Origin of the sequence: Peribacillus huizhouensis, from assembly GCF_014138605.1 — a bacterium.
In the GTDB taxonomy this organism is placed as follows: domain Bacteria; phylum Bacillota; class Bacilli; order Bacillales; family DSM-1321; genus Peribacillus; species Peribacillus huizhouensis.
The window spans coordinates 1-57,671 of the sequence record NZ_JACJHX010000001.1; the positions used below are offsets into that span (position 1 = coordinate 1).

52 protein-coding genes and 6 pseudogenes (1 of these 58 running past the window's edge) are annotated in these 57,671 nt (G+C 36.4%); 16 read left to right on the forward strand and 42 right to left on the reverse strand.

What is annotated here, in order from left to right:
• Positions 1-469: 469 nt before the first annotated feature.
• Positions 470-1,396 carry a LysR family transcriptional regulator gene (locus HNP81_RS00005; RefSeq protein ID WP_028390697.1) on the reverse strand — a complete coding sequence of 309 codons (927 nt, stop codon included), beginning with the start codon at positions 1,394-1,396 and terminating at the stop codon, positions 470-472.
• A gap of 148 nt (positions 1,397-1,544) precedes the next feature.
• Between HNP81_RS00005 and HNP81_RS00010 the strand changes: the two genes are divergently transcribed.
• Entirely contained in the window at positions 1,545-2,057 is a 513-nt protein-coding gene (locus HNP81_RS00010; protein ID WP_182501211.1) for a GNAT family N-acetyltransferase, read from the forward strand.
• Between the two features lie 51 nt (positions 2,058-2,108).
• Positions 2,109-3,047 (forward strand): EamA family transporter RarD, encoded by a 939-nt coding sequence (gene rarD, locus HNP81_RS00015; protein ID WP_051404859.1) that lies wholly within the window; start codon positions 2,109-2,111, stop codon positions 3,045-3,047.
• 494 nt (positions 3,048-3,541) lie between these two features.
• On the opposite strand, the gene HNP81_RS00020 is transcribed toward rarD, so the two are convergent.
• The 3 genes and pseudogenes from HNP81_RS00020 to HNP81_RS23685 form a co-directional block, all read right to left on the reverse strand.
• Positions 3,542-4,360 (reverse strand): N-acetylmuramoyl-L-alanine amidase family protein, encoded by an 819-nt coding sequence (locus HNP81_RS00020; protein WP_182501212.1) that lies wholly within the window; start codon positions 4,358-4,360, stop codon positions 3,542-3,544.
• A 603-nt stretch (positions 4,361-4,963) separates the two neighbouring features.
• Positions 4,964-5,212, reverse strand: coding sequence for a hypothetical protein (locus tag HNP81_RS00025; protein ID WP_182501213.1), 249 nt, complete (start codon positions 5,210-5,212; stop codon positions 4,964-4,966).
• A 162-nt stretch (positions 5,213-5,374) separates the two neighbouring features.
• A pseudogene (locus tag HNP81_RS23685) lies at positions 5,375-5,551 on the reverse strand (NAD(P)H-dependent oxidoreductase); the annotation flags it as partial.
• 610 nt (positions 5,552-6,161) lie between these two features.
• Here HNP81_RS23685 and HNP81_RS00030 point away from each other — a divergent pair.
• On the forward strand, positions 6,162-6,662 hold the full coding sequence (locus tag HNP81_RS00030; protein WP_182501214.1) for a hypothetical protein: 501 nt from the start codon (positions 6,162-6,164) through the stop codon (positions 6,660-6,662).
• A gap of 951 nt (positions 6,663-7,613) precedes the next feature.
• Here the strand turns inward: HNP81_RS00030 and glxB are convergent.
• Together glxB and HNP81_RS00040 are read right to left on the reverse strand one after the other, a co-directional pair.
• The gene (gene glxB / locus HNP81_RS00035) at positions 7,614-7,997 is read right to left on the reverse strand and encodes a methylglyoxalase (protein ID WP_028390686.1); all 384 of its coding nucleotides are present in this window, start codon (positions 7,995-7,997) and stop codon (positions 7,614-7,616) included.
• A 101-nt stretch (positions 7,998-8,098) separates the two neighbouring features.
• Positions 8,099-8,377, reverse strand: coding sequence for an ArsR/SmtB family transcription factor (locus HNP81_RS00040; RefSeq protein ID WP_028390685.1), 279 nt, complete (start codon positions 8,375-8,377; stop codon positions 8,099-8,101).
• 218 nt (positions 8,378-8,595) lie between these two features.
• Between HNP81_RS00040 and HNP81_RS00045 the strand changes: the two genes are divergently transcribed.
• Positions 8,596-8,826 (forward strand): hypothetical protein, encoded by a 231-nt coding sequence (locus tag HNP81_RS00045; RefSeq protein ID WP_182501215.1) that lies wholly within the window; start codon positions 8,596-8,598, stop codon positions 8,824-8,826.
• Here the strand turns inward: HNP81_RS00045 and HNP81_RS00050 are convergent.
• The 5 genes and pseudogenes from HNP81_RS00050 to HNP81_RS00070 all read right to left on the reverse strand — a co-directional run.
• Positions 8,814-9,816 (reverse strand): annotated as a pseudogene (locus HNP81_RS00050) (IS1595 family transposase). The gene HNP81_RS00045 and the pseudogene HNP81_RS00050 overlap by 13 nt on opposite strands.
• A gap of 493 nt (positions 9,817-10,309) precedes the next feature.
• Positions 10,310-11,284, reverse strand: a complete 975-nt coding sequence (gene ftsZ, locus HNP81_RS00055; RefSeq protein WP_182501216.1) for a cell division protein FtsZ — start codon at positions 11,282-11,284, stop codon at positions 10,310-10,312.
• A gap of 491 nt (positions 11,285-11,775) precedes the next feature.
• Positions 11,776-13,005 carry an amidohydrolase gene (locus tag HNP81_RS00060; RefSeq protein ID WP_182501217.1) on the reverse strand — a complete coding sequence of 410 codons (1,230 nt, stop codon included), beginning with the start codon at positions 13,003-13,005 and terminating at the stop codon, positions 11,776-11,778.
• 105 nt (positions 13,006-13,110) lie between these two features.
• Complete coding sequence (locus HNP81_RS00065; protein ID WP_182501218.1) at positions 13,111-14,382, reverse strand: amidohydrolase family protein; 1,272 nt, start codon at positions 14,380-14,382, stop codon at positions 13,111-13,113.
• Positions 14,383-14,886: 504 nt separating this feature from the next.
• A pseudogene (locus tag HNP81_RS00070) lies at positions 14,887-14,967 on the reverse strand (GMP synthase (glutamine-hydrolyzing)); the annotation flags it as partial.
• Positions 14,968-15,205: 238 nt separating this feature from the next.
• Between HNP81_RS00070 and HNP81_RS00075 the strand changes: the two are divergent.
• Positions 15,206-15,322 carry a YjcZ family sporulation protein gene (locus HNP81_RS00075; RefSeq protein WP_082675207.1) on the forward strand — a complete coding sequence of 39 codons (117 nt, stop codon included), beginning with the start codon at positions 15,206-15,208 and terminating at the stop codon, positions 15,320-15,322.
• A gap of 357 nt (positions 15,323-15,679) precedes the next feature.
• On the opposite strand, the gene HNP81_RS00080 is transcribed toward HNP81_RS00075, so the two are convergent.
• The 3 genes from HNP81_RS00080 to HNP81_RS00090 all read right to left on the reverse strand — a co-directional run bounded on the left by HNP81_RS00080 (position 15,680) and on the right by HNP81_RS00090 (position 20,336).
• Complete coding sequence (locus HNP81_RS00080) at positions 15,680-17,293, reverse strand: FMN-binding glutamate synthase family protein (protein ID WP_182501219.1); 1,614 nt, start codon at positions 17,291-17,293, stop codon at positions 15,680-15,682.
• A gap of 1,029 nt (positions 17,294-18,322) precedes the next feature.
• Positions 18,323-19,162, reverse strand: a complete 840-nt coding sequence (locus HNP81_RS00085) for a carbonic anhydrase (RefSeq protein ID WP_028390675.1) — start codon at positions 19,160-19,162, stop codon at positions 18,323-18,325.
• 742 nt (positions 19,163-19,904) lie between these two features.
• On the reverse strand, positions 19,905-20,336 hold the full coding sequence (locus tag HNP81_RS00090) for a DUF1259 domain-containing protein (RefSeq protein WP_182501220.1): 432 nt from the start codon (positions 20,334-20,336) through the stop codon (positions 19,905-19,907).
• A gap of 387 nt (positions 20,337-20,723) precedes the next feature.
• On the opposite strand from HNP81_RS00090, the gene HNP81_RS00095 reads away from it, so the two are divergent.
• Positions 20,724-20,939 (forward strand): helix-turn-helix domain-containing protein, encoded by a 216-nt coding sequence (locus tag HNP81_RS00095; protein WP_051404852.1) that lies wholly within the window; start codon positions 20,724-20,726, stop codon positions 20,937-20,939.
• 93 nt (positions 20,940-21,032) lie between these two features.
• On the forward strand, positions 21,033-21,239 hold the full coding sequence (locus HNP81_RS00100) for an alpha/beta-type small acid-soluble spore protein (protein ID WP_028390674.1): 207 nt from the start codon (positions 21,033-21,035) through the stop codon (positions 21,237-21,239).
• A 758-nt stretch (positions 21,240-21,997) separates the two neighbouring features.
• On the opposite strand, the gene HNP81_RS00105 is transcribed toward HNP81_RS00100, so the two are convergent.
• Positions 21,998-22,261 carry a hypothetical protein gene (locus HNP81_RS00105; RefSeq protein ID WP_182501221.1) on the reverse strand — a complete coding sequence of 88 codons (264 nt, stop codon included), beginning with the start codon at positions 22,259-22,261 and terminating at the stop codon, positions 21,998-22,000.
• A gap of 549 nt (positions 22,262-22,810) precedes the next feature.
• Positions 22,811-22,939 carry a hypothetical protein gene (locus HNP81_RS24185; RefSeq protein ID WP_281384473.1) on the reverse strand — a complete coding sequence of 43 codons (129 nt, stop codon included), beginning with the start codon at positions 22,937-22,939 and terminating at the stop codon, positions 22,811-22,813.
• 223 nt (positions 22,940-23,162) lie between these two features.
• On the opposite strand from HNP81_RS24185, the gene HNP81_RS00110 reads away from it, so the two are divergent.
• Positions 23,163-23,462 (forward strand): TM2 domain-containing protein, encoded by a 300-nt coding sequence (locus HNP81_RS00110; RefSeq protein WP_028390669.1) that lies wholly within the window; start codon positions 23,163-23,165, stop codon positions 23,460-23,462.
• Between the two features lie 51 nt (positions 23,463-23,513).
• Here the strand turns inward: HNP81_RS00110 and HNP81_RS00115 are convergent, their stop codons facing one another.
• Entirely contained in the window at positions 23,514-23,750 is a 237-nt protein-coding gene (locus HNP81_RS00115) for a LexA family protein (RefSeq protein WP_182501222.1), read from the reverse strand.
• A gap of 62 nt (positions 23,751-23,812) precedes the next feature.
• Positions 23,813-23,965 (reverse strand): hypothetical protein, encoded by a 153-nt coding sequence (locus HNP81_RS00120; RefSeq protein ID WP_182501223.1) that lies wholly within the window; start codon positions 23,963-23,965, stop codon positions 23,813-23,815.
• 102 nt (positions 23,966-24,067) lie between these two features.
• Here HNP81_RS00120 and HNP81_RS00125 point away from each other — a divergent pair, with 102 nt between their 5' ends.
• The gene (locus HNP81_RS00125; RefSeq protein WP_182501224.1) at positions 24,068-24,397 is read left to right on the forward strand and encodes a YolD-like family protein; all 330 of its coding nucleotides are present in this window, start codon (positions 24,068-24,070) and stop codon (positions 24,395-24,397) included.
• A gap of 11 nt (positions 24,398-24,408) precedes the next feature.
• Positions 24,409-25,674 (forward strand): Y-family DNA polymerase, encoded by a 1,266-nt coding sequence (locus HNP81_RS00130; RefSeq protein WP_182501225.1) that lies wholly within the window; start codon positions 24,409-24,411, stop codon positions 25,672-25,674.
• Positions 25,675-25,790: 116 nt separating this feature from the next.
• Here the strand turns inward: HNP81_RS00130 and HNP81_RS00135 are convergent, their stop codons facing one another.
• Positions 25,791-25,979 (reverse strand): hypothetical protein, encoded by a 189-nt coding sequence (locus HNP81_RS00135; RefSeq protein WP_182501226.1) that lies wholly within the window; start codon positions 25,977-25,979, stop codon positions 25,791-25,793.
• A 71-nt stretch (positions 25,980-26,050) separates the two neighbouring features.
• Between HNP81_RS00135 and HNP81_RS00140 the strand changes: the two genes are divergently transcribed.
• Positions 26,051-26,722, forward strand: coding sequence for a hypothetical protein (locus tag HNP81_RS00140; RefSeq protein WP_182501227.1), 672 nt, complete (start codon positions 26,051-26,053; stop codon positions 26,720-26,722).
• A 39-nt stretch (positions 26,723-26,761) separates the two neighbouring features.
• On the opposite strand, the gene HNP81_RS00145 is transcribed toward HNP81_RS00140, so the two are convergent.
• Positions 26,762-27,529, reverse strand: coding sequence for an N-acetylmuramoyl-L-alanine amidase family protein (locus HNP81_RS00145; protein WP_182501228.1), 768 nt, complete (start codon positions 27,527-27,529; stop codon positions 26,762-26,764).
• Positions 27,530-27,675: 146 nt separating this feature from the next.
• Positions 27,676-27,798 carry a hypothetical protein gene (locus tag HNP81_RS24190; RefSeq protein WP_281384474.1) on the reverse strand — a complete coding sequence of 41 codons (123 nt, stop codon included), beginning with the start codon at positions 27,796-27,798 and terminating at the stop codon, positions 27,676-27,678.
• A 78-nt stretch (positions 27,799-27,876) separates the two neighbouring features.
• Between HNP81_RS24190 and HNP81_RS24195 the strand changes: the two are divergent.
• Positions 27,877-28,186: pseudogene (locus HNP81_RS24195) on the forward strand (tyrosine-type recombinase/integrase); the annotation flags it as partial.
• Positions 28,187-28,333: 147 nt separating this feature from the next.
• Positions 28,334-28,522 carry a hypothetical protein gene (locus tag HNP81_RS00150; RefSeq protein WP_182501229.1) on the forward strand — a complete coding sequence of 63 codons (189 nt, stop codon included), beginning with the start codon at positions 28,334-28,336 and terminating at the stop codon, positions 28,520-28,522.
• A 417-nt stretch (positions 28,523-28,939) separates the two neighbouring features.
• Here the strand turns inward: HNP81_RS00150 and HNP81_RS00155 are convergent, their stop codons facing one another.
• On the reverse strand, positions 28,940-29,173 hold the full coding sequence (locus HNP81_RS00155; RefSeq protein WP_182501230.1) for a hypothetical protein: 234 nt from the start codon (positions 29,171-29,173) through the stop codon (positions 28,940-28,942).
• A gap of 1,251 nt (positions 29,174-30,424) precedes the next feature.
• Between HNP81_RS00155 and HNP81_RS00160 the strand changes: the two genes are divergently transcribed.
• Positions 30,425-30,613 (forward strand): hypothetical protein, encoded by a 189-nt coding sequence (locus HNP81_RS00160; RefSeq protein WP_182501555.1) that lies wholly within the window; start codon positions 30,425-30,427, stop codon positions 30,611-30,613.
• 424 nt (positions 30,614-31,037) lie between these two features.
• On the opposite strand, the gene HNP81_RS00165 is transcribed toward HNP81_RS00160, so the two are convergent.
• On the reverse strand, positions 31,038-31,433 hold the full coding sequence (locus HNP81_RS00165; protein ID WP_246399198.1) for a RuvC family protein: 396 nt from the start codon (positions 31,431-31,433) through the stop codon (positions 31,038-31,040).
• A gap of 189 nt (positions 31,434-31,622) precedes the next feature.
• On the opposite strand from HNP81_RS00165, the pseudogene HNP81_RS24200 reads away from it, so the two are divergent.
• Positions 31,623-31,778 (forward strand): annotated as a pseudogene (locus tag HNP81_RS24200) (site-specific integrase); the annotation flags it as partial.
• A 114-nt stretch (positions 31,779-31,892) separates the two neighbouring features.
• On the opposite strand, the gene glnA reads toward HNP81_RS24200, so the two are convergent.
• The 3 genes from glnA to HNP81_RS00185 form a co-directional block, all read right to left on the reverse strand.
• Positions 31,893-33,227 (reverse strand): type I glutamate--ammonia ligase, encoded by a 1,335-nt coding sequence (gene glnA / locus HNP81_RS00175; RefSeq protein ID WP_028390644.1) that lies wholly within the window; start codon positions 33,225-33,227, stop codon positions 31,893-31,895.
• 39 nt (positions 33,228-33,266) lie between these two features.
• Positions 33,267-33,671 carry a MerR family transcriptional regulator gene (locus HNP81_RS00180; protein WP_028390643.1) on the reverse strand — a complete coding sequence of 135 codons (405 nt, stop codon included), beginning with the start codon at positions 33,669-33,671 and terminating at the stop codon, positions 33,267-33,269.
• A gap of 156 nt (positions 33,672-33,827) precedes the next feature.
• Positions 33,828-35,090, reverse strand: coding sequence for a methionine gamma-lyase family protein (locus HNP81_RS00185; protein WP_182501231.1), 1,263 nt, complete (start codon positions 35,088-35,090; stop codon positions 33,828-33,830).
• A 665-nt stretch (positions 35,091-35,755) separates the two neighbouring features.
• Between HNP81_RS00185 and HNP81_RS00190 the strand changes: the two genes are divergently transcribed.
• The gene (locus HNP81_RS00190) at positions 35,756-36,364 is read left to right on the forward strand and encodes a trimeric intracellular cation channel family protein (protein WP_028390641.1); all 609 of its coding nucleotides are present in this window, start codon (positions 35,756-35,758) and stop codon (positions 36,362-36,364) included.
• A gap of 309 nt (positions 36,365-36,673) precedes the next feature.
• Here the strand turns inward: HNP81_RS00190 and spoVK are convergent, their stop codons facing one another.
• The 16 genes and pseudogenes from spoVK to recA form a co-directional block, all read right to left on the reverse strand.
• Entirely contained in the window at positions 36,674-37,627 is a 954-nt protein-coding gene (gene spoVK / locus HNP81_RS00195) for a stage V sporulation protein K (protein ID WP_028390640.1), read from the reverse strand.
• A 418-nt stretch (positions 37,628-38,045) separates the two neighbouring features.
• Entirely contained in the window at positions 38,046-38,276 is a 231-nt protein-coding gene (hfq, locus tag HNP81_RS00200; protein WP_028390639.1) for an RNA chaperone Hfq, read from the reverse strand.
• 29 nt (positions 38,277-38,305) lie between these two features.
• Positions 38,306-39,262, reverse strand: coding sequence for a tRNA (adenosine(37)-N6)-dimethylallyltransferase MiaA (gene miaA / locus HNP81_RS00205; RefSeq protein WP_182501232.1), 957 nt, complete (start codon positions 39,260-39,262; stop codon positions 38,306-38,308).
• A gap of 153 nt (positions 39,263-39,415) precedes the next feature.
• Positions 39,416-41,374: a DNA mismatch repair endonuclease MutL gene (gene mutL / locus HNP81_RS00210; protein ID WP_182501233.1), complete on the reverse strand. Its 1,959-nt coding sequence runs from the start codon at positions 41,372-41,374 to the stop codon at positions 39,416-39,418.
• 15 nt (positions 41,375-41,389) lie between these two features.
• Entirely contained in the window at positions 41,390-44,008 is a 2,619-nt protein-coding gene (mutS, locus tag HNP81_RS00215; protein WP_182501234.1) for a DNA mismatch repair protein MutS, read from the reverse strand.
• 222 nt (positions 44,009-44,230) lie between these two features.
• Positions 44,231-44,767: an outer spore coat protein CotE gene (locus HNP81_RS00220; protein ID WP_028392762.1), complete on the reverse strand. Its 537-nt coding sequence runs from the start codon at positions 44,765-44,767 to the stop codon at positions 44,231-44,233.
• Positions 44,768-45,001: 234 nt separating this feature from the next.
• Positions 45,002-45,430: a YlbF/YmcA family competence regulator gene (locus HNP81_RS00225; RefSeq protein ID WP_028392763.1), complete on the reverse strand. Its 429-nt coding sequence runs from the start codon at positions 45,428-45,430 to the stop codon at positions 45,002-45,004.
• A 2-nt stretch (positions 45,431-45,432) separates the two neighbouring features.
• Positions 45,433-46,974, reverse strand: a complete 1,542-nt coding sequence (gene miaB / locus HNP81_RS00230) for a tRNA (N6-isopentenyl adenosine(37)-C2)-methylthiotransferase MiaB (protein ID WP_028392764.1) — start codon at positions 46,972-46,974, stop codon at positions 45,433-45,435.
• Positions 46,975-47,212: 238 nt separating this feature from the next.
• Positions 47,213-48,394 carry a glycine C-acetyltransferase gene (locus HNP81_RS00235; protein WP_182501235.1) on the reverse strand — a complete coding sequence of 394 codons (1,182 nt, stop codon included), beginning with the start codon at positions 48,392-48,394 and terminating at the stop codon, positions 47,213-47,215.
• A gap of 35 nt (positions 48,395-48,429) precedes the next feature.
• On the reverse strand, positions 48,430-49,473 hold the full coding sequence (gene tdh / locus HNP81_RS00240; protein ID WP_182501236.1) for an L-threonine 3-dehydrogenase: 1,044 nt from the start codon (positions 49,471-49,473) through the stop codon (positions 48,430-48,432).
• A 701-nt stretch (positions 49,474-50,174) separates the two neighbouring features.
• Positions 50,175-51,113, reverse strand: a complete 939-nt coding sequence (locus HNP81_RS00245; protein WP_182501237.1) for a dipeptidase — start codon at positions 51,111-51,113, stop codon at positions 50,175-50,177.
• A gap of 367 nt (positions 51,114-51,480) precedes the next feature.
• Positions 51,481-51,741 (reverse strand): stage V sporulation protein SpoVS, encoded by a 261-nt coding sequence (gene spoVS, locus HNP81_RS00250; RefSeq protein ID WP_028392768.1) that lies wholly within the window; start codon positions 51,739-51,741, stop codon positions 51,481-51,483.
• 333 nt (positions 51,742-52,074) lie between these two features.
• On the reverse strand, positions 52,075-52,872 hold the full coding sequence (gene ymdB, locus HNP81_RS00255; protein ID WP_028392769.1) for a 2',3'-cyclic-nucleotide 2'-phosphodiesterase: 798 nt from the start codon (positions 52,870-52,872) through the stop codon (positions 52,075-52,077).
• Between the two features lie 444 nt (positions 52,873-53,316).
• A complete protein-coding gene (gene rny, locus HNP81_RS00260; protein ID WP_028392770.1) occupies positions 53,317-54,879 on the reverse strand; it encodes a ribonuclease Y in 1,563 nt (520 codons plus the stop codon).
• A gap of 377 nt (positions 54,880-55,256) precedes the next feature.
• A pseudogene (locus tag HNP81_RS00265) lies at positions 55,257-56,543 on the reverse strand (IS3 family transposase).
• 148 nt (positions 56,544-56,691) lie between these two features.
• Positions 56,692-57,671, reverse strand: the 3' portion of a protein-coding gene (gene recA / locus HNP81_RS00270; protein WP_028392771.1) for a recombinase RecA. 67 nt of this gene lie beyond the right edge of the window; 980 of the gene's 1,047 nt are visible here — the last part of the coding sequence; the start codon falls outside the window, past its right edge — the gene reads right to left on this strand; it ends in the stop codon at positions 56,692-56,694.

The following is a 57,671-nucleotide window of genomic DNA, read 5'->3' on the forward strand; positions in this document are numbered from 1 at the left end:
GATTCGGAGGGTTATTTGAGTTGTTCATTTTTAGTATAGCATGAAGTGATTTTTAATTTAAAAGATTTTTATTGACAATCTATTAGCTGGTTTAACGGAGTAGTGAAAATGATTCTAATATGGGGTACCGTAAGAAAAATGCGAATTACAACGATAAGGAAATTCCAATACTAAAAAGCCCAACTTCTCCGTAAATTTATTGAGAAATTGGACTTTTTCATTACTTCATTAAAGAGCTCGATTGTTGAAGATCGTTATTGAAGTAAATCACCCTTTTAATTCAATTGATTTGGCTTGAAACTATTATCACCATATTCATAAACTATTACAATTTCACCAATATAACTGGCTAGAGAAATTTGAGCGCTTACTTTCACAATAAGTTGATTATCTTTTACTTCGTAATCAGTAATCCCTCCAAGCTTTATCCTCAAATAAGTTGGTTTTAGATGCAGCAAGACCTGGACACTTACTTTATAAGATCATTAGGCATAGATTTTTCTAAAGCTAATTTTATAAAATCAATATATACCAGAACTTCTTCTGGCAAAAAAACATCGTTTCGTTTCACCAAGCCCACTTGAATCAGATTGCCTCCTTCCAATGGAATAGAGATAATATTCGGGTTCATGTAATTATTCACGATACAGCCTGTTCCTAAATTGTAGCTATCTGTATTTGACAGGAGATTATTCATGGCCCCTCTATCCTTGAGATATACTAATTTCCTGATATTGTCTACATTGAGGGCTTCTTCCGCAAAATGTAACAACATGTCATCCTGCTGATAAGTCAGATAAGGATAGTCCCTTAATTGCTCCAATGTAATGCATTCGAGATGAGCCAAAGGGTGCTCTTTTCGTAGAAAGACGTGCTGTTTCAATGAAGCAAGGGGAGTAAACGTTAGTAATTTTGAGGTGAAGTAACGCTCAAAAAAATGCTTGTTTAAATCGGTCAGAGATAAAATTCCAAGAATACTTCTACTTGAATACACGTCATCAATCACATCGGTTGTCTTACCTTCCCGAATTGCCAACTCATATTTCCGATCAGCAAAATAATTCATTAGATTCGCAACAGCCTCTATAGCAAAGCCATAATGTTGAGATGAAATAGAAAACTTTGTTAAGTCTTTTTTTTTCTCTTTATGAAAATGATGGGCGACAGACTCCGTTTGTTCCAGAAGCATTTTAGCGTAAAATAATAATTCTGTGCCATCTTTTGTAAAGACTACCCCTTTGTTCGTTCTATCTAGAATCTTAATTCCTAACTCAGCTTCCAGATCACGCACTGCTTTGCTGATACTGGGTTGTGTCACGTAAAGTGCGGTTGCAGCTTTACTGATAGAATTATGCTTGGCAATCTCCACTATATAACGAAATTGCTGAAGAGTCATGTCCTCACCGTCCCTTGTTTTTTCCTGCTGCCTGCTTTGCCATAACTTTAGTCTATAGCAGGTGGTTAAAAAGTTCAATTTTACGTTATACATGAAGAATTCTAAAATAAATGAAGAAAATCAAATTTAATATGAAAGGAAGAAAAAAATGATAAGGGAAGCAACTTCAAAAGATTTAATGGATATTTTAGATATATATAATGATGCTATTCTTTATACTACGGCTGTATACGACTATAAACCCCAAACGCTTGAAAGTAGACAAATTTGGTATCAACAAAAGAGGGATGAAGATTATCCAATACTAGTTTGCGAACAAGATAATAAAGTGGTTGGATTTGCGACATTCGGTCCTTTTAGGGTGTGGCCAGCTTATCAATATTCAATTGAACATTCTGTTTACCTAGATAAGGAACACAGAAGAAAAGGAATTGGGACTTCTTTAATGAAAGAATTAATCGCTATTGCCAATGAAAGAGAGTATAAGACCTTAATTGCTGGCATTGATGCAGCAAATGAAAAAAGTATTGCTATGCATAAAAACTTTGGCTTTGTTTATTCAGGCACAATAGAAAAGGCAGGTTTCAAATTCAATAGATGGCTTGACTTAGCTTTTTATCAATTAGAACTTAACGGACCTAAAGATCCTGTAGAAGAATAAAAATATTCGTTGCGATATTTATTAATAGTTCATTACTGAAAGGTGAAAGCTATGCCAGTATGGAATCCATCAGCTAAAGAAAAAGATTATGTGCACCGTCATTCAGAGAAAATAATGGGTTATATCTATATCTCCTTATCTTACTTGCTCTGGGGGTTTCTAGCATTATACTGGAACGCCCTGGATACCGTCTCCTCAATGGAAATCTTAGCTCACCGAATTCTGTGGGGATTTATCTTTGTGGTTATTATTATGGCATGTCAGACTAAAAAGCGTCGGGCTTTCTTTAAGCTGTTTAAAGAATTTAAAGTAAACTTCAAACAATTCTCTTATATCTTTGTAGCATCTCTTGCGATAAGTGCAAATTGGCTAATTTTTATTTGGGCAGTTAACTTCGGTTATATCATGGAGGCAAGTTTAGGACTTTATATTACGCCTATCGTTAGTATGGTTTTAGGCGTCCTTATAGTAAAAGATAATATACGAACTGGCACTCTTATATCGATGATAATGGCTTTTTTAGGAGTATTGGTTATTACTTATGAATATGGTAAAATTCCCTGGGTTGCAATCTCTTTAGCTATGACTTCTGGGATTTATGGATTAACGAAAAAGTATATCAAGACCGATACACTAGTCGGAATGTGTATAGAAACAATCATGGTCATCCCTTTTGCATTGCTTTTTTTAGTGTTTATTCAACGCAATAATAAAATGTATTTTGGTTCAGACATTCATTTATCATTATTATTAATTAGTGCAGGTATCCTTACTGTTTTACCACTTTTATGGTTCACAGAAGGTTCAAAAAGAATGTCTTTAACAACAATCGGATTTTTTCAGTATATTACTCCAACTATTACTTTTCTCCTCGGGGTATTTATATTTGAAAATACAATCACTTTGATCCAATGGATCTCCTTTAGTTTTATTTGGTTATCACTTGCTGTTTTTTCCTTCTCATCGTGTAAAGGTATAACAAAAAAATGAGGATAGATATGATTATGTTTTCCAAGGAAGTATGATAAGGATAAAGCTATCTTTTCATTAAGGGAAAGATAGCTTTTGCGATGTACTATGTATACAAAATATCGCTTACTTAAAGAATCCTTATAATCTAACCTTTCCCATTCGTTTAAGTACATATCCTTCACAATCTCCATTTTTTATTTTTACAATTTCGTTTCAATTCTTTCTAAGTGATATTCAACAATCCAGCCCTTTAACGGAGTAACATATTGAAGTTTTCAACATCGGCAAGGACATAAAAAGAAAAATCCTGTTTATATAATACAGGATTTTAATCAAACTTTATTTACAAATTAGCAATCTTTTTTATAAATTATCGGACTTTGTTATAAAGCTACAAATATAACTATTAATGTTCTGAAAATGATTATAACCTTTGCGATTCCTATTTAAATAAAATTAAAGCTGACTTCCTTTTAAAAATATGAGTAACTCACTTAAGAAGATTTTAATCATTACTGATCTTGTTTTTCAATTTCATGCAACTTCATTTCAAGAGCCTTTATGTCACCTGAGTTTTCAGAAATTAATTTAAGCAAGATACTCCGTAAACGATTTACTACTATCGCTACTTCTTCCCTTGTGATTGAAGCTCCCGGTCTTGTACCGTCAAAATAGCCGTTTGCTACAGCTTCATCCCATGAAGATTGTGCCCAATTGCTCACTTTATTTATATCTGTTTCTACCACTTTTGGTTCCTCTTTCGGCACTGTCGTTTTTTTAACTGGTAAATCCAAATATTTCGCTACACCTCGCGCATAAGCTGATGCCATATCTTTAATGAAATCTCTATTCTTTAACAATTCAGCGTCTTTGGAGTCAATAAATGCAATCTCAGTTAAGACTGCTGGCATATTTGTTTCTCGAACAACTGCTAAATTCCCTCGTTTCTTATCATCACCATGTGCTCTTAGCCCGTATTTTTTAGCCGTTTCAAGTGCCTCTGCATTAACTAGAGTTTGTAATTTCTCAGAATTAGCACTTGCCTTGGTGTATATATAAGACTCGTAACCAGTGCCTCCACCAGCGTTAACATGAATTGAGATAAATACATCAGCATTGGTTCTGTTGGCAATATTAGCGCGTTCGGAAAATGCTATAAAGACATCAGTAAAACGCGTAAGAGTGGTTTTATGATCTGTATATTCTTCGTCAAGATACCTTTTCATTTCTTTTGAAATATCTAGAACGATGTTTTTTTCTTGCAGGTCATTAGCTACCCCACCTGGGTCTTTTCCACCGTGTCCTGGGTCAATCTTTATTTTTTTTACCATGCTTATCACCTCAAAATTATTTTATGATTAGAGAAATAAATATCCTGTACTATTTTCTAGATTTTTTTCTTAATCCTTTTTAATCATGTACTTCCTCGATTATTCCAGATTAAAGGTTAACGAATTCCAAAATAGCTAGCACAATATTTGATCTTCCCGATACCATAAAAAAAGATAAGGAAGGCTGTCAGGAACCCTCCAATCTTTATATTTAAATAAGACTTTTAAACAGCCTGAGGTTAATTTTATTAAAGGATAACTACATAAAAACCATACTCGAAAATAATTTGTATTAGTAATTTCCCTGTAAGTTTACCCACCCTAACATATAGCCGATTAACATACTCCCCCATATATCTGAACGGATAATAAACAATTGTATCAATATTTATCGGGCTGTAATTATCTCCACCTTAATCAGTGTAGAGAACAAAGAAAAACAAGGAGAATTTCTTGAAAATTCGCTTTTTTTGTGTAATTTTCTTACAATACTAAAACATAGAAAACCCTGAATAAGGGGCTTTTCACGCCCCTTATCCAGAGTTTTCTATGTCTGTTCTGCTAATTATTTAATGCGATCTCAGAAGTGGTGTTAACCTACAGTTAAGTAAACTTCCCCGCATTATACTTACTTAATAAATTCTCGCGTATGTACCGGATGCAATCAGGAGATAAAATTGACCTTTTTGGATGGATTAAATCGCCAAAAGGCATTCCATTAAGAAATTTTATTTCCCCAGAAAATTCTTTCCCGAGATTCGCATCGTACCCCATAACTTTTACAAATAAGGTTTTATGATCTGTGTTCATAAAATCAATAACATTTAATATATGCTGATTTATTTCCTGCACTATTTTCCCCCCTAATTAATAAATTAGTATTCTCAACTTAATGAATGAGTAGTTCATTGCACATAATCCCCCCAACACGTTAGAAATCTGGCTAAAGAATACAATTGCAGCCATGCTAAAAATTTCCTACCGTGGCTTATCTAAATGAGGTATCGAGTTATCCTAGTGGTCTAGTCTTTTAAAATAATTATAAATCTTTTCTAGTTTTTTCATTTGTTTTCCTTTTGGACTTTCCATATTCCCAAATTCAAAGAACTTCACTTTCTTGATTCCCACAAAACTAAATAAGGCTCTTTTCATTAAAATTTTATGTGCATTATTCAACCAAAGAAATGGATAGTATTAATCAATCTTAATTTTAAATAATCGTACTTTATTTTAGATGATCAAACTTTTTTAAATAACTACACCAAATTTACGAACACACATTTCACTACTCCTTATAGACGTTGTCAAATCAAGGCTCAACGTCTCTGTTGTCTATTAATCAGAATGAAAATCTATTTTCCATTGCCAATGCTCGCGGCAGCCGAATGGCTCGTAGCGGTCTATATTCAAAGATGTTCACTCATTTTTTGATAAAAAAGATCATGATGCGATAGCAGATGGTCCTCTCCTTGCTTTTATCTTCATTCCAAGATATTCAAAACCAATTCGGAACCAGTTGTGAGGATTCGGAAGTGGTCGTCTGAACTTAAGTGGGAGTTCACAGTATGGCAATGATTGTAATGTCATAAAAGTCCAAAAATCATTTATGAACGTTCGTTGATGTACATTGATTTTATCGAACTAATTTATTGAAAAAGGTAGAGATTTTTAAATACCTAAATATGGGTATTTTTGACTATCTTTCATTTCTGAAAAAGGGTTAAGCATCTATTATAGAGAATTAACAAGTTAATCTTAGTCATGTTAGAACGTACCATTTTAAAGAAAGAAGGTAAGTAATATGAATGGAAATTTTTTTGCTAACTATAAAGATTTTATTATTTACCCTTTGGAAGAAGATAATCCGAAAGAATTTGATCCTCAAGATTATGCCACACATTATATTCTCACGTTGTCACTATATGATTCTCTTGTATCAAATTGGGGAGAAGCAAATAAATTTGAAGTAGACGTAAAAAAAAGTATTGGAAAGGTATTAAATGAATTCAATAATACCCAGAAAGAGAGTTATCACCTTCAATTACTTGAACTTGAAAGTGATAAATCGTATTTTGTTCTGTCACTATCGTGTAAAACTAAAATTGAAAATTCGGAAGCAAACGATCGCATTTCTTACATCATCGATAAGATCATTTCAAACCCTTTTTATGTTGGTCAATCCTGGTACCAGCTTATCGGTGATAAAGGAAGAATTACACGTAAACTCTTCTGCTTTTCATTCAAAGAATATACACATGTTATAGAGGAGAATGAAGTTGCTAAGCTTTCTACTCTGGCATGAACACATCAACATAGTAGGACGCTATTCGCTCCCATACTTCCTGAGGGATCAGAGATGGCCGATTATGTACATTACACATGGACCAGTTTACATAACCGAATAACATTAAAAAGGATTCCTATGCCCGCTAAATTCATAGGATTCCTAGTGTCCGCCAATATTTAATTCATGTTGGTTCCATTGCTACACTAGCATCAAGTGATACTGTTTCAGGGCTTAATAATGTATTACATCCTACCCCGCCATTTAGCATTCAGAAGATGATACTAGAACAAGTTGTTCTTTATTTTAATTCTTCCTTAAATTAACCCCTCTTTAATATAAACATCAGATCTACGATTAGTTATGTAGTTTTAAACTCCTTTTGCTTTATGTATTTCTGAGGTATCAATGGTGGTGATAATGATTTTCTCATTATTAAAAGCTTCATGTAACGACTCTCAAGGATTGATCCTCCCTAAAGCTTTAGCAGCTTTGTATGTATTGCCATAAAAATTTACAGCTTTTAGAATAAGCGCTATTTCAAGTTCCTTTTTTGCTTGTTTCAACGGAATGAAGATGATTTTTATGGTAAATAAAAAGAATCCATTTTGATTGATCAAAATAGATTCTTTTCTAGTAGATTTATAAAAAAGTTTGATCATTTCCGTGATCATTATGCCAGTAAAGCGCTCGATTCTTGAAGAAGCATCTACCTACTTTTAGCTATTTTGCTGTAGATCGTTAATAAAGGAAAGCACCCGTTAGAGTTTAAGTGAACTAATTTACAAAGTACATTTCCATTGAAGAACGACAACAATCTCATTTATTTTAGACTTTAAAAATGTATAACCCCGTCCTAATAATAGGACAGGGTTAACGTAAAGTTGTTTAATTTTTGATAAAAACCACTTCACCGAACTTAATACTTGCCAATAAAATCGTATAGAACTAGGTTACTTCTTCATGAAGTTACTTCTGCACTATCTGAATAAGGTTACCGCATGTATCATCGAATACAGCAATTGTGATTTGGCCCATTTTTGTCGGTTCCATAGTAAACTTTACGCCTTTTTCCAGTAATCGTTTGTACTCTTTGTGAATATCTACAACGCCAAACATTGTTGCTGGGATGCCATCGGCAACTATCTTCTTTTGGTACTCCTTTGCGGCAGGATGGTTATTCGGTTCGAGCAAAAGCTCGGTACCGTCTTGATTATCGGGAGAAACAAGGGCTATCCACCTAAATTCTCCAACGGGAACGTCATGCTTTTTTACAAAGCCCAGCTTTTCTGTATAAAACTCCAATGCCTTGTCTTGATCTTGAACGAAGATACTGGTAACAATGATTTTCATAATGTTATTGCCTCCTTGATATTTTCGACGTATGGTACTCTGCTAACAATCTGGCTCCAAGCAGAAAAACCATACATTCGTCAGAAGTTTTTTTAATAAAATTACTCTATCCATCCCTTCAGCAAATTGTTAAGTGGTTCGTTGTTGAATATAAGTACTCGATATTTTCCCTTTCGTTTCGATTTTACGAGCCCAGCATCTTCCAATACAGAAAGATGTTTAGCTATCGCTTGTCGCGAAATGGAAAGGTCGTGCTTCATAATGAGACGTATCGTAAGTTCATACAACGTGAGCTCGTTGCGTTCGGATAGTTCATCTAATATAAGCCGCCGAGTCGAATCGCCAAGTGCTTTGAATATAGCGTCTTTGTCCCAATTCATATATCGAGTATAAGCAACTCTACGGTTGCTTGTCAAAGGAACCGTATCATGCAATCTTAACAACACTCAGAGGAATTACTACAAATACAATTGGCCTTAAAGATTTTTAGACTATTAAAAGGCTGTTTTCGTAAACTTTGTTGCTATTCAATAAAGTATTAGCGTCATGATATAATGATTTAACAGAAAATCATTATTGGAAATTTGGAGCGAATTAAATGGAATGGGTTAAACTTTTCGAGTTAATAGCAGCAATTAGTTTCGTTGGAGCAGTAGTACAGTTATTACGTTTTAGAACAGAATTGAAAAAAATTGATAAAGACCAAGAATTTACTGATGAATTAGCAAAAAAGTGGACCAAAAAACTTCATTGGGTCATTTTGTTTGGAGCTTCGGGAGCCGTTTTTGCGGTTATTAGTTATATTTTTCGTATTTTTTATACTAATTGAAATTTATGAAGCTCTAAAATAATCTGTGGTTGAGTGATAGATTTTTTGCACGCCGAAATAAGCATTTGCCCCACTCGATTTTCAAATGCTAAGTTTTTACCAAGTTCAAGCCATCTGAACCAGTAGAGGTAGTTATCTAAATATTTTGTTGCAACTCCTTGGAAACGCACCATCCAAGTTTTCAAGCGATTATGAAAGTTATTAACGTGTTGCACGTGGTAAATTCCTTTCTTTACACGCTGTTTTTGACGTTCATTGACTGTTTCGTGCTGTAATCCTTTCATTTTGGCAAACTTCTTATAATTCGTTGCGGTATCAGTGCATAACAATGCTGCCGGGTGAATAAACTCACCTATCACAGCGTTAATTTCTTCGGCTTTTACTCGACCTGTTCCTGCTTTTCGAGCAATTACACTTCCATTGCGGTCTTGTGCCACCACAACGACAATTTTAAGGTTAGAGATACCTCTCTTTTCCCCTTTTTCGCCACGCTTCTTGGCTTTTCTGTGCGTTACTTCTCGACCTTTCATAGACTCACGAAAGAAGGTTTCTTCACTCTCGACTATTCCTTGTAGTTGATTAAAACCAAGACTTTCTAATGCGTTCAAGATTTTATGTCTCCAATAAAAAGCAGTGGAGATATGAATTTTCAAGCGTTCAGCGATTTTTGGCAGGGTATAACCTTAAACCATTGATTCAATGTATTTCATCCACTTTTCAGGGTAACGAGAGCCTGAAAATGGTATGTTTGTCATATCATTGAAAGATTTTCCGCAATCATTATACAGATAGCGAACGATATTTACCGTTCCGTTTAACCGATGTGCTTCCACAATAAACACACCCCAAACCAGAAGCGAATCGGGCTTCACGAATACTTTTGAGTAGTTTCGTAATTTTATCTGGTTCATCTGGAAACAAGTCTTGTTTCATCGCATTATATAACGCTATTTGCTCCGATTTGGTTAATTCGCTGACGTCTTTCCACATTCTCGAACGCCTCTTGAATGCCCATTATTTCAGCCTTTTAACAGTATGGTCAAGAAAGCCACAATCTACACGAAAACAGCAATAAAAACTTTAAGTAGAAATGAAATAGTTAAGAGCCCGTCAAAAGTTATTTTGAGGGGCTCCAAAACAAAAGGTTTATCAACGTTATGATGCAACTTGTTCAGTTCTATTTTTAGAAACACTATAATTCTTTGTGACCACACTTACAAAGATCACCGATTATATTTATAGTAAGTGCTATGATCCCACCTTCAAGCGGGAATTGGAAGAATAGCGGCAATACCAGCAAGGAACGGAATGATCGCCAAAATTTTGATCAGTTTCAAAATACATCCTCCTTTTATTCTCTTAAAAGTATCTTTTACTAGCATTGATAGCACTTAAAATATGCAAAGACCACTTGTTTTTTTAATTATAAAAAATATTAAGGAAATTTAAATAAAAATGTTTACGTATATTTAAATTATCTTTACTAAGTTCTTAATAATGGAACCTCCTTGTCATTAAAGCCAGTAGCAATGATGGTTACTATAATCTCATCTTTTAAGTTTTCGTTAATGACAGAACCGAAAATCATATTTAACTCGTGGCTTGCAGTAGAAGTAACAATGTTTGCTGCCTCTTGTACTTCATATAGACTTAAATTGGTGCCCCCTGTGACTTTCATTAGCACACCTTGAACTCCATCAATAGAAGTGCCAAGTAACGGGCTGGAAATAGCTCTCTTTGCAGCTTCAGCAGCACGGTCTTTACCTGTTGCGCTGCCAATTCCTATTAAGGCAGATCCTTTATTGGACATGATCGTTTGTACATCAGCAAAATCAATGTTGATTAATCCTGGTACAGCTATTAAATCGGAAATACCTTGGATACTTTGACGAAGAATATTATCCACTTCTCGAAATGCTTCGACTATGGGTGTATTTTTATGTATAATCTCCAATAATCGATTGTTTGGAATAACAATTAATGTGTCCACTGCTTTCTTCATTAAGGCGATTCCGATTGCCGCTTGTTTTGCACGTTTACGGCCCTCAAACGAAAATGGGAGTGTTACAATTCCAATGGTCAGTATGCCAAGATCACGGGCAATTTGAGCTATAGCAGGGGCAGCACCCGTACCTGTACCGCCGCCCATTCCTGCTGTAACAAATACCATGTCAGTGCCTTTTAATACCTCTTGGATCTGCCCTTGGCTTTCTTTTACTGCTTTTTTACCTACTTCTGGATTTGCCCCTGATCCTAATCCTTTTGTCAATGTTGCACCGATTTGTATCTTAATCTCTGCTTTTAATAAATTAAGAACTTGTGCATCTGTATTAACAGCAATATATTCTACACCCTGAACTCCATGCTCGATCATACGGTTAATAGCGTTATTCCCTCCGCCACCAACACCGATTACTTTAATGTTGACTAATGAGTTTACTCTTGTATCAATCTCCATCTTATCGTTCCTCCTAGTTCATCGAAATTACCTTTTTTTAAACTATTCATTCAAATATCTGAAGTACTTATTTCTTTTATTTAGGCTGTGTTAAATTTGCCTGTTGGTTAAAAAATCAACAATGCTCTTTAATTTAGCCTTTATTAAAAAAATCATTTTCTTTTATTTAGTTCTAGCATAGAAAAAGGCATTGTCGTTAGCAGTTCCGTAAAGGAAGTTGCTAAAGACAATGCCTTTCATTGAATCTTACCACTCTTCACTGAAAAGTCGGAAGGATTCGACACCCAAAAAAGGGAATCCCTACTTTTAATTCTAAGATATTTCCATCCTTAATTCAATTTACATATACTAATATGCTAACATAGGAAAAACTGTGACAAGCCGAAGGCAGACACTTAATACCCGGCCAGATTTTTTTGGCGTGGTTTTTTCTCCTCTTTGCTCGAAAAAATAATAGTTGATTCTTCTTGAAAATGGTTTATTCATCATACTTATTTTGAATCAAGAGAACCTGAAACGATTTCTCCTTTGAACATCGTTGCTACACGATTAGATCTTCTTGCAACGGCTTCGGCGGAACAAGAAGCTTCAACAAACACAATACTCGCTTCGTCCCCAATTTGCGGCCAAACTTGATTTCCTTCAGAATTAAGCGGTATTTTTCCATCGGTAATAAACTGGAGCGTTTGTGCTAAAGAACGTTCATCTGCCCATCTTGAAATCTCCGCCAAACGACCAGCTCGTTCTAAAACGTCCCCATTTCCAAATGGTGACCAAACATCAAAAATATTATCACATCCAACGGCAACCGATACACCTTTCCTGTGTAATAAGCCAACAGGCGGAAACCTTCTATCAAGAGGAACACTCGTAATAATGGTGATTCCTGAATCAGCCAATAGTTCTGCCATTTCTTCAGCTTCAGATGGAGGAATATCCCCAAGTGCAAATGCATGACTAATCGCCACCTTGCCTTGAAGACCTGCTTCTTTCGTTAACTGCGCCAATCTCTTTATTGTAAAGATACCTAAATGATCCCCGTCATGCAAATGTAAATCAATCCCCGCATTTTCTGTTGCAGCAAGTTCAACCATCAGTTGTAAAGATGCTTCAATATCGCCATCAACGGTTGCAGGATCTACGCCACCTACAAAGCCCGCTCCTTGACGGAGAGCCTCTCTTACTAAATCTTTTGACCTCGTACGCAATAAACCGTGTTGTGGAAAGGCAACTATTTCATAAGCTATCTTTCCCTCAAACGTTTGCAACGCTTTATGAACTTCTTCAAAATTCTTCAAGCCAACCTCAGGGTAAATATCAACATGTGTACGTATGTTAGTTACTCCGGATTTCAAATAAATATCAAGCAACTTTTCCGCACGTTCCTGAGTAGTAGTTTCTAAGTTCGGTAGAACTCCTTTCTCAATTTCAAGTCGTTCAAAAATATTGTTAACAGGTGTTACTGAACGCCATCGGTCACCCAGCAATGTTTTATCTAAATGACAATGTTTTTCTATAAAAGATGGAAGAACCAACAATTGTTTCACATCTTTTTTTGGTAAATCATCTGTAATAGTTTCATCAGAAGATACGATCTTCGCAATTTTCCCGTCCTTGATCAATAGATGGTAACATTCCGTATTTGTACCCGTTATGACGCCATTTTCAACGTCGTAACCACTCTCTAATCGTGCATTTGTTAGCCAAAAAATAGAACTCATCTTATATCTACCCTTTCTATATTTTTATTGTAGAATGTGGTGAGAATAAAAATTTACTAATTCACCGATTTAATGGATTTATGCCTTTAATCTAAAGATTTATTCTTATTTAAGTGCCCCAGCGACTATATTTCCTTTAAATAAAACAGCTATTCTTTTTGCTCTTCTAGCAACAGCTTCAGCGGAACAACTGGCATCAACGAAAACGAAGTCCGCATCGTCTCCTACATTTGGCCAAATACGTTCTCCTTTTTTATTTAAAGGGGTTACCCCTCCTGTAATAAATCCAAGAGTTTGTCCTAGTGATTGTTCATCACTTAAGCCGAAACGTTCTGCTAACATCCCTGCTTTTTCTAAGCTGTCTCCTTTTCCGAAAGGAGACCAATGATCCGTAATGCTGTCATCACCGAGGGAAATTTCTACTCCTTTTTCCTTCAAGAGAGGAATCGGAATCGTCTTTCCTATAGGAACGGATGATGTAATCGAAATCCCCTGATGAGCGAGTAATTCTGCGACTTCACTCGCTTCTTTAAGCGGGATATCACTAAAAGCAAATGCATGGCTTATGGTAACTCTCCCTTGCCATCCAGCTTCATCCGTTAGAGATGCCAATCGCTTAAATGTAAAAATACCAAGATGTCCCGGGTCATGTATATGAAGGTCAATGTTTGCATTTGCTTCTACGGCAAGTTCCATTACCATTTGTAACGATTTCTCGATATTTTCGTCAATTGATGCAGGGTCAACTCCACCTACTAATGAAGCTCCGTGTTTTAATGATTCTCTAACTAGCGAAACTGAATTGCTGCGTAATAATCCGTGCTGTGGGAAAGCGACTATTTCGACAGCAGCTTTTCCTTTATAAGCTTCCACCGCTTGTAAAGTTGCTTCGAGGTTTTTCAATCCGATTACAGGATCGACATTGCAATGTGTGCGTATGTGAGTTGAACCTGAATGTAGCAATAAATCTAATAATTTTTTCGCTCTTTCTTCTGCAACAGGCAATAAGCATGGGAGTAGTACCTCCTCTTCTTCTAACCTTGTCAAAAGACCCTTAGTTGGAATCGTAGGCGCTTTCCATGGACCTCCGTAATATGTTTTATCAATATGGATGTGCATATCTCTAAATGATGGAAGCATTAAATAATTATTCGCATCCCGTTTAGGTAAAGTAGTTTCTAACTTTTTATCAGCAAAGACAATTTCATTTATTTTCCCATCTTCAATTCTCAGATGGAAAAGCTTCGTTTCTGTTCCCGTAACTGTACCATTTTCATAGTGGTATCCAGTTTCTAATCTTACATTTGTTAACCAATATGCTATATCTGTCACTTTCTTTAACCTCCTTTTATTTTGAATTGTATTTAATTTATTCATGCCTTGGCATAGATTTTAAAACTTAGGCGAGTTACGCACTCGCATTTCTTAGTATATTTTCAATTTCTCGGAATTCTCGTTTCCATCTTTAAGAAGCTTTAGAGCGTTCTCAATATCACCTTTCTCTGCTGCTATTATTAATTGTTGGTTCATGGCGTCCCCCATGGAGAAACTAAGTACAGAAGTTTGCCGCATGACTCCAACAAGATCAGCAAGTAGCGCCATGGTGAGGTAAGATAAAGCAGAAAAAAATATTATTGGCGCAAAACTTAAAATCTAATTAATCTTTTTCTCTTTAACAATTATGTTATCATCTGAAATTAAATATGAAAAATATAAAAAAAATCAATTTTACTTAACTTTTCCATATATTAAAGGCGTCATATTATAATTTCTAGAGGTTTCCGCTCTTAAATCTTTTTGGCAATAAATACAAAAATGAACGTGTATAAAGAACGTTCGTTTCCATTGCATTTATTCCATTTTATCAGTTGTGTTTGTGTGTTACTCCCACTCAATCGTCGCAGGCGGTTTACTTGTCACATCGTACACGATGCGGTTCACATGCTTCACTTCATTTAGCAGAATCTGCCCCTGTTAAAGGACCAGCAGCTTTAGTTGCTACTTTAATAGATGTAATAGCAGCAGAGTTTAGGTTAACCACACCAGCAGTAGCAGTAGCAGCACCAGTTACTTTAATATCTGTTTTAAATGAGCTTATCTTCATTCAAAATATAGGTAAAAGCCCGACCACATCATTATTTTAAACATAGTATAAATTAGCTCATGAAAGTACCTCCTAAAAAAAAGGAGTTGTGAATAAATGTCAGGTTGTGGTGTTGATGGCGGCTGCGGATTTGGTGGAGGATTTGCCTTATTAATCGTATTGTTCATCCTCTTAATCATTATTGGAGCCAGCTTCTGCGGTGGATTTTTTTGATAATAAATAACAATAAGGACGGCTATTGAAGGTCGTCCTTTTTTATTTATAAGATTATTAATTCAGGTATTAAGTAATGTTCATTCGTGGTTAATATTCACAATTTTATAAATATATTTTAGCGATTTTTTGTAGAACGCTTGGAGATAGAAAGCGCTGTAATTCTTGTGAGAATAGATGTAATTCTTCAGAAAGCGAGAGGTCCATGAAAAAACATCAGCAACGAGATTTTTTTACCACGACTCATACTCATTCTTTCCTTTCTATTCTTGCTTGTTTAGTTTTCTCTAGCGCATAAAAATTATGATTTAATTTCACTATTTACTGTTTGTGAATCATTCTGTTTATAAGGAACTTCTACTTTCTAGGTTCATTTACACCTATTTGCTGCCGGATTTCATGGAGGATATTTTCCAGTGATGTCACGACTCCTTTGCTATCTTTATAACTAATATGCTTCGGTTGAAAATGAACGGGTGAATCCAAACCTGCTGCTGCTGAAATTCGAAATAGTCCTTTTCGAAGTGTCACGAGAAAATTGACGACGCGGTATTTCTTTTCGTCAATTACGAGAGCCTTTTGTAATTCTGGGTCAGTTGTCGCTACCCCAACTGGACAGGCATTGGATTGACATTTCAATGTTTGGATACATCCTATGGTAATCATGAATCCACGCGCAATATTGACGAGATCGGCTCCCATCGCCAAAGCAATCGCAATCCGGTCAGGGCTGAAAAGTTTACCTGAAGCGATAATTTTAACCCGGTCGCGCACCCCGTATTTTTGAAGGGTCGAGACAACAATTGGTAGTGCTGATTTAATCGGCAATCCGACACTATCAATTAATTCTTGATAGGAAGCCCCTGTACCGCCTTCCCCGCCATCTACGGTGATAAAGTCCGGCCCTTTGCCTGTCTCCTTCATATATTTGGCTAGTTCTTCGACGCTATCATTACCACCGACAACCATCTTCATTCCAACAGGTTTACCTGTATGGTTACGAATTCTTTCAATGAATTCACACATCGTCGGTATATCACTGTACTGATGAAAACGATTGGGACTATCAATCGATTTGAATGGTTCCACTTTGCGAATTTCGGCAATTTCCGGCGTAACTTTTTCCGCATCAATATGTCCCCCGCGAGTTTTGGCACCTTGAGCGAGCTTAATCTCAAATGCTTTTACTTGAGGAATTTCACTTTTCAGCTTTAACTCGTCCCAATCCATTTCTCCAAATTTATCACGAACTCCGAACATGGCCGGGCCAATCTGCATAATGATATCGACGTCACCTTTTAAATGATAGGAAGATAGCCCACCTTCTCCAGTATTCATCCACGTACCTTTTGCTAACGCTAATCCTTCTGATAAAGCTGTTATGGCATTATAACCTAATGAACCATAGCTCATCGCCGACATCCCAATCAAACCTTTTAATCTAAATGGATGCTTTGTATTTGGGCCAATGACCACGGCATCATGGTCATGCAATAAGTAAGCACACGATTCCTCATCCTCCCATTTTTCCTTTCGCTGCGAAAAAAGCGGATCCTTCAATAAGATAGATCTTTTGGTTATCACCTTTGTTTCTCTATCGAATTTTTCTTCTTCGGCTAATTTTGGGAACATATCATTCCGAACAAAAAGACCTTCTTCATCAAAATCACGTTTTGAACCAAACGCAACTACATCTCGCATATACTTTGCGCTTTTTACGATATGTTCGTAGTCATCCCTTGAAAACGGCTTTCCTTCATTATCACCGTTAAAAAAATATTGCCGCAATTCTGGACCGATTTTTTCTGAAAAATAGCGCACCCTGCCTAGTACTGGGTAATTCCTTAGTATGGCGTGATGCTTCTGATTTCGGTCAAACATTAATAAATAGATTAGAAAAATGACAAGTGCGATTAAAGCAAGTGCACCAAAAGTAAATGTGATGATAATTAAACGACTTGCGATATCCATTTTGCCCCTCCTAGTAATGGCCATATTGGGTTTATTTTACTCGAACCTGAATCTCTTTATACAGAGGACAAATGTCGGATAGGTTTAAGGGTACCGTCAAGAAAATGGGCTTACCGTTGTAAATCCGCATTCCTGACGGGATCCATGTCCCACGCACCAGTTAGTTGAAGAACAAAAGTTTTAGATTAACTCACCTATAAGCCATATCTCTCCAGCGAAAATTTCTTCATCAACCAATTCACCATCCTTTATTTCTTCTTTTTTTTTTTAACCCAGCTGGTATAGTTAAGCCCCATTCTTTTGCAAAGTTTCGATTAGCAGAAAATGGTCTAATCCTTATCAAATAGACAGCTATAATAAAGTCTAAGCAGCCAGTGTGTTTCGATTTTTAGATGGAGTACACCAATTTGGATATTAACCTGAATATTTGATATACGGGACAATCCTCTTAAACCCTTGATAGGACAGGGATTGGACTTTTATTTATGGGTTTCATGTTCTAAGGGAAAGTGCGATTAACGCTAAAACGTTAAAAGTTGAATTCAACACTGCTGTTGATACAGCAAAAGCTGTAGTTAAGCATGAGCAAAAATATTAGTTGTACATTGTATAAATTGTTCATATATTTTAACCCTCAAAAAAAATTCTCTGACTTCTTCAACTATAACAAAGAATAGTTTTTAATAATTGGTCTGTTCAATACACTAAAATTTCAATACATTTGTGTTAAACTGACCATTTAGTTGATGAAAATTCTGAATACCATCCATCTTCTATTAGACTATTCAATTCCTTTTAAGCCGCATTCTCTTAAATGACCAAAAATCCCAATAGGTCTAGCCTATTGGGATGGTTACTTTATCAATATATTCTTATTTTAAAAGGATAAGAAAAAAACTTTCTCATAAACTTATATTATTATAGAAATAATACTTATCTGAAAAGTTCTAATCAAATATGCTTGCCCAATGTTCTGTATTTTAGAATTTTGGTGTTATAGGCCTCAATGTGAATGGAATCTTTCTTAACCTAGTCCTTAATAATTTCACGTTCGTTTAAAGGCTGAACAGGACGATGATTATCAGGGAAAATTTGCTGGAATGCTTGAATTTGTTCTTTTGACATTTCAATCGGATTTTCGAAAATAATCCATTTCACTTCTTCGGTACAAGGTGGCGTCGTTAATGAACCGTTATAATAGAAAAAGGTTTGATCTGAAGGGAGTAAAGCTTGTAAATCAATAGGTTCCTTTATGGAAATATCTTTTTTTGTTTCACCATTTGGTAAAACACTCCAAATAGATGCCAGTTTTTCATTTTCTTTTCCTTCTTGAATCATTACACCTAGGACAGCAAGCTCACCGTTCGCATCTTGGTGTACAAGATGCAGTTCCATATCCAAGAGTTGACCATTAAATTGATGCTCGCTTGGTGTATGGAAATGAAATTGAGCAAGATTGTATTCCTTTCCTTCAACGATAATGCTATTGCTTGGTGTTGCCGCGTTAGCCTGTACTGTATGACCGTTATTGACTATTGAAAAAGGTGTCGGTTGATATTGAATTTCAATGTTTTCTATTTTTTTACTTGTTTTCAACTGAGAGAATTCAATATTGATCGGTGATTGTTCACTTCCATTGATACAAGCTGAGTATGTGGGATTCAATTCCCCCCAATGTTCAGGTCCTGTTTCTTCTTCATAAGACCAGTGAGTAGTGGGTGTATCATTTAACTCTGTTGCTTTGTTTTCTTTCGTGTCAGTTACTTCTTCTTTTTTTGGTATAGTTGTTTCCTTTGACTGATCTGAGCAAGCTCCCAATAAAAAACTTAAAGATACAACTATAAATGGATAAACAAGATGCTTTTTCATATTTGGCAACGTCCCTTCTACCTTATTTTTCTATCTCTTACATATAAAATACAATAATACTAAATATTTCATAAAACACAAAACATTATTTTCCAAAAACACTTGCTTTTTATAATACAGTTAATATATACTATACGATCACAAAAATAACTAATAATCTTATGAATTAATACACAGTGCTTAATGACTAGTTTCCATTTTAATGATAAGCATTTTTTGTTTTTTGACATACTGAAAGGAACTAACTTAATACACCGATATGGTCTACAAAACCTAACTATTAATAAATATCGAATGAAATTTATTAGGCTGAAAATTACTAATTTACGTACATGACCTTCTTATTATTCTAGAAGCGTATCTTCACCCAGGGATTCTGAGTTGGAAAATATTAATATTCTGAAAATTGAGGCATCATAGGGATCTTATATCTGAGCTTTCTGGATTAAGCTGAACTGATAAGTTCGATCATTTTAAATATGATTCCTATAATATTACTTACCAGATTTTTTAGTTTTCAATAACAAATCATAAGCGTTAAGTTTTGCCAACATAGTCAAGATGCGCCTCTATTTTGAAGCCTTGCGCATGTCCGTTTTTAATTCCTTTCGTTTGTTATATAAGTAAGTAAGAAAACTTATTAATAATGCTCCAATTCCAATTAATACACCGATTTCTATTGTCATTTGGTAATCCCTTTGCAAAATAAAAAGAGCCCTAGAACAGGACTCACTACATGTAATTATTTAATTCCACCTACTAGATAGATTACATAACTAAATTCCTCGGCTAATTCCATAACGCTCTTCTGACTTTTTTTGCAAAAAACTAGTGGATCATCAACATCTTCAATGTTAACGTAAATCAAATTTGGATTATCAAACAACCACTCGTTGTGTACTGACGAAACTTTTATTCCTTGATTAAGAAGTGCAGCAACAAATCCACCTACTTCTTTTTGTAAGAGGACTCTTCTGCCTAGACACAAGGCTCTTCCTGAATTATCTCTCGATTTGAATGAGAAAGAAGTTGTTACTCTAAAACGTTTTTTCAATATTGTTACATTTATATCATCTCGAATTATTGTTGCCATGCATTTTCCACCGTCGAATCCTTCTTGGCCACCGATAATTTTTGCGAACATTTTACAAATTGACTCATCATTAATCTCCATAAATTCATTCCCTCCTATCACCAATAGGTTATGAATTTTGGACAGGTCCTAATGGACATGAATCTTCTATTAATACATCTGACATTACCTTGATATAATTCTGAGAATTTTTGTCTGTACGATCAAAGCAGGAAATATTATCTATATAATGATGATCATGACGTCTTTTTGTCCCAATTTTGTAATTTACATTGCTCTTTAGCATATGCTTCAAAATCCTTTTGAAACTTTTTGGATTCTAGCTTTGTAATATACCATTACCATTCGTCCATTCCCTTTCTAACTCCCCTATAACTATGCAATGTCATTTCAATTACCTAATATTACTTGATTTGGTATCTTTCATATTGCCACTGTGTTAGACTTGATTAAATCGAGGTGATTTAATTGGCTATTTATAAAGCAAAAAAGAGCAACCTTACGACCCTTTTGAATAAAAGCAATATTGATTTTAAAACTCTATCTGAAAATACAGGTATCCCATTGGTAAATCTTTCAGATTATAGCAAGAGAAAAATAATGAGCATAAGTACCGCAATGACAGTCTCAAAAGAACTAGGCTGTACTATAGAAGAGTTATATGAATGGAACAAAACAGAATGATTAATTTCATTCTTTTTTATGTATAAAATTTATCCAACTAATACAAACTACTCATGCAACACCATATTCTAAAATTCTAAGGAGATGTACATCATGACAAGTAACAACAGTAACAGTAATAATCTAGTTGTTCCGGGAGTACAGCAAGCATTAGATCAAATGAAATATGAAATTGCACATGAGTTTGGAGTTACGTTAGGCGCTGAAACTACATCAAGAGCTAATGGATCAGTTGGTGGAGAAATAACTAAGCGACTGGTGCAAATGGCCGAGCAACAAATGGGTGGATTTAAGCATTAAAATTTAATTGATTATTATATGAATTATTGAGGAGAGTCTTCCATCTGACCTGCTCTCCTCTAATACGCACTTATTAAACACTACGTAAATCTATATTTTTATTTATTAATTTGTTTTAATTTTCCAAACTAATCATAATGTCTCGACCATCTATAGTAGTACCATAGAAATATTTGAATTCATATTTTGATTCAATTAGTTTTAGAATGTCTGGAGTGACATTTATGGTTTGCTCTTCAGGAGCTGCATCTAGAATACGTATTCATTATTAGTTAATCCTGTTTATTTTACATAAGCCTCACCAGTCGGATATTCTTTCCATTGTATCAATCTCATCTTTGGTGACAGTGTTCCCAATTGTTTTTTAGATTTGATTATGTTCCCTACTTTAGCTTCTCTTTAGCCCCTCTAATCAAGCTAAACATAATGAACATTAGTGACAAAATAATAACCGGGACAAGAGCGTAACTTTGGAATTGTCCTAAAACTCTTCTTACAAACTCTAACAAAACCCATAATGGTGTAGATTTTGGTCCCATAGAATGAAGTGGTTGACCAATTACTCCTGCCCTCCTTATTTCCATAGGACTAATCCCATATTCGGAAGCTAAATGGGCGGGAACAGGCAAAGCACCGAAGAAGAACGCATTATTGACATTAGGAAACTTAATGGCAAACTGATTAATGCAACAATAATTGTGTGAAGAATGGCCCTAATGAATCAGGGACAATTGTCAGCAAGTCTGGAGTCATTGAATCTACCATTTTTGTCTCAGATAAGAAAACTGTAAAATATCAGCACCCAAAACCAACATAACTACTGGTACAGCATGACTTGCATTTTCTTTAATGACGTTTTTTGTTCTGCAAGATTTAGGATGGTTGACTGAAAGAGCTATTACAAAACCTATTATAAATATAACAGGCATTGGCGCTAACCTTAGATTAAGAGCTACCATAAGCGATAGCGTTAGCAAGAAATTAAACCAAACTAACTTAGATGTCTTATCTTGAGCTTCCAACAGTAGCTACCAATTCTGAATTCATTTTCATTTCTTGATTGATTTTTTTCTAATTGTACGATACCAAAATTGTCCATAATAGGCACTAAAAATAAGACAGCACCCGTTACATCATCCAGTTTAGCCATTTTCCCCCAAACATCGAACAGTGTCTTCTTGTAAAATGTCACCTGTAGTTTTATACATCAAAATTTGGTATGAGTTCATATTGTCATCAAGTACATACAGTGCTAAAACGACCTCACCATTTTCAAATGGGGTCTCCTCAACATTAACCACTGTACCTTGGAATGTTGCAATTTTTTGAAATATGGTTGAGGGTTTTTATTTAAGTGCCTAGCTGTTATGGACGAATCTGCTATTTGCTTTACTTCAGTAATTGTTTCATCTGATATAGCTGGATAATTTGTGATTTGCGACAATATAATCATAAGATTCTTGGGATAGTTCTAGTTAATCGTCTGTTAAAATCTTTATGTCTTCTTTAAACACTTCAGCGGAAAGTGCCTCCTCGCTAATTACCGGTTTATTAGGAGCTTCTTCATCAGCTTAAGCTTCTGTATTAGAAGAAGCTTTGTTATCGTCTTTTTGTGGCACATTTGCTTTTTGGTCAGATCCACACGCTGCTAGAATAATAATAAACATTGAAACTATTGCTAAAAGCCAAATCTTTTTCACATGTACATCCTCCTATATTTTCATTTTTTTCAAATTATATCCCAATTCACAATACCAGAATACACTAATGGTATAATAGACTCAAAAACAGTCCCTTTTAGAGAAGGTCTTTATCTATATTAGTTTTTTCCTTTTTACATAATGGGTAAAATTAACAAAAAATAGGTATTTACATCTAAGTGCCATAACTGGTACTATTTACTCTGAAAGGAAGGTATTATATATGAATAATATTTTATTAAAAAAAGATCTATCTGCCGAACAGTTGGCAATGGTTCAAAGTGAACTAGAAAAGAAACAAAAAAGTAAAGGGCTTGCCTATCTATTGTGGTTTTTCTTTGGTGGAATTGGTGGTCATCGATACTATGCTGGGGATATTGGTATAGGGATTGGGATGACGTTAACTTTAGGTGGATTGGGACTTTGGGCATTAATTGATGTATTTTTTATTGGAAAAAGAATTGAATCAAAAACCAATCAATTGGAAATGGAATTAATTCAGCAAGTCAAAGCAACCGCATAATTTACATAGAAGAGTCCCGAATACATCGAATAGGACTCTTCATTTATCTGTTTACACAAGTGCTTCTTCCTCTTTATTTATTAAATGCAATGTTCTTGGTTTACCATCTTCCCAGTCCACAATTCCCCTATTTTTCAACATAATTAGATGCCCCATAATTGTGGATGACGAACTTAACCCAACTTCATTTCCCACCTCTCTAATAGTTGGAGGATTTCCATTTTCTAAAGTTATATCCTTAATCGCCTCTATTATATTAATCTGTCTTGTTGTAAGTTCACTAAGCATAATTTACCCCATTTCTTATCCGTGGTTTAGCGACTGACAAAATATTGGCTTTAATAAATATTCTAGGCTGCCTTTTTGTTAAGCAATAAGCACGGATAAATTTCTCCTCTATCCCCCATAACAATAATCAATCGATCCGTAATGACTCCTTTGTTATTCATATACATAATTTCTACAGGTATTTGCTTTTCAAGTGACGATATAAATAATCCCACCAGTTCCTTTTTTACCATTATTTAATAAGAACATTAGTTCGATTTTAAGTTGTATTCGAACGAATGTTTGCATATAATATTAATATCGAAGGAGATGGTCATGTGATTCGTGATAGAGGAACAATTAAATGGACAGCTATGATGCTTCCAGAACATGTACAAAGTCTAAAGGATGTTCTAGTTGATGAACAACGGATAAAACAACCCATACTTGATGAACAAGAAATTGAAGAAATAGAAATAATCATATGTGAGGCAATGGAATATAATACGCCTGTCACTTTTAAAGTTTTTAATAATGGTTTTGTAGAGTCGACTACCGGAACTACTCATTACATTAATCAGTTAAAAAGCCAAATTATTTTCCAAGACTTAGATGGTTACTTTCATCACATCCCTTTTAAAAATATTATTAGCGTGCAAGAAGCATAATGGAGGGAAAAATGATGGATTATAGTCAATTTCCTAAACGTGCTATCTTATGTATAGACATGAAGGCTTTTTATGCTAGTGTTGCAGCAGTAATGCTTGGACTTGATCCAATGAGTTGTTACCTTGCTGTTGTTGGCAGCACGGACCGTCAAGGTAGTGTGGTATTGGCGGCTTCACCGAGAATGAAGAAAGACTTTAAAATTAAAACTGGATCTCGGCTTTTTGAAATACCGGATGACCCACGGATTGTTGTGGTTGACCCTCAGATGGGAACCTTTATTAAAGTCTCTACAGAAATTACAAAACTCTTTTATCGTTATGCTCCCCCATCAGCCGTCCACACTTATTCTGTGGATGAAAGCTTTATCGATGTTAAAGGGCTAGAAAAGATATGGGGTGATCCTGAGGCTGTCGCTAAACTAATCCAGGAAGATATCCTAAAAGACTTTGGATTAACTTGCACCGTTGGAATAGGACCAAATATGTTGATGGCAAAACTCGCTCTAGATTTAGAGTCAAAAAAAGCGCCAAACGGTATAGCAACTTGGACATACGATGATATCCCATCTAAATTGTGGCCTGTAAGACCCCTATCAGAAATGTGGGGCATCGGCAGCCGTGTGGAAAGAACCCTTAATAACATGGGAATTTATAGTGTTGGAGGGATTGCTAATTACCCACTTGAACTTTTGGAAAAGAAATTTGGCATCATGGGGAACCAACTTTACCATCATGCATGGGGAATAGACCTATCCGAAATAGGCGCACCTATTATGAAAGGGCAAGTAAGCTTTGGGAAAAGCCAAATATTAATGAGAGATTATAAAGAAGAACGTGAAATTAAGGCTGTAGTATTAGAAATATGTGAAGAGGTTGCTAAGAGGGCTAGGGATAAACGGAAAGCTGGTAGAACGATCAGTTTCGGATTAGGTTACAGCAAAGATGAATTTGGTGGTGGTTTCTATCGCTCCAGAACTATCGAAAACCCTACGAATGTAACTATGGACATATATAATGTTTGCTTGCAACTAATGAAAGAAAGTTATCGTGGGAACATCGTTAGGCAGATATCTTTATCAATCAGCAACTTGGTTGATGATTATGAAATACAATTAGACTTGTTTGAACCAGACAGTTGGAAAAAACGAGAGCTTGGCTATGTGGTTGATAAAATCAGAAATAAATTTGGTGCTGCATCCCTGTTAAGAGCTGTATCATATACCGCGGCGGGAACTGCGTTGCATCGGAGTAAGTTGGTTGGTGGACATAAGGGGTAACGAGCATCATAACTATTTCAGTCGACGATTGAGGAATAAGTATGAGGAATTATTAAAGATATAAATAGAAAAAATGAAAAGTAGTCCTTCTCAATTGAGAAAGGCTACTTTTCATTTTATTGTACCACCTGAAACCAATCCGGATACCTACCCGCAATCTCGTACAATGTTCCTCGATCTTTTATGTATTTATGGCGGTATTCATAGCACTCAGGATGCCTTATAAAATACATTTGATCCATTACCACTTGATCACTATTTTTTATATACTTATCACAAATAGAACAACGATATTTGCTCTCCATAATCACACCTCCTAAAACCATTATGTATTTTATTAGAAAAATAGTTTATATTTGTTATAGGAGGGATAAAAATGATTAAAACAAACATAAAACTTTTACTTTCATTATTGACATTTATATTAATTTTTTCTTTATTAAATTTTAATGTTGAGGCTGCAAACCCTATCAGTCCAAAAGATAGCCGAGTGACACACACTATTAAAGACGCTAATGGAGTAGCTTACAAGGTGTATTTTGCAGGAGTTCAAGAATCTAAAAATACTGCGACTTTTGATAATGGTTTAGTATGGGCAGGAGCAAACGAGGGAGATTTAATTTACCACGGGAATTACAAGTTGTATGTACAAAAAGTAGGAATCAGTCATATTAAATATTCCGGGTTCGGTTATAATGATTTCACATTAAATGCCTCGAGGAAGATGGTATATATGTTCCCATCTCAGTATAAAGGACAACCAGATATTTTAGCGGTTGCGGAAACTTGGAGTTCAAATTTTGAAGTAGCAAATTTGTATTATATTAAAAATGGAAAATTAACAAGGATTTTTGATTTCACTTATACTAATAGACCTCAATTAATAGGAAAAAACAAATTTTTATACACACTATACAATAACGATACAGGAAAATGGAGTTTTACTTCGTTTACTCTTGACCCTAACAAAGGAACATTACTTGTAGCAGGTGAAAAGTATGATAGACCTGCTGCAGTTTTAAGATACTGGAAAAAAAGCTGGCAATAACATAAAAGCCCATCTCTAATAAGAGAAGGGCTTTATCTTTTATAAAGTTCTGCCGTTTAATACTAAATTCAAATAATCGATTTCATCAAAAGTTAAATCTTTTGCAGAAGCTTTTTTCTCCCATTGATCAGAACTTAAAATCCCTTTTTCTCTAGCTTTCTTATAAATACTTGATGCTTCTTGCCATTGCCAATCAGCCCAATTCGGTTTATTTCCACTCACTTTAGGTTCCTCCTTTATCGCTGCCACAATTTTTACTGGTAAACTCAAATAATTTGCTACACCTCGCGCATATGCAGCAGCCATATCCTTGATGAAATTAATATTCTTTAGCAATTCAGCATCTTTGGCGTCAATATAAGCAATTTCTGTTAATATTGCAGGCATGTTAGTTTGACGGACAACAGCAAGATTATCTCGTTTGCTGTCATCGTTATGTGGACCTAGTCCGTACTTTTTAGCCGCAGCAAGTGCCTCAGAGTTAACTAAGCTTTGTAATTTCACAGAACCAGCACTTGGTTTTGTATAGATATAAGACTCGTATCCAGTACCGCCACCAGCGTTCACATGATTACTTATAAAGACATCCGCAACAGCCCTGTTAGCGATATTGGCACGTTCAGATAGTTCTATAAAGACATCTGTCGTCCTTGTAAGAGTCGTTTCATGACCTGTGTAGTTTTCATCAAGATACTTCTTCATTTCTTTTGAAATTTCTAGAGTGAGGTTCTTTTCTAGCAAACCATTACCAACTGCTCCCCCATCTTTGCCACCGTGTCCAGGATCAATTTTGACTTTTTTCTTCATCTTTATCACCTCTTATTCTTATTTATATGAACAAAAAAATCCGTCCGTGTGGACAGCTTATTTCCTCTTTTTCTTTTTAAACCAGCCGGTGTGCGTGTTCTTCCACACTGCATACACATTAATAACAAGTGCAACAAAAGCAGAAATCACAAGCACAAATACATTATGCTTGCTTCGGTAAACCAATCAGACGTAATACCAATTGACCCAAAGAAAAAAAGAAGGGCTGCAAGGAACCCTCCTAGTAACGTGAATACATCTTTTTTCAATTTACATTCCTCCCCTTTTAATGATGCAAAAACTATTCCTGCAATACCTACAATCACAGCACTGAACGATAACATAACTATCATTTTGAACATAACCTTGTTCTTTATCGGAACGACGGAAATTACATGCCAAAATCAAGTTTATTTAATTCCTTTCCCCGAATAATAAAAAAGGCTGGTATTCCTAACTTACCAATCCATTCATTAAGGCACACACATGCAGTTTTACAATAAGAAGCCGGAGCAAGTATAAAATATTTACAAGAGCGTTTAGGGCATGGTAGCAAATAACATCTGATGTCTACTCACATATAAGCAAAAAAATCGATAAAGGAACTAAAATAAGTTTGAGGAACATTTGAATCGTGTCCTTGAATTATTTTTTTGAAGTAAAATCGAATAATAATACTACACGTAAAGATGTGCCTGAAATCTCTCATTTGGATAATTTTGGTGAGTCTATTAAAGGTGTTAATTTTGTAGCTCATTGGGTACCAGATAGATTCAAGAAAGACTAGAAACTTATAGGGTCGAGATGTCTCTGGCAACAAATTATAGAGGAAATGCAGCAACCGCTATTATACAAGCGATAGATGGTGTAGCAGATCTTAATTCAAGAATGGAAGAAGCTACGAAATCAGTGGAATTATCAGATAAAAAAATGCTATCAGCTATTGTTGCTATTACATCAATCGACCAAGAACTTGGATTACTTAAGCAATAAACTATATAATGCCTTTCTTGGACTTTTATTTCAAAGCAAAAAGGAGCCCCTACTCGCATTAGAGAGTCCTAGTTAAATAAGACAGAGGAAAAAGCACCCCCTGAATCGTATTTGTTTAATACGTAACTCAGGAGGTGTTTTCCTTCTCCCCAAGAAACGTATCCTTTTTCCTTTAGTTTTATTCAGATTGACATAATTGTAGTTGAAGACTTATGTCCAAGCGCTTTACCAACTTCTCTAAATGTGGCAATATTTTAAAACTATCATCCCCTTGCAAATATCATTTGCTAGGTAGTTTTCTATATGTTTTCTTTAGGAATCGCGCTCCATTGAAGGGACTAGATTTAGCGTACTCTATGTGGAGACAAGTTATTCATTCGCATATAAAAAGCACCCTCGAAAGGATGCTAAAGTTTATTATTTTTCAACATAGTAAAAATCATTATCTTCATACTCATAATCGTTTAAGTTTATTTCATCAATTGTTAACGATGTTATATTCTTAATCTGCACATAACTGCCGTCAACACCAAACCACCCCTTAGGCGCTTCAGTTATTTTGTTTTTTAATACAACTTTTGAATCTGATTTTAAGTTAAAACTTTCAGAGTTCCCATCTACCATATTAATATTTACAAAAAAGTATTTCATATGAGCACCTCCTTCTGACCTATGAATTCGACAAAAGGATATATTTACCTGCTAACTCCCGCAAATTATTTGCGCCTTATTGCCCCTTTTTGACGTTGTATACATCCCTGTCTTCCCCAATTAATTGGCAAAAATCACGAGGACCCAGCTTTTCTTCTTTTGGTTTCTTTTTAACTGGTGTTTCCTTCATGATCTCACTTCATAATAAAAAACACCAAATTGATTGGATGCTTTTCATGTCTATGTTTGTAATAAATAAACTTGAGAGTCTGTTATTTTTCTACAAGAAAGGATCATAATAATCACTGACTAAACCATGGATACTAGCTAATCGATCATTTTGTTTTTTTTAAAACTCATATTCTTTAATCAATTTTAAATGGTTCCCCGTCTCTATTATTTCATTATTTCCATTCTTAAATGCAAAGAAAACCCCAAGCCTAAGCTTAGGGCTTTTGCTATGAATCTAGTAAATCCTCACGTTCGAATTCAGCTTTGAAAGGACCTTCATCTTTCAGCTCTGGTTCACCCTGTACCTGACCTTCTTCCTCTTTCACATCATCAAGTGACATCTGGCAGCCGTTCCATCTGCATTGACTTTGTATTCAACTCCTTCAGGCGCCTCGTTGAATTCTTCGATAGACATTTGCGATGGCTCCAATAATAAAACAACGTTTCTACCGGCATGAGGATATAGCTTGATTATCTCCCTTTACATTAAACTGCAATACTGTTTTTTTAGAATCCCTTTGGATTTTCTTAAATTCAGAATTGAATTTATCTGTCTTACTCACTTCAATTTCAAGGACAACTATTGAACCAGCCATTTTAACAAGTTCTTGTGCGTTCGGCAACTCATCTCCAGGCACATGAAACTCTAAAACTTCTTTTTTATCGTCTATTGGATCTTTTTGAACAAAACATTGAGTTTAATTTTTGACATACTCGTAATTCCCCTTTATTTATCCTTCTTAGGCGTTTAGTAGTTTACTAGACTTTATGTTCGGAATTAATTTAAAAGCGAATTTACCACCTTTCTGCGATGTATTATTATGCCGAATAATGTCGAATCATTTTTTTGCTTTTCAAGTAGTTTCGAACGGGTTTCGAGTGTTTCAGACGGATGCTTCGAACCATTCAAAACTGTTTATTCTAATTGCGTATTAATAAAAATATTTAATGGTTTAAAATTCCAATTATTCATGTTAACCTATTAATAAATGCGGTTTACATATATAAGGAGGGATTAAAATGCCTCTCAACTGGCGCCTTTTAATAACCACAGTTACTGCTCTTTTATTTGTCATCCTTGTTTTCATGAATTTCTTAGGATACTGGACAGCTAACCCAGCAATACAAATTATTTTTTTCTTTATAATGGTTGTAGCTATTTTCAACGCAGGTACTGAAACTAGTAAAAATCTAAAGAACAGGGGCTGATTGGAAAAATTCCAATCGGCTTTTTACTACACAATTTGTGTCAAATGCCCACCAGCGTTCCGAATACTTCGAAACCCTACGAATGGTTCGGAATACGATGTTTTATTGTCCGTACCTATAACCTTCATGCCTTGACCAAAAGGAAAGCCAGTCTTTTTCTTTCTTGATTTTATCGATTACCTTTTTCCTTCTGAGCAAGGATTTTCGTAAAAGACTCCTTAGCTTTACCGTCATATCAAGCCCTCGCTTTCTTCTTAGGCTTCTTATTTTCTACAGGACTTAAAATATTGAAAATAACCTCTGACTGATAATCAGCTAACATGTGAAATCGCTGATTATTTTTTCAAGCCATAATTCCCTTGCGATACGGGCCGTTATGTATGCATCTACCACGTTGTCCCTTTTATGCTCATATCCGAAATGCTCATAAACCAGCCTTCATTACAGCACGCTTCTTTTGAGGTCCAGTAAGACTTGTTTTGCTTCCGACTTCTCCGACCCAGCCAGTGACCTTAACAAATTTCTTAACTGTATTTGGTGCGACTTCAAAATATCGTAGTCCTCTTTTATAAAGAACATTCCGATTGCCCCAATGCAAACCGCCTGCGAAAATGGCTTTTTTTGTGGCAAAGGGAAAGCCCTCGATGCAAATAATGTCACCTGGGTGAACATGCTCCATAATTTCATCGATAAGTGTAGACATGCGCTTTGGGTCCTCTGTCCCTAATCCAGTCAATTCCTTTTCTCTAATAACAGCCCGGTTTTCATCTAATGCGACAAAACCTGTCTTACTGGCTGGATCTATTCCAACAAAACGCATTTTTCTTCTTCCTTTCCAGCAACTCTCTTGCGGCAGCATAGGGGTCTAACAGTCTTTCAGATTCATCCGTTGCTATTTTGTAGAGTTGTTGATTAGTAGCTTGTGAGAGAATCATGTCCCACCCTCCCGTATTTATTGCTATATTTCACTTGGAATTTCAGTGAACTTCTGTTTCAAATTAAGGAAAAGCAACTGGAAGCTGGTGCGAGTATGAAATATTTACAAGAACGGTTAGGACACGGAAGTATGCAAATAACCTCTGATGTTTACTCACACATCAGCAAAAAAATCGATAAAGAAGCAATGAACAAATTCGAGGAGCATATGAAGCATGTGCTTGAATAATTTTTTGTATTATTTGTGGGCATTTTGTGGGCATTTTTAATAAACCGTTGGTAGCGAGTTTGATGCCCACAGAACAAAAACCCTCAACACCAATGGTATCAAGGGTTCAGCTTCTTAGTACATGTTCATATATTGCTCGCGTTCCCATGGGTGAACTTGCGTGCGGAACATATCCCACTCAATCTCTTTTGCTTCAATGAAGTGCTCTAATAAGTGATCGCCTAGAGCGTCCATGATCACTTCGTCTTCTTTTAATTTTTCCAATGCAGCAAATAATGTTGCCGGAAGATCTACAATGCCATTTTCTTCACGTTCTTCTTTAGTCATTACATAAATATTGCGGTCAATTGGAGCTGGTGGAGTCAATTTATTCTTAATTCCATCAAGACCCGCTTTCAATATGACAGCTAGCGCTAAATATGGATTGGCTGCAGGGTCAACACTTCTTACTTCAACACGAGTGCTGACGCCTCGAGAAGCAGGAATACGCACTAGTGGACTACGGTTTTGAGCGGACCACGCAACATAGCAAGGTGCTTCATAACCAGGTACTAAACGTTTATATGAGTTAACCGTTGGGTTCGTTACTGCAGTGAAGTTCGGTGCATGTTTAATGATTCCTGCAATGAATTGGTCAGCCGTTTCACTTAATTGTAGTTTACCAGATTTATCAAAGAATGCATTTTCACCATCTTTAAATAAAGAGACGTTACAGTGCATACCAGATCCACTTACTCCGAATAGAGGTTTTGGCATAAACGTTGCGTGCAAGCCATGTTTACGAGCAATCGTTTTTACTACGAGTTTGAAAGTTTGAATATTATCACAAGCAGTTATTGCATCAGCATATTTAAAATCAATTTCATGTTGTCCTGGTGCTACTTCATGGTGAGAAGCTTCTACTTCAAAGCCCATTTCTTCTAGCTCAAGTACGATATCACGACGGCAGTTTTCACCTAAATCAGTTGGCGCAAGGTCAAAATAACCACCTCTATCATTTAATTCAAGCGTAGGTTCACCATTAGCATCCAATTTGAAGAGGAAGAATTCTGGCTCTGGCCCAAGATTAAACTCTGTAAAGCCCATTTCTCTAGCTTCAGCTAAAACTCGTTTCAAGTTGGTACGTGGGTCACCACTAAAAGGTGTTCCATCTGTCGTATATATATCACAGATTAAACGTGCAACTTTCCCTTTTTCTGAAGTCCACGGGAAAATCACCCATGTATTAAGGTCTGGTTGTAATAACATATCAGATTCTTCAATACGTACAAATCCTTCAATTGAAGAACCATCGAACATCATTTTATTATCAAGTGCTTTATTTAACTGACTTACTGGGATTTCAACGTTTTTAACTGTTCCCAATATATCCGTGAATTGGAGTCGAATATATTTCACATTTTCCTCTTTAGCTAAACGAATAATATCTTCACGAGTATACTTTACCATACACAACATCCTCTCTTCATTTTGTTTTTTGGATTTTATTTAATGAAAAAATCTAGACATATCTCCTTGACGAAGTGTAGTGCGATGTCTGCCACCATGCAAAAGTTCTGATTTTAAAAGCTTCCGCAATTCTCCATCACTGAGATCTTTCTTAATTTCTTCTGACTTCTGAATCGGTTCGTTTGGAACTTGTTCAACTTGATTTACAAATAAAAGTTTCTTTATACCGGCTAAGTTGACACCTTGTTCTAGTAGATCTTTAATCTCTAAGAGACGATCTATGTCATTCAAGGAAAACAGTCGCCTATTTCCATCTGTTCTCATAGGAGTAATTAATTGATGCTCTTCGTAATAACGAATTTGACGAGCAGACAATTCGGTAAGCTGCATGACAATTCCAATTGAGAAAAGAGGCATCGAACGCCGAATGTTGCTACTACTCATCTTCAGCATCCTCCTTATTGGTTATCTTGTTTATATTATATGGGATGTTAGATATTTTGTCAAATCAATGTTATGTTTTCTAACATGGAATTATTTTATTCGTTGATTACAAAAATCGCTTTTAATTTCAAAAGCTTTTTTTAGTTTAGCTTTATCCTAGATAAGCTTTTTGTCGATCAAATTATCTACTGCTGTTAGCACGGCAATTTTCACATGTTCGTATGTTAACCCACCTTGAACATACGCTACATACGGCGGTCGAGTTGGGCCATCTGCTGTCAATTCTATGCTTGCCCCTTGAATAAATGTACCGGCTGCCATAATGACATCATCAACATACCCCGGCATATAATTAGGATAAGGTGTAACATGTGAATTTATCGGTGATGCATATTGGATTGCTTGACAAAACGCCACCATTTTATCACGATCATCAAATTGCACAGATTGAATTAAATCTGTTCGCTTGGCATCCCATTTCGGTGATGTATTCATACCTAACAATTCAAGTAATGCTGATGTAAAAACCGCACCTTTTAAAGCTTGACCGACTACATGAGGTGCGAGAAAGAAGCCTTGATACATTTCTTGTAGGCTATAAAGTGATGCACCCGCTTCCGCTCCAATACCTGGTGACGTTAAACGGTATGAACAAGCTTCAACATATTCTTTTTTTCCGACGATATAGCCTCCTGTTTTCACAAGGCCACCACCGGGGTTCTTGATTAAAGAACCTGCAATTAAATCAGCACCTACATGACAAGGCTCCTTATCTTCAACAAACTCTCCATAACAGTTGTCAACAAAGACGACTAAGTTCGGGTTAATATCTTTTACAAACGATATCATTTCTTCAATTTCAGAAATCATAAAAGACGGTCGCGTTGCATATCCTTTCGAACGTTGAATACCAATCATCTTCGTTTTAGGAGTAATTGCTTTTTTTACAGCATCGAAGTCTACTTCCCCTTCGCTAGTTAACATAACAGAATTATAATCAATATTAAATTCTATTAAAGAACCGATGCCACTTCCACGAATCCCTACTATTTCTTCTAATGTGTCATAAGGCTTTCCTGTTATGTATAATAGCTCATCTCCTGGTCGCAGAATTCCAAACAATGCAATGGAAATCGCATGAGTTCCAGAAATGATTTGTGGTCGTACTAGACCCGCTTCACCGCCAAATACTTCACTGTAAATGTGTTCTAATGTGTCTCGCCCGTAATCATCATAGCCATAGCCTGTAGTAGGGATAAAATGCGAATCACTTACTTTATTGCTTTGGAAGCTCTGCAATACACGAAACTGGTTTAGTTCCATCATAGAATGAATATCTTGATGGATTGGGGCTATTTGAGCCTCAGCCTGTTCGGTTAATTTTTTTAGTCTATCTCCATTTGTTAATAGCTGATACATGTTGAGTCTCCTTTTTAATCAAATCATTATAATCGTTTTTTAGATAAAATTGTGATGAATGACCTCATCATATCAAATCAACATACAATGTCACAATTCATTCTAAAAAACAGCCATGAGCACCTGAACCAAAGCTAACGTTGAAAAAGATTCAGGTTCTCAATATTACATCACCTTATTAAGGTGGCGGTGCGAAGCTGATTTTGCTAAGCCCTTCCCTTTTCACAGAAAAGTCGTTTATTATCATACCACCTTCTAAACATGTTAGCAGTAGAAAACTCTTCTAAAAAACAGCGGTTTCTGCTAAAATCATATAGGTTGTCATAAAGTGAAGCTTCAATCAGTTTGGTTTTATCCCCACCGATTGTAAGTTCCGTTCTAGAGTCTATATCGAGAAAAATAGACTCTTCGATCTTATGTTCAAAGAATCACAGACTATGTACGCCGCGTCCTTAAGTCTACCGTCTTTGTAACCTCTAACTGTGAGCACAAACTTTACCTCTGCTCTCGCATTGGTTAGCTTCACTGTATCTCACCAATCAGGCTTTTACGTGCAGTTCCACCCACCTACACTCCTTCGATTCCACTTAGCATTGAGGTAAGGGGTCTTACTGCCCGTTTATGCGGAATAAAACAGAATAATGAAAGAACAGCGAGGAATTCCTATGACATGGGAGATACTAACGATAATTGGTACGATTGCTTTTGCTATAAGCGGCGCAATTATCGCGATGGAAGAAGAATATGATATATTAGGTGTTTATATTTTGGGCGTTGTTACCGCCTTTGGTGGGGGAGCCTTGCGAAATCTTTTAATTGGGGTTCCCATATCAGCGTTATGGGATCAAGGTACAAACTTTATCATTGCGCTAATTTCAATAACGTTTGTTTTTCTCTTCCCTAAAAATTTATTAAAACATTGGAAAACATGGGGCAATTTTACTGATGCAATTGGGCTCTCAGCTTTCGCCATTCAAGGTGCACTTTATGCCATTGACCTAAATCGTCCTTTAAGCGCTATTCTTGTAGCTGCCGTACTTACTGGTTGTGGTGGCGGTATGATCCGGGATTTATTAGCACATAGAAAACCGCTTGTTTTAAAGGATGAAATATACGCTTTATGGGCTATTATTTGCGGCCTTTTCATTGGACTTAACAGTTCTATAGAACCTTGGCAATTATATTGCTTATTCCTAGCAATTACAGTATTAAGAGTTCTATCATATTCGTACAACTGGAAACTTCCAGCAAGGAATATTAATCAATACAACTGATTGTTATTAAGTGAAACTTCAATCAGCTGGGATTTTACTGCCCAGTAATGCGGGATAAATCGTAAATTCCAGTTAATTAGGGCTGCATTTTAGGCATTTCTTATCTCCTAAAAGCAGCCCTTTGCTTATATTTATCTGATTGTAAAACTCAATATTGATCTTTTGGTGTAGATTTTCTTTCATCTAAGCCAAAATTATTTTCTAATTAACAGCTATTTCCCAATTCCCATATATTTTTTCCGAGGTAACTCCATCAAGAACGCTGTTTTCTATGACAATTTTCGATTTGTTAATTAAGTTTAGTTTCATCTATTCTTCATCTTCTTCAAAAACAAGGTCCTGGCTCCTTAAGGTCACGAGGTCTCCACGTTCATATGAATCTTCAATCAATAATCTCATTGCTTGTGTCCTTATCGATTTTTCAATGATATTCCGAATATAACGACCGTTCGAAAAAGATACCAGTCTCGGGTCGGCTTTGATTATTATTAAATGCTCTTTCAATTTACGTTCAGCATCCCTGCTAAGTACATATTCCCGATCATCGATCATTCTTTGTCCGATTTCCATCAATTGTTCAATCGAATAATCCGGAAAGTCTACTACAATAGGAAACCTTGAATGAAGACCAGGATTCAAGGTTAAGAAATAATCCATCTCTTTTGAGTAACCGGCAAGGATTAAGATAAATTCGTGTTGGCGATCTTCCATATGCTTCACAAGCGTGTCAATCGCTTCTTTTCCAAAATCCTTTTCTCCTCCCCTACCAAGTGAATAGGCTTCATCAATAAACAAAATTCCACCGATTGCTTTTTTTATTAAATCCCGAGTTTTTTGAGCTGTATGGCCAATATACTCACCGACAAGATCCGCTCTTTCCACTTCAATTAAATGGCCTTTGGAAAGTACATTCATCTTATGAAACAATTTACCAATCAATCTAGCTACTGATGTTTTCCCCGTTCCAGGATTCCCTTTAAACATCATATGAAGAGCTTGCTGTCCAGACTTTAGCCCTCGCTCTTCCCGCTTTTTATTCACATAAATCCATGCATATATTTCTTTAATCATCCGTTTCATTTCATCTAGCCCGACTAATGCTCCTAACTCCTCTTCCATTTCCTTCAGCGCAATATGTTGAGGAGGTATATCTAAAACATGTTTTTCACGAATCGGAGGATCTTTCGGAATTGGCTTCCGCTTTTGTCCATTTAAGACAATATTAATCTGTCCGTTATTTTTTTTACGGATCGGTTGTTCCAATATATAGTCACCTCTCATACGACGAATAGAAAAAGGACAAGCCCAATTAGTGTTCGACAATTATTTTGTTTTTCCATAATTATATTCGTATCATGTCGTTTCCTGCGCTTTCCCAAGAAATAATCCCTCATTTATTTATATTCATAAATGAGTTATCTCAGTAGTAATTGTTTAAAATAGTCCTACTAAAACAAAAAGCTCCCTGATCAACTTTTGCTCAAGCATAAGGAAATAAAAATGAAAAGCATTTTGGTGAGCTGGAGACAAATACTATCAAGAGACTTGAATACAAATCTCAAATTTTTTTAATTATCTACAACCCCATCCCCCACTATATTTTTTGGATCAACAAAAAATACCCACTTAAAACAGAAGATTGTTTCTGTTTTAAGTGGGTATCGTTGTATTAACATTCCATTTACTCTTTTGCTTCATAATCGATTTGTACATTCTTTTGCGGTGCGAAAGTAGAAATCGCATGTTTAAAGACTAACTGTTGTTTTCCTTCAGATTCAAATAAAACGGTAAAGTTATCAAACCCTTTAACAAGTCCTCTAATTTGAAAACCATTTAATAAAAAAACAGTCACATATGTACTATCTTTTCTTAACTGATTTAAAAATTGATCTTGAATATTTACTTGTTTCATCGTGTATTCCTCCTCATTCTCTCTATGTATTACATATTCGCGCTAAGTGATAGCTTTCCTGCTATATAAGTGGATATTTCTTCAGAAACAAATGAATTATTTCCTTGTTCCTGAATCTCATACCATTGTACATCCATTTTATTACGAAACCAAGTAAGTTGACGCTTAGCGTAGCGGCGTGAATTTTGTTTTAAAGCTTCAATCGATTCTGCTAATGTTAGTTTTTCATCGAAATAATCGTATAATTCTTTATAACCAATTGCCTGTATCGATTGGCATTCTCTTAATCCTTGCTCATAAAAGCTCTTTACTTCATCAATTAGTCCCTGTTCGACCATGATATCAACACGATGATTAATTCGCTGATAAAGCGCTTCACGATTCATCGTCAAGCCGATTAGTGCAGTCTCATACTTTAATTCAGAGGTTTGGTTGTCAAGTTGATCAGACATAGTAATTCCTGTGCAATAATAAACTTCCAACGCTCGAATAATGCGTCTTACATTGTTAGGATGGATTCTCTTTGCGCTCTCAGAGTCGATTGACTGTAACTTTTCAATGAGAGGTGCAATTCCATCTGTTTCAACGATAGATTCCAATTTCTTTCTATATTCTGCATTAGAAGCTGCCTCCGAAAATTGATAATCGTAAATAACAGACTGAATGTAAAGACCTGTGCCTCCAACGATAATTGGCAGTTTACCACGCTTTTGGATATCCGCTATGACGTGATTCGCTTGCTCTTGAAAATCAGCTGCACTAAATGATTCATTCGGCTCTTTAATATCCAGGAGATAATGAGGGATACCCTCCATTTCATCACGTGTTATCTTAGCTGTTCCAATATCCATTCCTTTATAAACTTGCATAGAATCTCCACTAATAATTTCCCCATTAAAGCGCTTTGCCATTTCTATACTCAGTTTTGTTTTCCCAACTGCTGTCGGGCCAATAATGACAAGTAGCTTATTGTTTGCTTGTTCCAAATCTTTCACTGCCTTATATAAATTTTACTTTTCGTACGTTTAAAGCAGTCAAACATCATTCATCATAGACAAATGATAAATCGTTTATACCTCTAAAGCGTACGAAAAGTTATTTTCTCCAGACTATACTTAAATTAGTTTTATCTTATTAAACTACATCACGCGTTTAAACATCTTCTCCATGTCGTAGCCCGAGTAATGAATAATGATCGGCCTCCCATGCGGGCATGTAAAAGGATCAGATGATTGTCGCAGTTCATCCAAAAGTGCTTGGATTTCATCATTGCGAAGATGGCGATTAGCTTTAATCGAAGCTTTACAACTCATTAGGATAGCTGCTTCTTCACGAAGTTTCCTTATATCAACTTTTTTCATGGATAAGAGTTGTTCAATCATTTCTTCAATGATTTCCTGTTCAATTCCTCTAGGGAACCATTGCGGATGGGCTCGTACGATAAAGGAATTATAGCCGAATTCTTCTAAGAAGATGCCAACCTTTTCTAATTCCCCCATATTCTCATTAATGCGAATGCACTCGTCATTAGAAAATTCCAACGTTATAGGGACGAGCAATTCCTGCAGTTCATTTTCAACACGACCTACTTTTTCTGAGAAATACTCATACTTAATTCGTTCTTGAGCTGCGTGCTGATCAATGATATACAGTCCATTTTCATTTTGAGCAAAGATATACGTTCCATGCATTTGACCTATCGGATAAAGAACAGGAACTCTTGGCACATCCTTCGCGATGATTTCTGCTTCTTCCGTATATAATTCTGCCATATTTACTTCATTCTGAAATTCAGTAGTTGATTCCTCAATTACTTGATTATTATTTCCTTCATTTTTTTCAGGAGCTGATTGAAAAACTCTATGATCTTCCTGGATTTTGTCAGGATAACCTTCGTCACACGGCAAGCCAGACTCATTCGAAGTAAACGGCTGACGATTGTTTTGATCATCTTCTCCTTCAATCTTTAAGAAATCTTTCAAAATGGATGGTTTTTTTTGAGCATTTTCTAGTTCTTCATTTCCCTTTTGAACGATATGGCCAAGATCAAGTGTAGTTTGTTCACTTATTGCTTGTTCTTTTTTTACAGGGGCAAATCCACTTGGAATTAATGCTCGTTCTTTAAAGGCGGATTTTATCGTTTCTGTGACAAGCTCGTTCAACTCTTGTTCTTTACTCAATCTTACTTCCATTTTTGCAGGATGTACATTGACATCTACCAATATTGGATCCATTTGAATAGATAGAAGAACTATAGGGTATCTTCCAATTGGGAGTAGCGTGTGAAAGCCTTCCGAGATTGCTTTTGCCAATGGATAATTTTTAATAAATCTCCCATTTATCATCGTTGAGATATAATTTCTAGATGCACGGGTAATCTCCGGTAAAGCAATATAGCCTTGTATTGTGAAGTCTAATGATTCGCCAGTGATTGGGATCATCTTCTTCGCAATATTAATTCCATAAATGGCAGCAAGTACTTGGCGAACATCGCCATTACCATTTGTATGGAGCAGACGTTTGCCATTATGAGTAAGCCGAAAAGAGACTTCTGGATTGGCAAGGGCCAGTCGGTTGACGACATCTGTAATATTGCCTAACTCTGTATGGATTGTTTTCATATACTTCAATCGTGCAGGTGTATTATAAAACAAATCAGCAACGAGTAGATCCGTGCCTTTTCTACTAGAATAGGCAGAAAACTCTTTAATAAGTCCTCCTTCAAGTACAATCTTTGTTCCCGGACCTTCTCCAGTACTTGTTTTCATTTCAAATTTTGAAACAGATGCGATACTTGGGAGTGCCTCACCACGAAAACCCAATGTACGAATCCTGAATAAGTCATTTTCATCTTTAATTTTACTAGTCGCGTGACGTTGAAATGCTGTTTTTACATCTTCTGGAAGAATCCCATCCCCATTGTCGATAATTCGAATCGAGGATAATCCTGCCTCTTCAATCTCAATTTCAATGATTGAGCTGTTTGCATCAATCGCATTTTCCACAAGCTCTTTCACAACTGATGCAGGTCGTTCAACTACTTCGCCAGCGGCGATTTTATTCGATAACGCTTCATCGAGTTGGACAATTTTTGCCAAATTATCGCCTCACAATTATTTTAGTTTTTTTTGCAGTTTATAAAGCATATTTAATGCATCAAGTGGTGTCATGTCTAATATTTCTAGCTTTTTTAAATCCTCAAGAACTTTATTTTCTTTTGAAGAAGTGACTTTTCCCTCTGAAGGCAGCGCCTGTTCAAAAAATGATAATTGCGCTTCCTTTTCTTCTTCTTGTTTATGTTGAATGTTTGCTTCAAAAACAATCTCAGAGCTAGCTGCTTGCGGGACAGCTAATGTATTTCCTTGTTCAAGCTGTGAAAGAATGATGTTTGCACGGTTGATTAGCGCTTCCGGCAGCTGTGCAAGCTTTGCAACATGGATTCCGTAACTTTTATCTGCCGGACCTTCTTTTATTTTATGCAGAAATACGACATGGCCATTTTGCTCAATAGCACTTACATGTACATTTTTCAACTTAGGTAGTTCTTCATCTAAAACGGTAAGTTCATGATAGTGAGTTGAAAACAGTGTCTTCGCCCCTATTTCTCCATGAATATATTCTATGATTGCTTGAGCAAGAGCCATACCATCATATGTGCTTGTACCACGGCCAATTTCATCAAATAATATTAAGCTATTAGCAGTAGCATTTGTAATGGCATTTCTTGCTTCTAACATTTCAACCATAAAAGTACTTTGCCCAGAAATTAAATCATCCGCTGCGCCAATTCGGGTAAACACCTTATCAAATATCGGTAATATCGCTTCTTCTGCCGGAACATAACAACCGATTTGCGCCATAATAGACGTTAAGGCAATTTGGCGCATATACGTACTTTTCCCCGACATATTCGGACCTGTAATAAGCAAAACTTCTCGTTCAGTGTCCATATAACAGTCGTTAGGCACATACTCCTGTGATTGCAATACTTTCTCAACGACTGGATGTCGACCATTCTGCAATACAATCTTTCTTTCTTCTGAAAATACAGGTTTTACATAATGTCGTTCTTCACTTATCGTCGCAAAGCTTTGTAATACATCTAGCTCACTGATTGTTTTTGCTAGAGCTTGCAAACGAGGGATAAATTCTTTAACACGCTCACGAATCCCCATAAACAGATCATATTCAAGACGAATGCTGTTTTCTTCAGCCTGGAGAATTAATGCTTCTTTTTCTTTTAATTCAGGCGTGATAAACCGCTCTGCATTTGATAATGTCTGTTTCCGTTCATAACGGGTATCATCCAGATTCTGAAGATTTGCTCGCGTTACTTCAATATAGTAACCAAACACTCGATTATAGCCGATTTTCAACGATTTAATTCCGGTTTTTTCTCGTTCTTCTCGTTCAAGCGTAGCAATCCATGTCTTCCCATTCCGACTAGCATCACGGTATGTATCCAGTTCCGCGTGAAACCCATCTTGAATGAAATTCCCTTCTTTTATTGAAAGTGGTGGATTTTCAACTAGCGACGTTTCCAATAAATCTGTCAGTTCTTCACAAGGATCGATTTTTTCAGATAGAGAAGCCATGTCTTCATTTTCAATGCTCGCAATAATGTCACGTATATTCGGGAGCTGTTGAAGCGAGCGCTTTAATTGAATTAAATCTCTTGCATTGACATTGCCAAACGCGACCCGACCTGCTAATCTTTCCAGATCATATACTTCTTTTAAACGCTCGCGAAGGTCTTGTCTTTCAAAATAATGACGGATAAGTGTTTCAACAAGATTACTTCTATGACTAATTTGCCCCTTGTCAATTAAAGGACGATCAATCCATTGTTTAAGCATCCTTCCACCCATTGCCGTTTTCGTCTCATCAAGCAGCCATAAAAGTGAACCTTTCTTCCCTTTGCCACGAATGGTTTCAGTTAGTTCTAAATTTATTTTAGAATAATAATCTAATTTCATATAATGATCTATTTCATAGGATTGTACAATTTGCAGATGATCTAAACTTCTCTTCTGAGTCCGAAATATATAATGCATCAGTCTGGAAGTAGTTTTTATACTCTTTGGATCATGTAACTTTGATAATAAGTTTGAAAACTGATCGCTAACATCGATTTGATCTTCAAAAGAAAGTGCGGAAACACCTCGATCCTTCAATTGCTTTTGCCGATCTTCTTGAAAATCAGCTGCTAATACGACCTCTCTCGCTCCAACGATCGCTAATTCATTAAATATGCTATCAAACGAACCATCTGTAACGGTAACCTTACTTTCCCCAGTCGTTAAATCGGCATAAACAAATCCAAATGTCCCATCAAAAAAATCAGAGATAGAGGCAATGTAATTATTTTCTTTTTCATCCATCCCTTTGCCGTCCATTTTCGTACCGGGGGTTATTAATTGGACTACTTCACGACGAACGACTCCTTTCGCTTGCTTAGGGTCTTCGGTTTGCTCACAAATTGCGACTTTATATCCTCGCTCTATTAAAACATCTATATATGAAGCTGCAGAGTGATAAGGGATTCCACACATCGGAATGCGGTCTTCACTACCACCGCGACTTGTCAACGTAATTTCAAGTTCTTGAGAAGCGGATACAGCATCCTCAAAAAACATTTCATAAAAATCGCCTAAACGAAAAAATAAAAAGGCATCTTGATATTCTGCCTTGATTTTTAAATATTGTTGCATCATTGGCGTATTTGCTGCCATCGTTTCAAAACCTTTCATGCTAGATCTATGTTTTGATTTATTATAACATACGGCCTATCCCGGTTTCACGCATACTCTTTTAGAAAAATGTCAATCAAAAGATTCAAATCATTCAATTTACTTATTAAAATCAGTAATATTCTTATCCATAATGAAACCGGATGAACGACTGCACATCCGGTCTTATTGCAAGTGCTTAAGTTATATTATTGAATGATTGATTTATTCATCTTCAAATTCATCAAGAAAATCTGGATCAAGATCTTCGAAATCATCGTCTAAATCTGAATACCAGTCATCATCATCACAGCCATGTGGATTAACAGCAACACAAACCTTCGTTTCTCCAATGACTTCCACAAAGAATTCCCGTTCCACATGAACTATAATTTTTTGTCCACATGGGGAAATGCAGGCTTCAATACAATTTGGCTGTTGTACAGCTTTTGCTATGACATCATGATCATCTTGACAATCAGGATCACGATATTTTAACGAGATAACATCACAATACGTAACCTTTTCCGTGACGACTTCGGTTTTTGTATTATGATTATAAGAATACCAAACGTTAATCTCGTAGCTGCCGCGAATTTCTACCTTTTTGCCTACTTTCTCTGCCTCATACTTATGGTTGATGATCCAACAACCTAGAATACTAGTGGGATGATGAGCCGGGCAAATGGTGTGTTGGGACTTGGTAAATTTCCGTCCTTTCGCAACCACCGCTTTGGTTATAATCTCTCTATAGTGTGACATGCTAGCGAACCCTCCTCATACAGTTTCCATTCATCCTATGCGTGTAAAAAGTCTAGTGTGCAAGTTATTTTTATTTAGAAACTGGATGTAATTAGATTTTTAACCTACACTAGTCTATGCGTCCACATAGGGATATGTGTCATAGCTTGTAGGAGTCTGCGTTAGTAAGAATCAGTAGTGATATCACGCAAAAAGAAAGAGGATGTCCCTAATTGGGGCATCCTCTTTCTTTTTTTATGAACAACTATTACCGCCTGCGCGTACTTTAGAACCCGTTTCGCCACTTAAAAGATCGCCTTCAGTCGTTTCAATAATAATATCTGTTACACGATTAGATATTTGTGAAGCGACCATCTGTAGTAAGTCGTTTACATCTACCTGTGACTGTTTGAATTCCTGAACAATTGGTAATTCATCCAATTCTGTTTCAAGTGCGGTAAGTTTACTCTGTGTTTGTTGATAAGCTTTTTCTTTGCCGTAATTTTGGAAATTAACTGCTTGTTTTTGTAGACTCTTCATGCTCGCAATCATTTCACGTACTTTTTGATTTTCATTGATTTGAGCTTCTGCGCGTTTGAAAAAGTCGACTTCATCTGTTTCTGCAATCATTTTCGCTAAATCTGCTGCTTTAGCTAGAATTTCATCTTTTGTAAAGTTCGCCATCCTTATTCCCCCTTGATCGCTGCCACTTCTTCAACCATATCACCTTTTAACGACCATGTTTTTGCTTCGATTACTTTCACCTTCACAATTTGGCCGATTGCAGATTTAGGTCCTTTGAAGTTGACTAATTTATTTTTCGTCGTATACCCAGCTAGAACGTCTGGATTGTTTTTACTTTCACCTTCGACAAGAACTTCAACGATTTGACCTTCGTATGCCTTCATTTTTTCAGCAGAAGTTTCGTTTACAAGTGCATTCAATCGTTGCAAACGTTCTTTTTTGACTTCCATTGGGATGTTATCCTTCATTTTCGCAGCAGGAGTGCCTTCACGTGGTGAGTAAATAAACGTATATGCTGCATCGAATCCGACCTCACGGAATAAAGATAATGTTTCTTCGAATTGTTCTTCTGTTTCATTTGGGAAACCGACAATAATATCCGTTGTTAAGGTAGCATTCGGAATCGCTGCTTTAATTTTTCTTACAAGCTCCAAATACTGCTCTCTCGTATATTTACGAGCCATGATTTTCAAAATATCACTGCTACCAGATTGGACTGGTAAATGGATATGCTCGAGAAGATTACCACCTTTTGCAAGAACTTCAATTAAATGATCATCGAAATCACGCGGATGGCTTGTAGTGAAGCGAACACGCGGTATATCAATTTTGCGTATTTCGTCCATAAGATCCCCTAGACCGTATTGGATATCTTCTAAATCTTTTCCATAAGCATTTACATTTTGGCCAAGTAAGGTGACTTCCTTATAACCTTGTGCTGCAAGATGACGCACTTCCTGAATAATTTCTTCAGGGCGACGACTTCTTTCTTTTCCTCTTGTATAGGGAACAATACAGTAGGTACAGAATTTATCACAACCGTACATGATATTTACCCAAGCCTTCGTTTTCCCTTTACGGACTTTAGGTAGGTTTTCAATAACGTCTCCTTCTTTAGACCATACTTCAATGACCATTTCCTTGGACATATAGGCATCATGTAAAATATGAGGCAAGCGATGGATGTTATGTGTACCAAAAATCATATCAACAAAACCATGCTTAGATAGAATTCGATTTACAACCGATTCTTCTTGAGACATACAGCCACATACACCAAGCAGTAAATCCGGCTTTTCCAGTTTCAATGATTTTAAATGACCGAGTTCCCCAAATACTTTATTCTCAGCATTTTCTCGTATTGCACATGTATTAAGCAAGATTACATTGGCATCGTCAACTGTGTCAGTTGCTTCATATCCTAATGCCATAAAAATACCAGCCATAACCTCTGTATCATGTTCATTCATTTGACAGCCGTAAGTACGAATAAAAAACTTACGCCCCTCTCCCAATCCTTTTAATTGTTCTGGGATGGCAAATTGATCATATTTTACTTCTTCTTTACCGCGTTTTTTCGCTTCCTTCAAGGAAGGAGGAACGTATACAGCTTGGAAATATTTGCTGTAGTCCTTTTCGGATTTTTTGTCCGCTGGCTTTTCAGCAGTTATTTGTTGCGTTTCCAGGCGTTGTTTTTCGTTCAAGAATATCCCCTCTTTCAATTCCATTTGCATGTATCATTCATACATCTCATTATTCTTGACTTACAACATACCATTTTAAACTATTAAAGGAATTTCAACAATCCTTTATCCTTTTTGTTCGGATTTTGCACCCGAATTAATAATATCTAAAAGTTCCATTCCTTCGTTTATCATGTTATTTACGTATTTTTATACTAGATGTAATCGAAGTGGGGTTCTGTATTATGGGAAACCCATCTCATTGAATAATTCCAAGCTCTTTTCCAGCCTTCTCAAAAGCTTTCAACGCTTGTTGTAATTCTTCCTGAGAATGCTGAGCTGTTACAATTGTTCGAATTCGAGCTTTTCCTTTTGCTACAGTTGGGAAAGCGATGCCTTGTGCAAAAACTCCGTATTTTAACAATTTATCTGAAAATTGATGGGATAATCCTTCCTCGCCAACTATTACTGGTGTTATAGGTGTTTCACTATTTCCTGTATTAAAGCCTAATTTGTTCAACCCTTCCTTTAAGTAATTGGTATTATTCCAAAGCTTTTCTATTCTTTCTGGCTCTTCTAACAAAACATCCACCGCTTCCATACAAGCCAACGTAACGGCAGGCGGGTGCGACGTACTAAATAAAAATGGACGGCCCTTATGAATTACATAATCGATTAATGTTCTTGTACTTGCAACATAACCACCGAGCACTCCAATTGCTTTACTAAGCGTACCTACCTGTATATGCACTCGACCATCTAAACCGAAATGGTTAACAGTTCCACGACCGTTCTCCCCTAATACACCTGATCCATGCGCATCATCAACCATAACAAGTGCATGATATTTCTCAGCTAGTTCTACAATGGCAGGAAGAGGAGCAATGTCGCCATCCATTGAAAATACTCCGTCTGTGACGATTAGCCTATTTCGATACGCCTGCGTTTCTTTTAGTTTCTGCTCCAACGATCCCATATCAATATGTTTATATACTTTACGTGCCGCTTTCGTTAAACGGATTCCATCAATGATAGAGGCGTGATTCAATTCATCCGAAATTACAACATCTTGATCTGTCATAATAGCTGAAAGCACGCCCTGGTTAGTTGTAAATCCTGATTGAATTACGAGCGCCGCTTCAGTGTGTTTAAACTTCGCTAATTTTTCTTCAAGTTTATTATGCATAGTAAATGTTCCTGCAATAGTACGGACAGATCCTGTCCCAGCTCCAAATTGCTCAACTGCAGACATTGCTGCTTTTTTCAATCTTGGATGATTGGTTAAACCTAAATAGTTATTTGAAGAAAGCTGTATCACACTTCTTCCATCAATTATAACTTTTGATCCTTGTTCAGATTCTAATTCCATTAAACTTCGAAATACACCTTGCTTTTGCATTGCATCTAATTCTTTCTGTAAATACTCAAACCCCTTCATCACTATTCCTCCCAACATGTAATGTATTAATCTATTAATTACGGATGCAAAATTACTTTTCCACATTGCCCTTTAATCATCAAATCAAACCCTTTTGCAAATTCATTTAATGGAAAATGATGAGTAATCAATGACCCAATATTAACCTGACCTGATGCTAATAAGTTTGAAACCTGCTGCCACGTTGTAAACATGAGTCTACCAGTAATTCCTTGCACGGTAATTCCTTTAAATACGATATCCTCGGTTATGTTAACTTCTACTGGTTCTGAAGGTAAACTTAAAATCGATAGACGTCCACCATTTGTAATCATTTTAAACCCTTGCTTGATAGCTGTTGGATGTCCACTCATTTCACAAACAACATCGACACCGCATCCATTGGTAAGCTGTTCTACGTAAGCTATTGGATCAATGAGTTTTGAATGAATGGTATGTGACGCACCCATTTTTTTCGCCAACTTTAATCGATAATCATTTATATCGATAGCAAGAACAGTTGATGCACCTACCGCTTTTGCTACAGCAATTGCCATCAATCCAATCGGGCCACAACCAATAATCGCCATATTCTTTCCTGCTACATCCCCAGACAGTACTGTATGAACAGCATTGCCCATCGGCTCTTGAATTGATGCAATATCTGGGTCCATATCTACCGGATTCCTCCACAAGTTTCCTGCTGGAAGTGCTACATATTCTGCAAAGCATCCTTGCGTATCCACACCTACTATTTTTGTATTTTTACAGATATGAAATTTACCTGCTAAACATTGCAGACATGCACCACAAACAATATGGGTTTCTGCAGATACAAAATCTCCTACTTTTATACTCGTAACATGTGCACCAATTTCTACTACCTCACCTGAAAATTCATGACCAAACACATAAGGAGGATTCACCCTTCTTCTTGACCATTCATCCCATGTATAAATGTGCACATCCGTACCACATATGGATGTAGCTTTAACTTTTATCAGTACTTCTCCATCATGTATCTTTGGAATATCGACTGTTTGTAATTCAGCTCCATACCCCCGCTTATGCTTTACAATCGCTTTCATTTTTCCGCTCATCATGTACACTCTCCCTAGATAAAAACAAGGATAATATTTAATCGGATTGTAAAACGTCAATATTTATTGCATTAAATCTATATATTTTTATATTAAAGTTCATTCATTTGATTAATCTCTCTTGATGTAATGCTTTTCTGCGCTAAAAGCAACGATTGAATTGAGCGTCTTTATCGCTTCTAAGTAAATTGTACTGGCACATTTATCTTGTTGACGGGCTGATGCCTGAAACCCACACAACAAAGTACGCATACAATATCTTGTACTGTAGCACTCATATAAAGGAGGGAAACAAATGGGTCAAAAGCATAATTGCGGAATCCGTTCATTTGAAGAAGTTGGCCCGGTTACGTGTTTTAAACCGTGCCATAACTGTTCTTGTAACAAATCAAACCATTCTAAATGCTTCAAACCATGTTCTTGTGATAAGAAGAAAAAGAAAGAAAAATGTCGGTGTTCTACAAAAAACATCGTAGAATCTTCTAATAATAAACACCATCACCATCACAATCATCATCATCATCACGATCATCATAATAATTGCTGCTGTTTATTTTCATTCAACTTCTGCCGCCATCACAGAAAAAATCGTTGTTCCTGCCATGACAATATCTAATATTTGATGGTTTATTTAAACCGTTTATTAAGACAGACTATGAGGTTATAGTCTGTTTTTATGTGAAGTTATTTTTTAATTCCCATGTTTAATTAACAAATTGCGAATTAGAAGGAAACCTCTTTGCAAAATTATGAAACAATAGATCTTTAACAAATTCAGCTGAGTAATTCTTTATGAGAATATTGATTAATTCAAAATATCCACGATAATTTGTTAGGCCTAAAACTTTATCATCAATTCCATCAAAGTCGGAACCAAAGCCAAGATTTTTTTGTCCACCAAGGCTCCCAACATAATCAATATGGTTTAACACATCTTTAATGGTCGCCTTTTTATCTTTTTTTAGAAATTCAGGTACGAATGTGATCCCAATAGGTGCTCCTTTGTTTATTAATGCAGAAATTTGGTCATCTCGAAGATTTCTTCGATGTGGGCAAAGTTTATACGCATTCGAGTGAGAAGCAATAATATCATTTGCCAGTTCAATTACATCCCAGAAAGCTCGCTCTGATAAATGGGAAACATCAGTCCATACTTTATTCTCATTTAATACTTGAATCACATTTTCTCCAAATCGCGTTAAACCCGCTCCTCTTTGCTCCTTAGCACCGTCTGCCACCATATTCGCAAAATTCCATGTAAGTCCCACTGATCGAACTCCAAGCCTTAATAAAGTCTTTAGTTTCAATATGTCTGCACCAATACAGTCACACCCTTCAAGAGTTAATAGAGCCCCGACTTGATCATGTTTTAGATTTTGAATGTCTTCATTCGTACGGATCCAGATTATATTCGGTAATGAAACGATTTTGGTAACAAACAACTCGACCATGGACAATGCAGCCATGAAACGAAGATCTGGGTGAACTCGTTCTGGTATGTAGATGGCAAAGCATTGCACCTTTCCTCCGATTTCTTTTAATGATTCATATGTTATATCTAATTTAGTTTGACCATGAAAGGTAATTGTCGCATCAGTAAACATTTTCATCAAAACGTCACAATGAGCATCGAATATTTTCATGTTGAGATTCCTTCCTTTATCTTTTTGGCTGTTTTCACATACTTTGTTGCTTTTCAATCATTTTTACACTAATAACCCGGGTTGATTTCCGTTGCAGGTACTCGCTTTCCGCGAGCGGTCTCAGAAGCCTCCTCAGTGCTTTGCACTTGCGGGGTCTCCCTCAACACGCTTTTCCCGCAGGAGTCTCGCACCTGTAACGAAGATCAACATCTGTTCGAATTGGTTTCTTGCTAAAAACAACAATCTTTACGAAAAGAGCCATCTTTTTTATTCAGAAATACATATAAATAAATAATGTCATTGACGTCTTTTCCCCAATAAAAAGAACCTGCTTGGCTATGCAAACAGGAAATTTTGAACTTTATTTTCATCTAGGCTCTATGATTAGTTTTATAGCTGTTCTCTCTTCACCATCAATCTTAATGTCTGTAAAGGCAGGTATACAGATCAAGTCCATTCCACTAGGAGCTACAAATCCTCTTGCGATTGCTACTGCCTTGACAGCTTGATTTAACGCCCCTGCACCAATAGCTTGTATTTCCGCGGATCCTCTTTCTCTTAGAACCCCGGCTAGGGCGCCTGCTACAGAATTAGGATTAGATTTTGCTGAAACCTTTAATATTTCCATTCCTAGCCCTCCTCGTTTTCCCTTACCTATTTGAAATTTTCTCAAAAGGTATGACTCTATCCACTGCTACTATATTCATGAATAAAATCAGGTATGACAAGAAGGGAAAATAAAGTGAAACTTCTGTTAGCGACGGGCTTTCGCAAACGGTTAGTCCCGTTCTACTGTCGCTAAGATCTTCCCTTTTCGCTTCGATCAATCGGGCTTTTACGGACAGCTTTCTCTATTCAAATGCCTCAAATTTCTCTACATAAATTCGTAGTATGAAGATGTTACTGTCCGTTAATGCCGGACAAAGTGAAAAACAGCCCGCTTACGCATGGCTGTTTCAATTTAATGAAAAAATGGATGATCATCGTTTATCAATATTCGATCTATTTTGTTTGCTTTACCAGTTTTTTCATCAACATCAATGATGACTGCACTTAAGATCGTTCTTCCTTCTTTTGGTACTTCAAAACGTACAGGTAGACTTGTTAAAAAACGATGAATAACAGCGTCTCTCTCCATTCCAAGAATACCATCGTATGGACCTGTCATCCCAACGTCAGATAAATAAGCTGTGCCTTTGGGAAGAATTCGATTGTCTGCCGTTTGAACATGTGTGTGAGTACCAACAACTGCGGACACTTTCCCATCAAGGAACCAACCCATCGCTTGCTTCTCACTTGTAGCTTCTCCATGAAAATCAACAAAAATTATTGGGGTACGCTTTCTAGCTTCTTCTACAAGCTCTTCCGCTTTAGTGAATGGGCAATCCAAAGCAGGCATAAACGTTCTTGCTTGTAAGTTAATGACAGCAATCTCGAATTGATTTAACTTGATATATTTTATCCCTGCACCCGGAGTTCCTTCTGGAAAATTCGCAGGGCGTACAAGATTCTTTGCAGATTCAATAAATTCAAAAATTTCACGGTTATCCCAAGCATGATTACCAAGGGTCACTGCCTGCGCTCCAGCTTCAAGGAATTGCCGATAGATCTTCTCGGTAATCCCACGACCCCCAGCAGCATTTTCCCCATTTATTATGGTAATTTGCGGTCGATATTTCTCCTTGATTTTCGGTAAATATTCTTTCACCATATCTCTTCCTGGTGAACCGACTACATCTCCAACAAAAAGCAATTTCATAGTTAATTCCTTTCTAAAACCAAACTTTAATGATAATATTCTGTTCTATTGTACCACATATCATTGCCGAACTTTCTAAAAGCGATGCCACCATTCATCTACCAGAGAAACCTCTATTACAACGCAAATGCCATGTTCCACTTTATCCTAGCAGTTACTAGAAATTGGTCATATTAAATAGCACTGCCCCATAAGGTTTTGGTGTATCGGACAGCAAACACATTGTAAAACGTATGCTTATTCTTTAAAAGAAGGCTCTGTTAAACTTGCCTGCTGACTGAAACGAAAGGCGATCGGTTTCCGCGGGCGGTCCGGGAGCTTTTCTAAGCAGGAATCTCACGCCTTGCGCTCCAATCAACATTGCGCCAAAATCAATCGTGAACTTCAAACATAGCCTAAAAGAAAAACAAAGCGTTGGACCCTAAAAAGGCCCAAACGCTTTGTTTATTTCGCATATTCAACTGCTCTCGTTTCACGTAGCACGGTTACTTTAATATGACCTGGATAATCTAACTCTTCTTCAATCCGTTTACGAATATCCCTAGCAAGTCGATGTGCCCCCAAATCATCAATTTGATCTGGTTTAACCATAACTCGAACTTCTCGACCAGCTTGAATGGCAAATGATTTTTCCACTCCATCATAAGATTCGGAAATCTCTTCTAACTTTTCGAGCCTTCTAATATAGTTTTCGAGTGTTTCACTTCGAGCACCCGGCCTAGCTGCTGATAACGCATCTGCCGCAGCGACTAGTACAGAAATAATCGATGTCGGTTCAGTATCACCATGATGAGAAGCAATACTATTGATAACGACAGGGTGTTCTTTATATTTTGTAGCCAATTCTACACCAATCTCTACATGGCTACCTTCCACTTCATGGTCAATCGCTTTGCCGATATCATGAAGAAGCCCAGCGCGACGTGCAAGTGTTTCATCTTCACCTAATTCAGCAGCTAATAAGCCAGATAATTGTGCAACTTCTATAGAATGCTTTAAGACGTTTTGACCATAGCTTGTACGGAATTTCAAACGACCCAGAATTTTAATAAGGTCAGGATGAAGTCCGTGGACACTTACTTCAAATGTGGTTTGCTCTCCTATCTCTCGGATGTGCTCGTCCACTTCACGCCTTGCTTTGTCCACCATTTCTTCAATTCGTGCTGGATGGATACGACCATCCTGAACAAGCTTTTCTAGAGCTAAACGAGCTGTTTCACGTCTAATTGGGTCAAATCCAGATAAGATTACTGCTTCAGGCGTATCATCAATAATTAGGTCGATTCCTGTAAGCGTCTCAAGAGTTCTAATATTACGGCCTTCTCGGCCAATAATACGACCCTTCATCTCATCGTTTGGAAGATTGACTACTGAAACGGTGGTCTCAGCAACATGATCAGCAGCACAACGCTGAATTGCAAGTGAGAGAATATCTTTTGCTTTTTTGTCTGCTTCTTCTTTTGCGCGGTTCTCTGTTTCTTTAACCATAAGTGCAATATCGTGTGCCAGCTCATTTTCAATACGATCAATAATAATGGCTTTCGCTTCATCACGAGTCAGGCTTGAAATACGCTCAAGCTCTGTTTGCTGCTTACGAACCATCTCATCCACTTTGCTTTCCATCTCTTCAATATGCTGTTGTCTTTGGTCAAGAGAATCTTCCTTCTTTTCCAAAAGAGTTTCACGTTTATCTAACGATTCATCTTTACGGTCAAGGTTTTCTTCTTTTTGTAATAATCGATTTTCTTGTTTTTGTAATTCAGATCTTCGTTCTCGAATTTCACGCTCGGCATCTGAACGAGTTTTATGAATATCATCTTTCGCTTCCAATAGGGCTTCTTTTTTTAGAGCTTCCGCTTCCCTTTTTGCATCTTCAAGAATTTGTTCAGCAGAATTTCTCGCCCCTGCTATTTTGTTTTGAGTAATATTCTTAAAAACAAAATAACTAACAACTGCACCGACGAATAGGCCAAGCAAACTGGAGATGATGAGTTGAATAGGTTCCATCGTTTCACCTCCCCTTGCTATGAACTTTTACTTAATAAAGTTGAACTGTCGGCAAGTACATTGTACATGTCTTCAATATACAGCACTTGGCTTTTCAAAATTCTTTATTTAAAAAAATGTAAAATATACATGTTAATTGTATAGTTGAGAAATTTTATTGTCAAGAGTTTGCAAAGACTCTATACATGAATATTCGGAACGGTTCCAAAAAGTTAGAAAATTACTTATACCCTTAATTAATTTTCCATTATCATCCACATATTCTTGCGATACTATCTAGTATTTTTGACCAAAAGTTTCCATTATAAACCATATATTTAAAAAAGAGGCTTGCTATTGAACTGAAACCCATAATATGGACCGTTTAATAAAAGGTCCTATGCTGCGATTAGATGACCTCGGTACTGAACCTGGGTCATCTTTTTCAATCCCCACTGGTAACGACGATTGTTATACTCCTCGATGTAAGAATCCATTATATGCTTTAATTCATTTAAACTACTACTTTCTTTATAATCGACTTCATCAATAAAAAGGCCAAAGAACGATTCCATCGGAGCATTATCCCAACAATTCCCATTACGAGACATTGATTGAGTCATTCTTAGTTTCTTTACTTTCTCTTGAAAGAGGGGATGAGTGTAATGGAAACCCTGGTCCGAATGCAGGATAGCTCCTGGCTGAAAATGTTTCTATGTAGTTTCATTAAACTTTTCCAAAGTTTTATAGACAAAACAGATGATGGGCAAGTATTTCATTTGTGCTGCCATCCTTAACACAGGAAATAGGCTTTTTGTCCATGCACATAATACAGATCAGTGATATCCGTTAATAACATTCACTGGCTCGTCTTGATTAAATTCACGATTTAAGAGGTTAGGGCATGTCCGATGTTCTTGTGCTGCCTTTGCCATTCTAACCTTTGCAATAAGTTGCAATGTACGTATTAACCGTCTAATTTTCTTATGATTCATTACAACAAAATAATCATTTTCTAAGATCATTTTAATTTGTAGTGCCCCTACTTTTTGTTTTTTCTGATTGAAAATGTATTGGATTAATTTAATGTCCTTTTGATCTTCTTCATCTTTACGTTGGCGAATCGAGACAGCCTTTAACCAAGCATAATACCCACTTCTACTTACGCCAGCTAGCCCACATAGAAAACTTACTGAGGTTTTTAATTGGTGTTGACGAATGCTTTGCTCGATAAGTTGATATTTCGCTGATCGTGTTAATAATGTTTTTCCCTCAACGCCTGCCATTCTATATCCTCTAGCTTTTTTAAGAAGTCATTTTAGCTTCTAAGAATTTTACTCTGGCTTCAGCCTTTTTGAGCTTTTCTTCAGCAGATAGTTCCTTTGATGAAGGGCGTCCTGTACTGGACTTTCCTCTACGATCTGACTGAAGCCCAACTTCACCAAATTTCTCAAAGGTGTCGCGCCACCTTTGAAGACATCTTTTTGGTTGGTTTTTACCGATCAACTCAAGATTAAAACCATTTTCGATAAAGATTTGAGAAGGTAATTTCCCACTTCGATATTCCATTACAGCCTTTACTTTAAAGTCAGGAACATAAGAAATGAACGTTCATAAACACGTAAAGCGTTAGGATTCTTCTCTAACTCTTTAGTTTGAAATTCCGTAAATAGGTTCTTACTCATGTAAATCCTCCGTCTACAATAATTGCTTTTATTATAAACGGGTTTTCTGTCTTAGGACATAGAAAAACCCGAATATATGGCACTTTTTTATAAGTGTCCATTATTCGGGTTAAAGTTCATATCAACAAGCTTCTTTACTTTAACACAATTAATCGAGCAGGCTCATTTCTTCCTGTTCTTTCTCACTATCTGCAGGTAATACATGTACACCATCTAGATTATAATGATCGCGAATTTTCTGTGCGATTTCAAGTTTAATAGTTTTGTTTTCTTTTAAGAAAAGCTTAGCATTTTCACGGCCTTGCCCTAGTCTTTCACCGTTATACGAATACCATGATCCACTTTTTTCAACGATATCTAATTCAGATCCCATATCGATGATTTCACCTTCTCTAGAAATACCTTCACCATACATAATATCTACTTCAGCTTGCTTAAATGGCGGCGCTACCTTGTTTTTAACAACTTTAATTTTTGTTTTGTTACCAACAATGTCACTGCCTTGCTTCAATTGTTCTGCGCGGCGCACTTCAAGTCTTACTGATGAATAAAACTTCAATGCACGTCCGCCTGGAGTTGTCTCAGGATTTCCAAACATTACACCAATCTTTTCACGAACTTGGTTAATGAAAACAGCAATCGTATTGGATTTATTAATTGCACCAGATAGTTTTCTCAACGCCTGTGACATCATTCTAGCTTGAAGACCCATATGAGAATCTCCCATCTCACCTTCAATTTCAGCTTTAGGAACGAGCGCAGCTACAGAGTCAATGACAATAATATCTACCGCACCACTTCTGACCAATGCTTCTGCAATTTCAAGTGCCTGTTCACCAGTGTCTGGCTGTGACAATAATAATTCATCAATGTTGACTCCGAGTTTCTGTGCGTAATCAGGGTCTAGTGCGTGCTCTGCATCAATAAACGCAGCAGTACCACCATTAGCCTGAACCTCTGCAATCGCATGTAAGGATACCGTTGTTTTACCTGAGCTTTCCGGACCATATACTTCAATAACCCTGCCTCGAGGGTATCCACCTACTCCTAAAGCTACATCCAATGCTAATGATCCGCTTGAAATTGTTGAGATTCTTCTGTCTGTTTGTTCTCCTAACTTCATGATGG

Coding starts and splice junctions, on each gene's coding strand:
- HNP81_RS00005 (WP_028390697.1), bottom strand. CDS start 1,396: ATGACTCTTCAGCAATTTCGTTATATAGTGGAGATTGCCAAGCATAAT.
- HNP81_RS00010 (WP_182501211.1), top strand. CDS start 1,545: ATGATAAGGGAAGCAACTTCAAAAGATTTAATGGATATTTTAGATATA.
- rarD (WP_051404859.1), top strand. CDS start 2,109: ATGCCAGTATGGAATCCATCAGCTAAAGAAAAAGATTATGTGCACCGT.
- HNP81_RS00020 (WP_182501212.1), bottom strand. CDS start 4,360: ATGGTAAAAAAAATAAAGATTGACCCAGGACACGGTGGAAAAGACCCA.
- HNP81_RS00030 (WP_182501214.1), top strand. CDS start 6,162: ATGAATGGAAATTTTTTTGCTAACTATAAAGATTTTATTATTTACCCT.
- glxB (WP_028390686.1), bottom strand. CDS start 7,997: ATGAAAATCATTGTTACCAGTATCTTCGTTCAAGATCAAGACAAGGCA.
- HNP81_RS00040 (WP_028390685.1), bottom strand. CDS start 8,377: ATGAATTGGGACAAAGACGCTATATTCAAAGCACTTGGCGATTCGACT.
- HNP81_RS00045 (WP_182501215.1), top strand. CDS start 8,596: ATGGAATGGGTTAAACTTTTCGAGTTAATAGCAGCAATTAGTTTCGTT.
- ftsZ (WP_182501216.1), bottom strand. CDS start 11,284: ATGGAGATTGATACAAGAGTAAACTCATTAGTCAACATTAAAGTAATC.
- HNP81_RS00060 (WP_182501217.1), bottom strand. CDS start 13,005: ATGAGTTCTATTTTTTGGCTAACAAATGCACGATTAGAGAGTGGTTAC.
- HNP81_RS00065 (WP_182501218.1), bottom strand. CDS start 14,382: ATGAATAAATTAAATACAATTCAAAATAAAAGGAGGTTAAAGAAAGTG.
- HNP81_RS00075 (WP_082675207.1), top strand. CDS start 15,206: ATGTCAGGTTGTGGTGTTGATGGCGGCTGCGGATTTGGTGGAGGATTT.
- HNP81_RS00080 (WP_182501219.1), bottom strand. CDS start 17,293: ATGGATATCGCAAGTCGTTTAATTATCATCACATTTACTTTTGGTGCA.
- HNP81_RS00085 (WP_028390675.1), bottom strand. CDS start 19,162: ATGAAAAAGCATCTTGTTTATCCATTTATAGTTGTATCTTTAAGTTTT.
- HNP81_RS00090 (WP_182501220.1), bottom strand. CDS start 20,336: ATGGAGATTAATGATGAGTCAATTTGTAAAATGTTCGCAAAAATTATC.
- HNP81_RS00100 (WP_028390674.1), top strand. CDS start 21,033: ATGACAAGTAACAACAGTAACAGTAATAATCTAGTTGTTCCGGGAGTA.
- HNP81_RS00110 (WP_028390669.1), top strand. CDS start 23,163: ATGAATAATATTTTATTAAAAAAAGATCTATCTGCCGAACAGTTGGCA.
- HNP81_RS00115 (WP_182501222.1), bottom strand. CDS start 23,750: ATGCTTAGTGAACTTACAACAAGACAGATTAATATAATAGAGGCGATT.
- HNP81_RS00130 (WP_182501225.1), top strand. CDS start 24,409: ATGATGGATTATAGTCAATTTCCTAAACGTGCTATCTTATGTATAGAC.
- HNP81_RS00135 (WP_182501226.1), bottom strand. CDS start 25,979: ATGGAGAGCAAATATCGTTGTTCTATTTGTGATAAGTATATAAAAAAT.
- HNP81_RS00140 (WP_182501227.1), top strand. CDS start 26,051: ATGATTAAAACAAACATAAAACTTTTACTTTCATTATTGACATTTATA.
- HNP81_RS00145 (WP_182501228.1), bottom strand. CDS start 27,529: ATGAAGAAAAAAGTCAAAATTGATCCTGGACACGGTGGCAAAGATGGG.
- HNP81_RS00150 (WP_182501229.1), top strand. CDS start 28,334: ATGTCTCTGGCAACAAATTATAGAGGAAATGCAGCAACCGCTATTATA.
- HNP81_RS00155 (WP_182501230.1), bottom strand. CDS start 29,173: ATGAAATACTTTTTTGTAAATATTAATATGGTAGATGGGAACTCTGAA.
- HNP81_RS00160 (WP_182501555.1), top strand. CDS start 30,425: ATGCCTCTCAACTGGCGCCTTTTAATAACCACAGTTACTGCTCTTTTA.
- HNP81_RS00165 (WP_246399198.1), bottom strand. CDS start 31,433: ATGCGTTTTGTTGGAATAGATCCAGCCAGTAAGACAGGTTTTGTCGCA.
- glnA (WP_028390644.1), bottom strand. CDS start 33,227: ATGGTAAAGTATACTCGTGAAGATATTATTCGTTTAGCTAAAGAGGAA.
- HNP81_RS00180 (WP_028390643.1), bottom strand. CDS start 33,671: ATGAGTAGTAGCAACATTCGGCGTTCGATGCCTCTTTTCTCAATTGGA.
- HNP81_RS00185 (WP_182501231.1), bottom strand. CDS start 35,090: ATGTATCAGCTATTAACAAATGGAGATAGACTAAAAAAATTAACCGAA.
- HNP81_RS00190 (WP_028390641.1), top strand. CDS start 35,756: ATGACATGGGAGATACTAACGATAATTGGTACGATTGCTTTTGCTATA.
- hfq (WP_028390639.1), bottom strand. CDS start 38,276: ATGAAACAAGTAAATATTCAAGATCAATTTTTAAATCAGTTAAGAAAA.
- mutS (WP_182501234.1), bottom strand. CDS start 44,008: ATGGCAGCAAATACGCCAATGATGCAACAATATTTAAAAATCAAGGCA.
- HNP81_RS00220 (WP_028392762.1), bottom strand. CDS start 44,767: ATGTCACACTATAGAGAGATTATAACCAAAGCGGTGGTTGCGAAAGGA.
- HNP81_RS00225 (WP_028392763.1), bottom strand. CDS start 45,430: ATGGCGAACTTTACAAAAGATGAAATTCTAGCTAAAGCAGCAGATTTA.
- tdh (WP_182501236.1), bottom strand. CDS start 49,473: ATGATGAGCGGAAAAATGAAAGCGATTGTAAAGCATAAGCGGGGGTAT.
- HNP81_RS00245 (WP_182501237.1), bottom strand. CDS start 51,113: ATGAAAATATTCGATGCTCATTGTGACGTTTTGATGAAAATGTTTACT.
- spoVS (WP_028392768.1), bottom strand. CDS start 51,741: ATGGAAATATTAAAGGTTTCAGCAAAATCTAATCCTAATTCTGTAGCA.
- ymdB (WP_028392769.1), bottom strand. CDS start 52,872: ATGAAATTGCTTTTTGTTGGAGATGTAGTCGGTTCACCAGGAAGAGAT.
- rny (WP_028392770.1), bottom strand. CDS start 54,879: ATGGAACCTATTCAACTCATCATCTCCAGTTTGCTTGGCCTATTCGTC.